The 57,671-nt window shown below is 73.1% G+C and carries 46 protein-coding genes and 3 pseudogenes (1 of these 49 running past the window's edge); 32 read left to right on the plus strand and 17 right to left on the minus strand.

Annotated features, from left to right (window positions below; genetic code table 11):
- Window positions 1–211: 211 nt before the first annotated feature.
- From AB0950_RS26335 to AB0950_RS26345, 3 genes and pseudogenes are all read left to right on the plus strand, one after another.
- Window positions 212–453: pseudogene (locus AB0950_RS26335) on the plus strand (DUF5302 domain-containing protein).
- Between the two features lie 1,124 nt (window positions 454–1,577).
- Window positions 1,578–1,997, plus strand: coding sequence for an aspartate 1-decarboxylase (gene panD / locus AB0950_RS26340; protein WP_360159623.1), 420 nt, complete (start codon window positions 1,578–1,580; stop codon window positions 1,995–1,997).
- 48 nt (window positions 1,998–2,045) lie between these two features.
- Window positions 2,046–2,390 (plus strand): GNAT family N-acetyltransferase, encoded by a 345-nt coding sequence (locus AB0950_RS26345; RefSeq protein WP_360159625.1) that lies wholly within the window; start codon window positions 2,046–2,048, stop codon window positions 2,388–2,390.
- Between the two features lie 481 nt (window positions 2,391–2,871).
- Here AB0950_RS26345 and gndA read toward each other — a convergent pair whose 3' ends face one another.
- Window positions 2,872–4,311 (minus strand): NADP-dependent phosphogluconate dehydrogenase, encoded by a 1,440-nt coding sequence (gene gndA, locus AB0950_RS26350; protein ID WP_360159627.1) that lies wholly within the window; start codon window positions 4,309–4,311, stop codon window positions 2,872–2,874.
- 272 nt (window positions 4,312–4,583) lie between these two features.
- On the opposite strand from gndA, the gene AB0950_RS26355 reads away from it, so the two are divergent.
- A complete protein-coding gene (locus AB0950_RS26355; protein ID WP_360159629.1) occupies window positions 4,584–5,753 on the plus strand; it encodes a transglycosylase family protein in 1,170 nt (389 codons plus the stop codon).
- Window positions 5,754–6,693: 940 nt separating this feature from the next.
- On the opposite strand, the pseudogene AB0950_RS26360 reads toward AB0950_RS26355, so the two are convergent.
- Window positions 6,694–7,515: pseudogene (locus AB0950_RS26360) on the minus strand (DMT family transporter); the annotation flags it as partial.
- 231 nt (window positions 7,516–7,746) lie between these two features.
- Between AB0950_RS26360 and AB0950_RS26365 the strand changes: the two are divergent.
- The 6 genes from AB0950_RS26365 (at window position 7,747) to AB0950_RS26390 (ending at window position 16,911) form a co-directional block, all read left to right on the plus strand.
- A complete protein-coding gene (locus tag AB0950_RS26365) occupies window positions 7,747–8,484 on the plus strand; it encodes a (2Fe-2S)-binding protein (RefSeq protein ID WP_360574345.1) in 738 nt (245 codons plus the stop codon).
- A gap of 40 nt (window positions 8,485–8,524) precedes the next feature.
- Window positions 8,525–9,676 (plus strand): glycogen synthase, encoded by a 1,152-nt coding sequence (glgA, locus tag AB0950_RS26370; RefSeq protein ID WP_366779541.1) that lies wholly within the window; start codon window positions 8,525–8,527, stop codon window positions 9,674–9,676.
- A 50-nt stretch (window positions 9,677–9,726) separates the two neighbouring features.
- On the plus strand, window positions 9,727–10,947 hold the full coding sequence (glgC, locus tag AB0950_RS26375) for a glucose-1-phosphate adenylyltransferase (RefSeq protein ID WP_366779542.1): 1,221 nt from the start codon (window positions 9,727–9,729) through the stop codon (window positions 10,945–10,947).
- A gap of 172 nt (window positions 10,948–11,119) precedes the next feature.
- Complete coding sequence (locus tag AB0950_RS26380) at window positions 11,120–13,441, plus strand: GH92 family glycosyl hydrolase (protein WP_366779543.1); 2,322 nt, start codon at window positions 11,120–11,122, stop codon at window positions 13,439–13,441.
- Window positions 13,442–13,598: 157 nt separating this feature from the next.
- Window positions 13,599–14,930, plus strand: a complete 1,332-nt coding sequence (locus AB0950_RS26385) for a wax ester/triacylglycerol synthase family O-acyltransferase (protein ID WP_360159639.1) — start codon at window positions 13,599–13,601, stop codon at window positions 14,928–14,930.
- 487 nt (window positions 14,931–15,417) lie between these two features.
- Window positions 15,418–16,911 carry an SDR family NAD(P)-dependent oxidoreductase gene (locus AB0950_RS26390; protein ID WP_360159641.1) on the plus strand — a complete coding sequence of 498 codons (1,494 nt, stop codon included), beginning with the start codon at window positions 15,418–15,420 and terminating at the stop codon, window positions 16,909–16,911.
- Window positions 16,912–16,934: 23 nt separating this feature from the next.
- Here AB0950_RS26390 and AB0950_RS26395 read toward each other — a convergent pair whose 3' ends face one another.
- Window positions 16,935–17,288: a hypothetical protein gene (locus AB0950_RS26395; protein ID WP_360159643.1), complete on the minus strand. Its 354-nt coding sequence runs from the start codon at window positions 17,286–17,288 to the stop codon at window positions 16,935–16,937.
- A 406-nt stretch (window positions 17,289–17,694) separates the two neighbouring features.
- Here AB0950_RS26395 and AB0950_RS26400 point away from each other — a divergent pair, with 406 nt between their 5' ends.
- Complete coding sequence (locus AB0950_RS26400; RefSeq protein ID WP_360159645.1) at window positions 17,695–17,868, plus strand: hypothetical protein; 174 nt, start codon at window positions 17,695–17,697, stop codon at window positions 17,866–17,868.
- A gap of 65 nt (window positions 17,869–17,933) precedes the next feature.
- A complete protein-coding gene (locus AB0950_RS26405) occupies window positions 17,934–18,428 on the plus strand; it encodes a GNAT family N-acetyltransferase (RefSeq protein WP_366779544.1) in 495 nt (164 codons plus the stop codon).
- A gap of 3 nt (window positions 18,429–18,431) precedes the next feature.
- Here AB0950_RS26405 and AB0950_RS26410 read toward each other — a convergent pair whose 3' ends face one another.
- Window positions 18,432–19,775, minus strand: a complete 1,344-nt coding sequence (locus AB0950_RS26410; protein ID WP_360159649.1) for an amidase family protein — start codon at window positions 19,773–19,775, stop codon at window positions 18,432–18,434.
- Between the two features lie 219 nt (window positions 19,776–19,994).
- Between AB0950_RS26410 and AB0950_RS26415 the strand changes: the two genes are divergently transcribed.
- Window positions 19,995–22,331, plus strand: coding sequence for an alpha-L-fucosidase (locus AB0950_RS26415; RefSeq protein WP_360159651.1), 2,337 nt, complete (start codon window positions 19,995–19,997; stop codon window positions 22,329–22,331).
- On the opposite strand, the gene AB0950_RS26420 is transcribed toward AB0950_RS26415, so the two are convergent.
- Window positions 22,309–22,494, minus strand: a complete 186-nt coding sequence (locus tag AB0950_RS26420; protein WP_360159653.1) for a hypothetical protein — start codon at window positions 22,492–22,494, stop codon at window positions 22,309–22,311. The two genes, AB0950_RS26415 and AB0950_RS26420, sit on opposite strands and share 23 nt — an antisense overlap.
- A 446-nt stretch (window positions 22,495–22,940) precedes the next feature.
- On the opposite strand from AB0950_RS26420, the gene AB0950_RS26425 reads away from it, so the two are divergent.
- Complete coding sequence (locus AB0950_RS26425) at window positions 22,941–25,961, plus strand: glycoside hydrolase family 38 C-terminal domain-containing protein (protein ID WP_366779545.1); 3,021 nt, start codon at window positions 22,941–22,943, stop codon at window positions 25,959–25,961.
- A 75-nt stretch (window positions 25,962–26,036) separates the two neighbouring features.
- Here AB0950_RS26425 and AB0950_RS26430 read toward each other — a convergent pair.
- Window positions 26,037–26,219, minus strand: a pseudogene (locus AB0950_RS26430) (FCD domain-containing protein); the annotation flags it as partial.
- 73 nt (window positions 26,220–26,292) lie between these two features.
- On the minus strand, window positions 26,293–27,006 hold the full coding sequence (locus AB0950_RS26435; RefSeq protein ID WP_360159657.1) for a FadR/GntR family transcriptional regulator: 714 nt from the start codon (window positions 27,004–27,006) through the stop codon (window positions 26,293–26,295).
- Between the two features lie 163 nt (window positions 27,007–27,169).
- Between AB0950_RS26435 and AB0950_RS26440 the strand changes: the two genes are divergently transcribed.
- The 9 genes from AB0950_RS26440 to AB0950_RS26480 all read left to right on the plus strand — a co-directional run bounded on the left by AB0950_RS26440 (window position 27,170) and on the right by AB0950_RS26480 (window position 35,504).
- Window positions 27,170–28,234, plus strand: a complete 1,065-nt coding sequence (locus tag AB0950_RS26440) for a sugar ABC transporter substrate-binding protein (RefSeq protein ID WP_360159659.1) — start codon at window positions 27,170–27,172, stop codon at window positions 28,232–28,234.
- Window positions 28,231–29,721: a sugar ABC transporter ATP-binding protein gene (locus tag AB0950_RS26445; protein ID WP_366779546.1), complete on the plus strand. Its 1,491-nt coding sequence runs from the start codon at window positions 28,231–28,233 to the stop codon at window positions 29,719–29,721. Before AB0950_RS26440 ends, AB0950_RS26445 begins: the two co-directional genes overlap by 4 nt.
- Window positions 29,714–30,742 carry an ABC transporter permease gene (locus tag AB0950_RS26450; protein WP_366779547.1) on the plus strand — a complete coding sequence of 343 codons (1,029 nt, stop codon included), beginning with the start codon at window positions 29,714–29,716 and terminating at the stop codon, window positions 30,740–30,742. Before AB0950_RS26445 ends, AB0950_RS26450 begins: the two co-directional genes overlap by 8 nt.
- A gap of 36 nt (window positions 30,743–30,778) precedes the next feature.
- Window positions 30,779–32,119: an L-fuconate dehydratase gene (locus tag AB0950_RS26455; RefSeq protein WP_366779548.1), complete on the plus strand. Its 1,341-nt coding sequence runs from the start codon at window positions 30,779–30,781 to the stop codon at window positions 32,117–32,119.
- Window positions 32,116–32,871, plus strand: coding sequence for an SDR family oxidoreductase (locus AB0950_RS26460; protein WP_366779549.1), 756 nt, complete (start codon window positions 32,116–32,118; stop codon window positions 32,869–32,871). The genes AB0950_RS26455 and AB0950_RS26460 overlap by 4 nt, the downstream gene beginning before the upstream one ends.
- Window positions 32,868–33,839 carry an aldo/keto reductase gene (locus AB0950_RS26465; RefSeq protein WP_366779550.1) on the plus strand — a complete coding sequence of 324 codons (972 nt, stop codon included), beginning with the start codon at window positions 32,868–32,870 and terminating at the stop codon, window positions 33,837–33,839. Before AB0950_RS26460 ends, AB0950_RS26465 begins: the two co-directional genes overlap by 4 nt.
- Entirely contained in the window at window positions 33,836–34,150 is a 315-nt protein-coding gene (locus tag AB0950_RS26470; RefSeq protein WP_360159671.1) for an L-rhamnose mutarotase, read from the plus strand. The genes AB0950_RS26465 and AB0950_RS26470 overlap by 4 nt, the downstream gene beginning before the upstream one ends.
- Window positions 34,147–34,986 (plus strand): amidohydrolase family protein, encoded by an 840-nt coding sequence (locus AB0950_RS26475; protein WP_360159673.1) that lies wholly within the window; start codon window positions 34,147–34,149, stop codon window positions 34,984–34,986. Before AB0950_RS26470 ends, AB0950_RS26475 begins: the two co-directional genes overlap by 4 nt.
- Before the next feature lie 140 nt (window positions 34,987–35,126).
- Window positions 35,127–35,504, plus strand: a complete 378-nt coding sequence (locus AB0950_RS26480; RefSeq protein WP_360159675.1) for an SH3 domain-containing protein — start codon at window positions 35,127–35,129, stop codon at window positions 35,502–35,504.
- Window positions 35,505–35,556: 52 nt separating this feature from the next.
- On the opposite strand, the gene AB0950_RS26485 is transcribed toward AB0950_RS26480, so the two are convergent.
- Window positions 35,557–36,981 (minus strand): lipase maturation factor family protein, encoded by a 1,425-nt coding sequence (locus AB0950_RS26485; RefSeq protein WP_360159677.1) that lies wholly within the window; start codon window positions 36,979–36,981, stop codon window positions 35,557–35,559.
- Between the two features lie 139 nt (window positions 36,982–37,120).
- Here AB0950_RS26485 and AB0950_RS26490 point away from each other — a divergent pair, with 139 nt between their 5' ends.
- The 3 genes from AB0950_RS26490 (at window position 37,121) to AB0950_RS26500 (ending at window position 41,204) form a co-directional block, all read left to right on the plus strand.
- Complete coding sequence (locus tag AB0950_RS26490) at window positions 37,121–38,125, plus strand: DUF6777 domain-containing protein (RefSeq protein WP_366779551.1); 1,005 nt, start codon at window positions 37,121–37,123, stop codon at window positions 38,123–38,125.
- Window positions 38,126–38,221: 96 nt separating this feature from the next.
- Window positions 38,222–40,291, plus strand: coding sequence for a SpoIIE family protein phosphatase (locus AB0950_RS26495; RefSeq protein WP_360159681.1), 2,070 nt, complete (start codon window positions 38,222–38,224; stop codon window positions 40,289–40,291).
- Window positions 40,292–40,340: 49 nt separating this feature from the next.
- Window positions 40,341–41,204 (plus strand): DNA-formamidopyrimidine glycosylase family protein, encoded by an 864-nt coding sequence (locus AB0950_RS26500; RefSeq protein WP_360159683.1) that lies wholly within the window; start codon window positions 40,341–40,343, stop codon window positions 41,202–41,204.
- Here AB0950_RS26500 and AB0950_RS26505 read toward each other — a convergent pair whose 3' ends face one another.
- From AB0950_RS26505 to AB0950_RS26525, 5 genes are all read right to left on the minus strand, one after another.
- Window positions 41,205–41,861: a zf-HC2 domain-containing protein gene (locus tag AB0950_RS26505; RefSeq protein ID WP_360159685.1), complete on the minus strand. Its 657-nt coding sequence runs from the start codon at window positions 41,859–41,861 to the stop codon at window positions 41,205–41,207. It abuts the gene before it with no gap.
- Between the two features lie 172 nt (window positions 41,862–42,033).
- Window positions 42,034–42,549, minus strand: a complete 516-nt coding sequence (locus AB0950_RS26510; RefSeq protein WP_360159687.1) for a hypothetical protein — start codon at window positions 42,547–42,549, stop codon at window positions 42,034–42,036.
- A gap of 154 nt (window positions 42,550–42,703) precedes the next feature.
- Window positions 42,704–43,273 (minus strand): sigma-70 family RNA polymerase sigma factor, encoded by a 570-nt coding sequence (locus tag AB0950_RS26515; protein ID WP_366779552.1) that lies wholly within the window; start codon window positions 43,271–43,273, stop codon window positions 42,704–42,706.
- A gap of 125 nt (window positions 43,274–43,398) precedes the next feature.
- Complete coding sequence (locus tag AB0950_RS26520; RefSeq protein WP_360574374.1) at window positions 43,399–44,823, minus strand: amino acid permease; 1,425 nt, start codon at window positions 44,821–44,823, stop codon at window positions 43,399–43,401.
- A 49-nt stretch (window positions 44,824–44,872) separates the two neighbouring features.
- Entirely contained in the window at window positions 44,873–45,826 is a 954-nt protein-coding gene (locus AB0950_RS26525) for a LysR family transcriptional regulator (protein ID WP_366779553.1), read from the minus strand.
- A gap of 102 nt (window positions 45,827–45,928) precedes the next feature.
- Between AB0950_RS26525 and AB0950_RS26530 the strand changes: the two genes are divergently transcribed.
- Window positions 45,929–47,188, plus strand: a complete 1,260-nt coding sequence (locus AB0950_RS26530; RefSeq protein WP_366779554.1) for an MFS transporter — start codon at window positions 45,929–45,931, stop codon at window positions 47,186–47,188.
- Here AB0950_RS26530 and AB0950_RS26535 read toward each other — a convergent pair.
- On the minus strand, window positions 47,124–47,603 hold the full coding sequence (locus AB0950_RS26535) for a universal stress protein (protein WP_360159697.1): 480 nt from the start codon (window positions 47,601–47,603) through the stop codon (window positions 47,124–47,126). The genes AB0950_RS26530 and AB0950_RS26535 overlap by 65 nt on opposite strands.
- A gap of 410 nt (window positions 47,604–48,013) precedes the next feature.
- Here AB0950_RS26535 and lysX point away from each other — a divergent pair, with 410 nt between their 5' ends.
- Both lysX and AB0950_RS26545 read left to right on the plus strand, forming a co-directional pair.
- Window positions 48,014–51,292 (plus strand): bifunctional lysylphosphatidylglycerol synthetase/lysine--tRNA ligase LysX, encoded by a 3,279-nt coding sequence (gene lysX / locus AB0950_RS26540; protein WP_360159699.1) that lies wholly within the window; start codon window positions 48,014–48,016, stop codon window positions 51,290–51,292.
- A 124-nt stretch (window positions 51,293–51,416) separates the two neighbouring features.
- Window positions 51,417–52,256 carry a polysaccharide deacetylase family protein gene (locus AB0950_RS26545; protein ID WP_366779555.1) on the plus strand — a complete coding sequence of 280 codons (840 nt, stop codon included), beginning with the start codon at window positions 51,417–51,419 and terminating at the stop codon, window positions 52,254–52,256.
- A gap of 51 nt (window positions 52,257–52,307) precedes the next feature.
- Here AB0950_RS26545 and AB0950_RS26550 read toward each other — a convergent pair whose 3' ends face one another.
- Window positions 52,308–52,985 carry a class F sortase gene (locus AB0950_RS26550; protein ID WP_360159703.1) on the minus strand — a complete coding sequence of 226 codons (678 nt, stop codon included), beginning with the start codon at window positions 52,983–52,985 and terminating at the stop codon, window positions 52,308–52,310.
- A 334-nt stretch (window positions 52,986–53,319) separates the two neighbouring features.
- Between AB0950_RS26550 and AB0950_RS26555 the strand changes: the two genes are divergently transcribed.
- Window positions 53,320–54,210, plus strand: a complete 891-nt coding sequence (locus tag AB0950_RS26555; protein WP_366779556.1) for a hypothetical protein — start codon at window positions 53,320–53,322, stop codon at window positions 54,208–54,210.
- A 135-nt stretch (window positions 54,211–54,345) separates the two neighbouring features.
- Here the strand turns inward: AB0950_RS26555 and AB0950_RS26560 are convergent, their stop codons facing one another.
- Both AB0950_RS26560 and AB0950_RS26565 read right to left on the minus strand, forming a co-directional pair.
- Window positions 54,346–55,110 carry a hypothetical protein gene (locus tag AB0950_RS26560; protein WP_360574384.1) on the minus strand — a complete coding sequence of 255 codons (765 nt, stop codon included), beginning with the start codon at window positions 55,108–55,110 and terminating at the stop codon, window positions 54,346–54,348.
- Window positions 55,111–55,142: 32 nt separating this feature from the next.
- The gene (locus AB0950_RS26565; RefSeq protein WP_360159709.1) at window positions 55,143–55,271 is read right to left on the minus strand and encodes a hypothetical protein; all 129 of its coding nucleotides are present in this window, start codon (window positions 55,269–55,271) and stop codon (window positions 55,143–55,145) included.
- Between the two features lie 728 nt (window positions 55,272–55,999).
- On the opposite strand from AB0950_RS26565, the gene AB0950_RS26570 reads away from it, so the two are divergent.
- On the plus strand, window positions 56,000–56,947 hold the full coding sequence (locus AB0950_RS26570) for an SCO0930 family lipoprotein (RefSeq protein ID WP_360574386.1): 948 nt from the start codon (window positions 56,000–56,002) through the stop codon (window positions 56,945–56,947).
- A 283-nt stretch (window positions 56,948–57,230) separates the two neighbouring features.
- Window positions 57,231–57,671: the 5' portion of an SAM-dependent methyltransferase gene (locus AB0950_RS26575; RefSeq protein ID WP_360159713.1), read on the plus strand. It continues 372 nt past the right edge of the window; 441 of the gene's 813 nt are visible here — the first part of the coding sequence; the start codon lies at window positions 57,231–57,233; the stop codon falls past the right edge of the window.

The following is a 57,671-nucleotide window of genomic DNA, read 5'->3' on the forward strand; positions in this document are numbered from 1 at the left end:
GCAACGGCTGACAGCCGTTGTCCTGGCAGTGAATGGCCTGGCCACGGGATCGACAACCCACGGCCCGGCCCGAAGCCGTCCTGTGCACCTCACCTGCGAAGCGAACTCCCTTGGCCCTGAGAGGGATACCCGCCGCAACGGAGCAGGATGATGTCGCCGGCGCCCGGCATGACAAGCTGTGCTTGCCCACCCCTGAACCCAGGAGGTCACCATGACCGCAGAGCCCGTACCTACGGAAGGTTAGGGCCGGCTGCCCCGGAGACGTCCCCTCTGACGCCGGACAGCGACGGCAACCACGACCTCAAGCGCACGTTCCGCGAAGCCCTGGCGCGCAAGCGCGGTGCGCAGGCGGACGCCGCGGATACTGCCGCCAACCCCGATGCGTCGAAGGTGCGTACGGCGCACGGCCCGGCTGCGAGCCAGCGGTCGTTCAGGCGCAAGAGCGGCGGCTGAGTCGATCAGTCCCGGGATCCGGCCGCTTCACCCGCGCTCTGAGCGCTATCCACTCGCGCTCCCCGTGCAGTGGCCCGCAACGTGCGCGTACCGCTGTGCGCGTCGCGGGCGGGCGGAGCCGGAGTTCTGGCCTGTGCGGAACGGCCCGGCTGGGGTTGGTCCCGGTCCCAGGGATCCACCTGGCCCAGACGCACCCCTTCTACCCGAACCATCAGGCACCTTGCCCCACAACCCCGGCTGGTTCGACGCCTGCCGGTCCGGCGCAGGTCGCACCCGAAGCCCTGGCGCGCGTTCGGAACGCTTCGGTGGTCCATGCCTGCGCCGAGGGAGGCACTTGGTCCGGCTGAGTCCGCCGCATTCCGGCATCTGATCCGGAGCCCTTCACAGCATGAGCCAAACATCCACGTGCGGGCGTGCGGGCGGAGCCCGCGAACGCGGAACAGGTGGTTACCGAAGGCGGTACCTCTTACCTTCCGGTTGCGCGGGGCCACTTGCCTCGCCCTCGAAGGGGAACTGGTGGCCGTGCAGCCGGAATACCATTTCGTCCGGCGCAGTCAGCATCCCTGCCTGCGGCCAGGCTGCGTCGCATGACGGACGGTTGCCCGGTTGGCGCAGGCGAAGCGCGTGCCAGGAAAAGAAAGAGGGGCGGGGACGATCCGCCACAGGGCCAGGCTCACATCTTGCGCCGCCCTTCCAAGGCATTAGGGCAAGCGGCGGATGGTTCGGTCGACCTTGCAGCGGTGAGGTACGGAGGTGCCGGTGCCCCGGTGTGGACTGCGCTCAGACTGACTGCCGCCAAGCCGTGCTTTGTGGAGTCCAGGCAGCGCGGTCTCGCGCTTTAGTGATCTTGCTCCTCCCTCTTGCCGCCAGGGGACGTGACAGGGATCTCGCTGCAGTTCGGGGCGTCGGTCCGTACTCTGGTCGCGCTTGTCGGTCGCTGGTGAAGAGGAAGGTCATGAACGGGCTATCCGCCATCACTGGCGACCTGTCAGCCAACTCAGCAACCGGTCAGCGCCAATCCCGCCATCTGCAGCAGGCGTCGGCAGGAGAGAGCCGTTGTAGGCTGAGTGAACAGCCCTTGACCTGCGCAAAGCAGGCAGGGAGCCGAATTCAGGGAGTTCCGAATGCTGCGTACTCTGTTCAAGTCCAAGATCCACCGCGCCACCGTCACCCAGGCCGACCTGCACTACGTGGGATCGGTGACCATCGACGCCGACCTGCTCGACGCCGCCGATCTGCTGCCGGGTGAGCTGGTGCACATCGTGGACGTCACCAACGGCGCCCGGCTGGAGACGTACGTCATCGAGGGCGAGCGCGGGTCCGGGGTGATCGGGATCAACGGGGCGGCCGCCCATCTCGTGCATCCCGGGGACCTGGTGATCATCATCAGCTACGCTCAGGTCACCGACGCCGAGGCGCGGACGCTGAAGCCGCGGGTCGTGCACGTCGACGGCGACAACCGGATCGTCTCCCTCGGTGCCGACCCGTCGGAGCCCGTGCCCGGCTCCGACCAGCAGCGCAGCCCGCAGGCCGTCGGGGCCTGACCGGGGGACCGTACCGTTCCGTGACCGGACCAGGAGTGTGCCGAGCCCATGAGCGATATCGAGATCCGCGACGACCGGGCGGCGGGCCGCCTGGAGGCCGTCGGCGAGGGTGAAGTCGTCGGCCGTGTCGAGTACTTCGTCCTGGAGTCGCCCGCGCGCGCCCTGGTCCCGGTCCACACCATCGTCGAGCCCGCCCACGAGGGCCGCGGCATCGGCGGTTCCCTGGCCCGTGAGCTGTACGACCTCGCCGGGCGCGAGGGCGTCCCGGTGGTGCCGCTGTGCCCGTACGTCGCCGGGTGGGCCGAGCGTCACCCGGAGGCCGCCCCGCCCGCCGACCCCGAGCTGGTGGCGGCCGCGAAGGACTGGCTGCGGACCCATCCCGGGCGGTTCTGAGCGGGCGGCTCCGCCTGACGGGTGAGTGGCCGCGCGGGGGCCGGGTAGGCGGGGGAGTAGTCCAGAGGCGACGTCCCACGACTGCCGGAGGACACCCATGACGAACCCGCATCCCGACCCCGTCCCGCCGGGGCCGCATCCGGGTCCGGGTCCCGGTCCCACCCCGCCGGACCCCTACCCGAGCCCGGTCCCGACCCCCGAGCCGGGCCCCGCGCCCACCCCGCCTCCACCGGGCCCCGAGCCGACGCCGCCCCCGGCGCCTCCGGCCCCGGGCCCGCCGGAGCCCTCACCGTCCCCGATCCCGCCGGGCCCGGAGCCGGTACCGAATCCCGAGCCGGGCCCACCGCTCACCTGAGCACGCCCGGCACCGCACAAGGAGCATGGGGAACTGCGCGACCGACCGCCCCAACCGGCGACCGTGCCACGCCAGTTCCCCACCGGTCCCTTGGCCGACAGCCTCCCAGGGACCTCAGACGCCCCCTCAGGCGGACACCTCGTCCCGGTCCCCGCCCCACAGCGTGTGGAAGGAGCCGTCCCGGTCCACGCGGCGGTAGGTGTGGGCGCCGAAGAAGTCACGCTGGCCCTGGGTCAGGGCCGCCGGCAGGCGGGGGGCTCGCAGGGCGTCGTAGTACGCCAGTGCCGCCGCGAACCCCGGTGCCGGGACGCCCTGGCGCGTCGCGGCGATCAGTACCTCGCGCCAGTCGTCCTGCGCGTCGGCGATCTCGCGGGCGAACGTCTCGTCCGACAGCAGGCTCGGCAGGTCGGCGCGGGTGTCGTACGCGGCGCGGATGCGGTCCAGGAAGGCCGCCCGGATGATGCAGCCGCCCCGCCAGATCGAGGCGACCTTGCCGAGGTCGATGTCCCAGCCGTACTCCTCGCTGCCCGCGGCGATCTCGTGGAAGCCCTGCGTGTACGACACGATCTTGGAGGCGTACAGCGCCTGCTCCACCCGGTCCGCGAAGGCCCCGGCCTCCTCCTTGCCCAGCGGCGCCGCCGTCGGGCCCGCCAGCCCCCGGGAGGCCTCGCGGAGCTTCGCGTGCCCGGACAGCGAGCGCGCGAAGACGGCCTCGGCGATGCCGGACACCGGGACGCCCAGGTCGAGGGCGATCTGGACCGTCCAGCGGCCGGTGCCCTTCTGCTCGGCCTGGTCCACCACCACGTCCACGAACGGCTTGCCGGTCGCCGCGTCCACGTGGGACAGCACCTCGGCGGTGATCTCGATCAGGTAGGAGTCCAGCCGGCCGGTGTTCCAGGTGCGGAAGATCTCCGCGATCTGCGCGGGCTCGTACCCGGCGACGTCGCGCAGCAGCTGGTACGCCTCGCCGATCAGCTGCATGTCGGCGTACTCGATGCCGTTGTGGACCATCTTCACGAAGTGCCCGGCGCCGTCGGGGCCGCAGTGCGTGACACAGGGCGCGCCGTCCGCCGCCTTCGCCGAGATCTTCTCCAGCATCGGGCCGAGGGACGCGTACGACTCCTTCGAGCCGCCCGGCATGATGCTCGGGCCGTGCAGCGCGCCCTCCTCACCGCCGGAGATGCCCGTGCCGACGAAGTGGATGCCCCGCTCGCGCAGCTCCCGCTCCCGGCGCCGGGTGTCCGCGAAGTGCGCGTTGCCGCCGTCGATGATCATGTCGCCGGGCTCGAGGAGCGGGGCGAACTCCTGGATCACCGCGTCCGTCGGCTCGCCCGCCTTCACCATGATGATCAGGCGGCGGGGACGCTCCAGAGCCGCCACGAACTCCTCGGCGGTCTCGGTGGAAATGAAGTCGCCCTCGGTCCCGAACTCCTCCACGAGCGCCTTGGTCCGCGCCACCGTACGGTTGTGCACCGCGACCGTGTAGCCGTTGCGGGCGAAGTTCCGGGCGAGGTTGCGGCCCATGACCGCGAGGCCCGTGACGCCGATCTGCGCTGAAGTGCTCATACCGCCTGCTCCCTGCTTGCCTCGTGACTACGGCTCCGTCAGTACGGGTCCTCGCCCATCCTGTCGTGCCGTTCCGGCGAGCGCACACGCGACCCGCCCGCCCTCAATACGACGTGCGGCCGCCCGACGCCTCAGCCTCCGGGGGATCGCATGGAACAGGGTGCGTTCCCGGCCACTCGGGCCGCGTGGGAGGCCGGATTTCCGTCTTGTCATGGCCTGTTCGCCGCGCTTACTTTTGGCGCCTCCTGACGCATGCCGAGGGGAATTCGGACATGGCCGTACGCGGCCGGCATCGCCGGTACCAGCCGAACAGGATCAACCGCGCCTCACTCACCGTCACGGCGGGCGGCGCCGGCCTCGCGATCCCGCTGGTCGCCGCCGGCACGGCCGACGCGGCCGACGCCGCCACCTGGAACAAGGTCGCCGCCTGCGAGTCCAGCGGAAACTGGAGTGTCAACACGGGCAACGGCTACTACGGCGGGCTGCAGTTCACCCAGTCGACCTGGGAGGAGTACGGCGGCACCCGGTTCGCCCCGCGCGCCGACCTCGCGAGCCGGGAGGAGCAGATCGCCGTCGCCGAGCGGGTCCTCGACGGGCAGGGGCCGGGCGCCTGGCCGGTCTGCTCGGTGCGGGCGGGGCTGAACCGGGGCGAGGCCGATCCCGGCGCCCACCCGGACAGCGCCGCGACACGGCCCGCGCGGACCGAGAAGGCCGCGACGGAGGCCTCCGTGCGGGAGGTGCGGCCGCAGACCACTCCGCAGTCCCGCGCCGGCCGCGCCGAGATGTACACCGTGGTGCGCGGCGACACCCTCTCCGGGATCGCCGACGAGCACCACGTCCACGGCGGCTGGCACGCGCTCTACGCCGGCAACCGCACGACGATCGGCGGCGATCCCGACCTGATCCTGCCGGGCCAGCGGCTCGCCCTGCACGGCACGGCCGCCACCCACGCCGAGTCCCCGGCCACCACCAAATCCCCGAAGCGGAAAGCCCCTTCCGAGCACAAGGCCGCGCCGCACCGGACGAAGAGCACCGGCCGCACCGTCGTCGCCCCGGTCGACGCGCCCATCGGCACCGGTTACCGCGTGGCCGGCTCGCACTGGTCGAAGGGCTACCACACCGGCGTCGACTTCCTCGTGCCGACCGGCACCGCCGTGCACGCCGCGGAGGCCGGGCACGTGGTGGCCGCGGGCTGGGGCGGCAGTTACGGCTACCAGGTGGTCATCCGGCACGCCGACGGCCGCTACACCCAGTACGGCCACCTGTCGGCCATCTCCGTGCGGATCGGGCAGACCGTCACCGCGGGCGGGCGCATCGGCCGGTCCGGGGCCACCGGGAACGTCACCGGTCCGCACCTGCACTTCGAGGTGCGGACCGGACCCGGCTTCGGCACGGACATCGACCCGCTCGCCTATCTGCGGGCGGCCGGGGTCAGGATCTGACGCGCGTACAGCCGTGCCCGCCCGGCACGGGCAGCGGCAGCCCGAGGGCCGAGGAGAGGGTGAGGTACGACGCGGGCAGCGGGCCGGACGCGGGCGGGTCGCCGCCGACTCCGGCGTCCCTGTCACCGTCACCGCCCGGTCCTGGCACAGGGCCGCCGCCGGCTCCTGGCACAGGGTCGCCACTTGGCCGGGGAACCAGGCCGCCGCCCGCTCCCGCTGAGGGAACGAGGCCGCCGCTTGGCCCGGAAACAAGGCCGTCGCCCGGTCCCGGAACCAGGCCGCCATCCGGTCCGGAAACGCGGCGGCCGGGCCCCGGCGCGCGGCTGCCGCCCGGTCCCGGAACCCGCCTGCCGTCCGCATCCGCACCGAGACTGCGGCCGGATTCCCGCACGAGGCCCCCGTCCGACCCCGCTCCACTGAGGCCCCCATCCGGACCCGCTCCGACCAGATCTCGTAGCGCCGGCTCGCCGTCTGGACCCGCTCCGACCAGATCTCGCAGCGCCGGCTCGCCGTCCGGACCCGCTCCGACCAGATCTCGCAGCGCCGGCTCGCCGTCCGGGCCCGCTCCGAGCAGGTCCCGTAGCGCCGGCTCGCCGTCCGGGCCCGCTCCGAGCAGGTCCCGTAGCGCCGGCTCGCCGTCCGGGCCCGCTCCGACCAGGTCCCGTAGCGCCGGCTCGCCGTCCGGACCCGGCCCCAGCAACTCCCGCAGCGCCGGCCGCTCGTCGCGCACGCCGTCGCCCTGGTCCGACCCGGCCGGCTCCTGCCCGCTTCGGCTCGGCCCGGCCCCGTCCGGCTCGGGCTCTGCGGAACCGCGCTGCGATACGCCGCAGAACGCCTCGGTCTCCGCGAACCCCCGCTGCTGCGGCACCCCACAGAACGCCCCGGCCGGCAGGAGCGGCTCCGGGCCGGTGTCCGGTGCCGTGGCCGTCCCGGTGTGTTCGATCCGCTCGGTCGTCAGCATGATCAGGCCGCCCGCCGCCACCACCCCGCAGCTCACCGCGAGCGCGGTGCCGGTGCCGCCGTAGCGGAACGCCTCGCCGAACATCAGGATGCCGACGGCGGCCGCCAGCACCGGATTGACCACGGTCAGCGTGGCCAGCGGGGCGGCGAGCCCACCGCCCCGGTAGGAGGCCTGGGACAGCAGGACGCCGGCGGCCGAGAACACGGCGATCACCGCGAGGGACGGCACGTCGTCCGTCTCGATGCCGTGGGTCCAGTCGACGGCCACGGTCTTGGTGAACACCGACGCCATGCCGAACGCGATGCCGGACGCGGTGGCGAGCAGCACGCTGCGCGCCGCCGGATGCCGGTGCGCGGCCCGGCCGGCGCACATCAGCGCCACCACCGCCCCACCGGTGACCAGCGCGACCGCCACCCGCTGGGCCGTGTCGAGGGAGGTGCTGTCGGAGGAGCCGACCAGGGCCAGCAGGCCGGCGAGGCCCGCGGTGGCCATCACCGCGCCGCGCCAGGCCGTCGTCCCCGCCCTGCGGCCGACGAACAGCGCCGCCAGGGGCAGCGCGAAGACGATGGTCAGCGCGCCCAGCGGCTGGACCAGGCTGAGCGGCCCGTAGGCCAGCGCGACCACGTGCAGCACGCCGCCGAGACCGTTGAGTCCGAGCGCACCCCACCAGCCCGCCCTGCGCACCGGCAGATAGGCGCTGCCGGTCGAGGACACCGCCACCTGCTCCTGCACGATCGCCGCCGCCGCGTAGGCGGCGGCGGACACGAACGACAGGAGCACGGACAGCGCGAGGGCGCTCATCGGTGTCTCCGGTGCGGACGGCGGCGGGGGCCCTGGGCCCGGCGCGACGGTTGGTCGGCTTCCATGGTCGACACTCTGCCCGGCCGCGCTCTTCCCGTCGTCGTCCCTGAGCACGCAATGCCTCCTACTGCCGATGGAGTACACCGGCCGCGCGATCATCCTCGGGACGGGTGACGCGCCGCCGGGCCCTGCTCCCGGGACCGGGGAACGCACCTGATAGCACTACGGGTCGTGGACCTCGACCCCGCTCTCGCCGCGCTCCGCCCGCTCGGCGGCTTCTTCGTCCTGCGTACGGCCGCGACTGCCGGCGGCCCGGACACCGATCGACCGCCCACGCTCGCCGAGACCTACGCGGGGGCGGCGCCGGACGCCCTGACGGCACGGGTGGCCGTGGTCGCGGACCGGCTGCGCACCGCCGAGCCGCGCGTCGCCGCCTCCATCGCCCAGCAGGGCCTGGCCGCCCGGCTGTGGTCGGCGGCCCTCGGCTGCGCCGTCCTGTACGGCCGGACGCCCGACCTCGACCCGCGCCTGCTGCGCTGGGATCCGCACGCCTCCGCGCCCGACGACCTGTGCCTGACCGAGCTGCGCCCGCTGCCCGGCGACGCCGCCGCCCTCGCCGCCACCGTGCTGCACGGGCATCTGGCGCCCCTGGCCAAGACGCTGAGGGACCGCTACGGCAGCGCCCCCGGACTGCTGTGGGGCAACGCGGGATCCGCGCTCGCCGCAGCGGCCCGCACCCTGGAGAGCTGGGCCCGCGCCCACGGCCGTACCGACGCCGCCCAGCGGACCCGCGCCCTGACGGACGGCCTCTTCGCCCACCCCCTGCTGCGCACCACCGGCGCCCGCACCGGCGCCGCCTTCCGCCGCCGCAGCTGCTGCCTGTACTACCGGGTGCCCGGCGGCGGGGTCTGCGGCGACTGCTGCTTCACCCGGCCGCCGCGCTCTTCCCCACGGGCCGCATCTGGGTGACCATGAGGGGAACCTGCCGCCGATGCCAGGGGGTTGTCCGGTGCGAGTGGGACTGCTGACCCGGGAGTACCCCCCGGACGTGTACGGCGGCGCCGGTGTCCATGTGGAGTTCCTCGCCCGGGAGCTGGCCTCGCTGGTGGACCTGGAGGTGCACTGCTGGGGCGAGGGCCGCGGGGTGGGGGTGGTACGCCACCGGCCCTGGTCCGTGCTCGACGGCGCCAACGACGCGCTGCGCACCTTCTCCGTGGACCTGTCCATCGCCGCCGCCCTCGAAGGCCGCGAACTCGTCCACTCCCACACCTGGTACGCGGGTCTCGCCGGGCACGTCGCCAAGCTGCTGCACGGGGTCCCGCACGTGGTCACCGCGCACTCGCTGGAGCCGCTGCGGCCCTGGAAGGCCGAGCAACTGGGCGGCGGATACGCGCTGTCGAGCTGGGCCGAGCGCACCGCGATCGAGGCCGCCGACGCGGTGATCGCCGTCTCCGGAGCCATGCGCGAGGACATCCTGGCCTGCTACCCGGCGCTCGACCCGGCCGCCGTGCACGTCGTGCACAACGGCATCGACACCCGGCTGTACCGGCCCGACCACGGCACCGACGCCCTCACCCGGCACGGCATCGACCCGACCCGCCCCTACGTGCTGTTCGTCGGCCGGATCACCCGCCAGAAGGGCGTGCCCCATCTGCTGCGCGCCGTACGGGACATCGATCCGGGCGTCCAGGTGGTGCTGTGCGCGGGCGCGCCCGACACCCCGGAGATCGACCGGGAGTTCCGGGAGCTGTTCGAGGAGCTGAGCCGGGTCCGCGCCGGGGTGTTCTGGATCCCGCAGATGCTGCCCCGCCCCGAGGTGATCCAACTCCTCACGCGGGCGGCCGTGTTCGCCTGCCCCTCGGTGTACGAACCCCTCGGCATCGTCAACCTGGAGGCGATGGCCTGCGGCACGCCGGTCGTGGCCTCCCGGGTCGGCGGGATCCCCGAGGTGGTGGACGACGGCCGGACCGGCCTGCTCGTCGACGTGGACGACGACTTCGAGCCGGGTCTCGCCCGGGCGCTGGACACCGTGCTCGGCGACCCGGAGGCGGCCCGGCGGATGGGGGAGGCCGGACGGCGGCGCGCGGCGGAGGAGTTCGGCTGGGACGCGGTGGCCCGGCGCACGGCCGCGCTGTACGAGGAGATCCTCAAGCAGGCTTAGTCCCGTCCGCGCGGGGCATCCATGGTGGAACCAGGGTGAGGGGAGCGGCCATGCGTCGTGGAGGGCCTTCCGTGCTCGGGATCGTGCTGGCGGGCGGCGAGGGAAAGCGGCTGATGCCGCTGACCGCCGACCGCGCCAAACCGGCCGTCACCTTCGGCGGCACCTACCGGCTCGTCGACTTCGTCCTGTCCAACCTCGTCAACGCCGACGTGCTGCGGATCTGCGTGCTGACCCAGTACAAGTCGCACTCGCTGGACCGGCACATCACCACCACCTGGCGGATGTCCAGCCTGCTCGGCAACTACGTCACACCGGTCCCGGCGCAGCAGCGCCTCGGCCCGCGCTGGTACCTGGGCAGCGCCGACGCGATCCTGCAGAGCCTGAACCTGATCTACGACGAACAGCCCGAGTACGTGGCCGTGTTCGGCGCCGACCACGTCTACCGCATGGACCCGCGGCAGATGCTGCGGCAGCACATCGAGGGCGGCGCGGGCGTGACGGTGGCCGGCATCCGGGTGCCGCGCTCGGAGTCCTCGTCCTTCGGGGTGATCACACCGGGCCCGGACGGCCAGGCCGTCGAGCGGTTCCTGGAGAAGCCCGCCGATCCGCCCGGCCTGCCGGACGACCCGGAGACCGTCTTCGCCTCCATGGGCAACTACATCTTCACCACCAAGGCGCTCGTCGAGGCGCTGCAACGGGACGCCGAGGACGGCCAGTCGGTGCACGACATGGGCGGCTCGATCCTGCCCCAGCTCACCGCACGCGGCGAGGCCCAGCTGTACGACTTCGGGGAGAACCACGTGCCCGGCGAGACCAGCCGCGACCAGGGCTACTGGCGGGACGTGGGCACCCTGGACGCCTACTACGACGCGCACATGGACCTCATCGCCGAGCGGCCCGCGTTCAACCTGTACAACCGCCAGTGGCCCATCTACACGCACTCCGGCCAGCTCTCGCCGGCCCGTTTCAACGCGGGCGGCATCGCGAGCGAGTCCATCATCAGCGCCGGCTGCCTGATCCGCGGTCAGGTCACCCGGTCGGTGCTCTCCCCGGGCGTCCGCGTCGACCCCGGCGCGGTGGTGCAGGGCTCGGTGCTCCACGACAACGTGCGCGTCGGCCGGGGCGCGGTGGTCCGCGGCGCCGTCCTGGACAAGAACGTCGAGGTCCCGCCCGGCGCGACGATAGGCGTGAACCCCGAGCGCGACGCCGAGCTGTACACCGTCTCCAAGGGCGGGGTGATCGCCCTGGGGAAGGGGCAGCGGGTGCCGTAGGACGCCCGCGTCCGCACCGCCCCCAGCCGCGGCCGGGGCCCTGACGCGCCGTCATCATCCCGGTGTGCCCCGGGGCGACGCGTTCGGCCCGATCTTCGTACCTTTCCCGGTTTTGAGTCGTTCGACCTTCAGGATTCAGACACCGATGTCGAACCTGCGGAGGTCATCCGACATGAGAGGGACCCGGCGCACGCGGCTGTGCCTGGCCGGGGTGATGGCAGCGTCCGCGCTGATCGCCACCCCCGCCGCACGGGCCGCAGAGCGGACCGACGGCCACCTCACCGATCTGGTCAACCCGTTCATCGGGACCCAGGACGAGGGCAACACCTTCCCCGGCGCGGCCGTGCCCTTCGGCATGGTGCAGCTCTCCCCGGACACCGGGCACAGCACCGGCTACGACTACACGCAGAACCGTATCCGCGGCTTCTCCCTGGTCCATCTCTCGGGCGTGGGCTGCCGCATCGGCGGCGACCTGCCCGTCCTGCCCACCACCGGAGACATCACGCAGACGGACTACACCCAGTACGCGGCCCGCTTCTCGCACCGGGACGAGACGGCGAGCCCCGGCTACTACCGGGTCGGCCTCGCCTCCGGCGTCCGCGCCGAGCTGACCGCGACCGCGCGCACGGGCGTGCAGCGCTACACCTTCCCCGCCACCGGCAAGGCCAACGTGCTGCTGAACGCGGCCCAGGCGCTGCACAAGCCCGTCTCCAGCACCGTCGAGATCCTCGACGACCACACCGTGCGCACCGAGATCACCGGCCACGGTTTCTGCCGCGACACCGGCCCCTACACCGTCTACACCATCACCCGCTTCAGCCGGCCCTTCACCGCCTACGGCACCTGGGACGGCGCGACGCTCACCCCGGGCTCCCGCAGCGGATCCGGCGGCGCCTACGTCCGGTTCGACACCACCAGGAACCGCACGGTGGAGGCGACCACCGCCCTGTCGTACGTCGACGCGCGCGGCGCGGCCGGAAACCTGGCCGCCGAGGGCCGCCCGTCCTTCGACGCCGTCCGCGCGCGGGCCCGCGAGGAGTGGGAGAGGCGGCTCGCCGCCGTCCACGTCCGGGGCGGCGCGGGCACACTGCGCCGGACCTTCTACTCGTCGCTGTACCGGTCGTTCCTCGCGCCGAACATCGGCAGCGACGCCGACGGCCGCTACTTCGGCTGGGACCGCCGCGTCCACCGCGCCAGGGGCTACACGTACTACCAGAACTGGTCGCTGTGGGACACCTACCGCACCCAGGCCCAGCTCCTCGCGCTCCTCGCGCCGCGCGAGGCACGGGACATGGCCCGCTCGGTCGTCGCGGTCGACGAGGACGGCGGCTGGCTGCCCAAATGGGGCTACGGCCCGGTCGAGACGAACATCATGAGCGGCGACCCGGTCACCCCGTTCCTGACCACGGCCTACCAGATGGGGCTGCTCAAGGGCTTCGAGGAGCGGGTCTACCGGGCGCTGAGGAAGAACGCCGACGGGGTCCCGCCCGCCGAGTACCCGGGGATCGGCCGGGAGGCCAACGCCGAGTACCTCGCGCACGGCTTCGCCCCGTACGACAGGGACCGGCCGTACGCCAAGATGGGCGACACCGACTACCACCACGGCGCCTCCGTCACGCTGGAGTACGCCCTCGCCGACGCGATGCTGGCCCAGATGGCGCGCGGTCTCGGCCACGACGCCGACGCCGCCCGCTACGCCGCCCGCGCGCACAACTACCGGAACATCTTCGACCCCGCCACCGGCTTCTTCCGCGCCCGTGACGCCTCCGGCGCCTTCACCGGCTCGGCCGACCCGGCGCGCGGCGACGGCTTCCACGAGGGCACCGCCTGGCAGTACCAGTGGCTCGTGCCGCAGGACGTGCCCGGCATGGTGCGGCTCATCGGCGGGCGGCGCACGGCCAACGACCGGCTGGACTCCTTCTTCGCCTACGACCGGCTGCTCGCCGACCCCGCGAGGACCGCCCGCGAGGTGTGGGTGCACGGCGACGCGTACGACTACTACAACGCCGACAAGTACAACCCGATGAACGAGCCCGACCTCATCGCGCCGTACACCTACCTGGCCACCGGCCAGCCGTGGAAGACCACGGACGTGGTGCACGCCGCCCTGACCCTCTTCACCGACGGCCCCACCGGGATGACCGGCAACGACGACCTGGGCACGATGTCCGCCTGGAACGTGCTGTCGTCCATCGGGCTCTTCCCGATCCAGCCCGGCTACGACACCTGGGGCCTGTCCACGCCCGTCTTCGACCGCGTCGACCTCACCCTGGACCGCCGCTACTGGCCCGGCGGCCGCCTGACGATCACCGCGCCCGGCACCTCCGCGACCGACCGCTACATCCAGGCCGTCCGCACCGACGGCACACCGCACGGCCGGACCTACCTCACGACGGGCGCGCTGCGCTCCCTGCGCTCGCTCGCGTTCACGGTCGGCCCGCGCCCGTCAGAGTGGGGTACGTCACCCGACGCGGTGCAGCCGGTCCTGAAGTGACCTCACCATTCCCTTGTGTCCCGCCTCTTTCGGAGGAGGCGGGACTTAATCTTCCGTTAACTGAGCGTAGCCTGATCGTACTTGACCGTAATCAGCTGACAGAGATTGACTGCGAGTGACTTCAGATCCACCCGTCGTCGACGCGTGAGGCAAGCCCTTGACTTCCGACCTGCTCGCTCCCCTCGATCTGGCGTTCTGGAACATCGAGTCCGACCGGCACCCGATGCACCTCGGCGCGCTCGGCGTCTTCGGCGCTCACTCGCCCACCGCCGGCGCGCACGCCGCCGATCTGCTCGCTGCGCGCGCCGCCGCCGTGCCCGGGCTGCGCCTGCGCATCCGCGACGTCTGGCAGCCGCTCGCCTTCGGCGGCGCGACCCGGGAACCCGACCCGGACTTCGACCCGCTGAACCACGTACGGCTGCACGCCCCGACCGCCGACTTCCACGCCGCCGCCGGCCGGCTCATGGAGCGCCCGCTGGAGCGCGGCCGGCCGCCGTGGGAGGCACACGTGCTGCCCGGCGAGGACGGGATGTCCTTCGCCGTGCTGTTCAAGTTCCACCACGCCCTCGCCGACGGCCTGCGCGCGCTGAAACTCGCCGCCGGCATCCTCGACCCGGTGGACCTGCCCGAGCGGGCGCCGCGCGCCATCGAGCCGCCGCGCGGGCTGCTGACCGATGTGCGCCGGCTGCCGGGGCTCGTCCCCGGCCTGGTCAAGGGCGCGCTGTCCGACGTGGGCCGGGCCCTGGACATCGGCGCCTCCCTCGCCCGCTCCACGCTCGGCATGCGGCCCGTCTCGGCGCTCACCTCCGAGCCGACCGGCACCCGCCGCACCGCCGGTGTCGTCGTGGACATCGACGACGTGCACCGGGTGCGCAAGACCGCCGGCGGCACGGTCAACGACGTGCTGATCGCCGTCGTCGCCGGGGCGCTGCGCCGCTGGCTGGAGGAGCGCGGCGACCGTACGCAGGGCGTGGCGCCCCGCGCCCTCATCCCGGTGTCCCGGCGCCGTCCGCGCACCGCGCACCCACAGGGCAACCGGCTCTCCGGCTATCTGATACGGCTCCCGGTGGACGAACCCGATCCGCTCGGCCGCCTCGGCACCGTGCGCTCCGCGATGGTCCGCAACAAGGACGCGGGGCCGAACCGGGGCGCCGGCGCGGTGGCGCTGCTCGCCGACCACATCCCGGCCCTCGGGCACCGGCTCGGCGGGCCGCTCGTCGGGCAGGCGGCCCGGCTGTGGTTCGACATCCTCGTCACCAGCGTGCCGCTGCCGGGGCTGGGGCTGCGGCTGGGCGGCCACGAACTGAACGAGGTCTACCCGCTGGCCCCGCTCGCGCCGGGTCAGTCGCTGGCGGTGGCCATCTCGACGTACCGCGGGCACGTGCACTACGGGCTGGTCGCGGACGCGCAGGCGGTGCCGGACCTGGACCGGTTCGCCCACGCGGTGTCGGCCGAGCTGTCCACGCTGCTGGCGGCGTGCGAGGTGTGAGCACCGGCCGTCGCCTCCGGCGTGGGGCCGGGAGCGGTTCCCACCCGCACCACCCGTGCGGCTCTCGTCGCCGGGTGCGGGTGGCCCCCGCGGGGGCGCACCGACAGCCGGCGGCCGCGCCGCCCCGCGCAGGCGTGCGACGCAGGCCCGGCCGTCCGCACGCGACCAGCTCCCTGTCCCGGTTGTCGGCAGGCGCTCGGCCTCCGTGCTGCCTTCTGCGGTCGTTGTCGGCTCCGGCGGTGGTATGGGGCCCGCTGTCCGCGTCGGCCCCCGGCCGGGGTTGTACCCCCGGTTCCAGGCCGCAGTCCGTGGGCCGTTGCGGGCTCCGGCGGTGGCCTGCGGCCGGCTCCCTGCCCCGGCCTGTGTGTCGCCCCCGTCCCGGTCCTCGGCGCGCGTTTGGTTCGGGGGCCGGTCCTCCGTAAAATTCCCCGTTCGAAAGCGGGCGCGAGTCGGAGCGCTGCGCGGGTGAGAGGGAAGCGGCAGCGCGATGACGGTGACAGAAGACGGCTCCATGGCCACCCAGGACGTGGCCCACGGCCCCGGCATCGACCCGGAGCGGCTCGCCGTCTGCCTGAGCGTGCTCGAGGAGCTGGACACCCTCGAGGTCGACCACCCGGACGCGATCAAGGTCCGCCGGGCCACCTCGCACATCTACCGCACGGTCAAGCAGCGCCGCCGCCAGGAGCGCCGCGCCGCCAAGACCGCGCACGACCGCTCCGTCACCGAGGCCACCGCCACCGGCTCCGCCGAGCGCATCGACGACGAGACCGAGGGCATCCTGCCGTCCTCCAAGGTCGAGGCGGGCCGGATCGCGGGCATACTCCAGCGCCCCCGCTCCTGCTACACCTGCAAGCAGCGCTACGTCGAGGTCGACTACTTCTACCACCAGCTCTGCCAGAAGTGCGCCGCCGAGAACCGCGCCAAGCGCGACGCCCGCGCCGACCTCGCCGGCAAGCGCGCCCTGCTCACCGGCGGCCGGGCCAAGATCGGCATGTACATCGCGCTGCGCCTGCTGCGCGACGGCGCGCACACCACCATCACCACCCGGTTCCCCAAGGACGCCATCCGCCGGTTCAAGGCGATGGAGGACTCTGCCGAGTGGATCCACCGCCTGGAGGTCGTCGGGATCGACCTGCGCGACCCGGCGCAGGCCGTCGCCCTCGCCGAGCAGGTCGCCGAGGCGGGCCCGCTCGACATCCTGATCAACAACGCGACCCAGACCGTGCGCCGCCTGCCCTCCGCCTACGCGGCGCTGGTCGAGGGCGAGAGCGCCCCGCTGCCCGCCGGCGAACTCCCCGCCCACCACGTCATCGGCGCCTTCAACTCCGGCGCCGTCGACGGCATCGCCGCGCTGCCCGTGGGCACCAGCGGCCTGGACGCCCAGAAGGTCGCCGACCTCGCCCTCGTCGCCGGCAACGCCAGCGTCGCCCGGCACCTCGACGGCACCGCCATCGACGCCGGCGGCCTCGTCCCGGACGTCGTCGACACCAACACCTGGGTGCAGACCATCGAGCAGATCTCCCCGGTGGAGCTGCTGGAGACCCAGCTGTGCAACTACACGGCGCCGTTCATCCTCATCAGCGCGCTGCGCCCGGCCATGGCCGACGCCGCGAAGAAGGCGCCGAGCGGGCGCGCGTACGTCGTGAACGTCTCGGCGATGGAGGGCGTCTTCAGTCGCGGCTACAAGGGCGCCGGGCACCCGAACACCAACGCCGCCAAGGCCGCCATGAACATGGTCACGCGGACCAGCGCGGCGGAGATGTTCGAGACGGACGGCATCCTCATGACCTCCGTCGACACCGGCTGGATCACCGACGAGCGCCCGCACTACGACAAGCTGCGCCTGGCCGAGGCCGGCTTCCACGCGCCCCTCGACCTGGTCGACGGCGCCGCCCGCGTGTACGACCCGATCGTCCGCGGCGAGGCGGGCGAGGACCTGTACGGCGTCTTCCTGAAGGACTACGCGCCGGGCAAGTGGTGACCCGCGCCGGAACTCCCGAGGCGTCAGTCGACGGCGCCGAGCCGGGAGTTGCGGGCCGCCACCAGCTCCAGCACCGTGCGCCAGTCCTCCAGGACGCCCGCGTCGAAGCGCGCCGTACGGCTCTCCTCGGCCGCCTGGCGCAGCCGCAGCGCGTCGTCGTCCACCGGGCCCGCGTCCCCGCGCACCAGCCGGAACACCCGCTCCCCGAGCAGCGGCCGCACCGCCTCGGCCGCGCCGATGCCGTACACCAGCCCCGCCACCTGAAGCTCCTTGTCGGCGGGGCGCCCGCGGCGCAGCAGCGCGGCGGTCCGCAGCGCGTGCTGGTGCCGGCGGGCGTACAGCAGTTCCATCAGCTCCTCGACGCTGCGCAGCTCCATGCGTCAGTCCTTCCGCGAGACAGCCGTTGCCGCTCATCAGCAGATCATGGCGAGCTTGCGCCGCGGCCAACGGCACCTGAACTGCGCCACGTGTAGCCCGGGCGGGTGATTCCCTCCACGCGCGGGTGATGCGCCCGACGGCACATAGCCGCATATTGACAGGTATGGAGGGGCCAAACGACTTCTGATAGTTACACCTTGTTTGCACTCCCGATCGAGCGCGGGCCCGCTCATTTGGGTACCCTGAAGGGGCGGACGACACGATCGGGTCCCACCCAGACCCGCCGTCCGTACCGGCGCCACCGCGCCCGGACTGGCTTTCCATCCAGACCCGAGCGGGCGCCGACTGCCGGAGCGCAGACTGACCGGACGCCCCCGAGGGCGACCGACACATAAGGAGTGCGCGGTGACACCGGAGAAGACGAATGGCGAAGAGCGCCCCAAGGAACGCACGGAGCGTGCGGGCCGCCGGCCCGGAGAACTCGGCAGCCTCGACGTGTGGGCCCGGTCGGCGCCGATCCGCCTCGCGGGTTACGAGGAAGACCTCGCCGAACCCCACATCCTGCCCAGCGTGGACTGACCCCGGATCCCACCGACCCCTCGCGATCGCCGCGTGCGTGGGCGTGACCTGACAGACTCGCGCCCATGCTGATCAGACAAGCCGTGGCCGACGACTGGCCGCGGATCTGGCCTTTCTGGCACCGGATCGTCGCCGCCGCCGAGACCTACACCTGGGACCCGGACACCTCCGAGGACGACGCCCGCGCGCTGTGGATGCACCCCGCCAAGCGCGTCCACGTCGCCGAGGACCCGTCCGGCGCCGTGGCCGGCTCGGCGTACCTCACCCCCAACTACGGCGGGCCCGCCGCCTCCGTCGCCAACGCCGGTTTCATGGTCGACCCCGACCGCACCGGCGAAGGCATCGGCCGCGCCCTCGCCGAACACGTCCTGGCCGAGGCGAGGGCCCAGGGCTACCGCGCGATGGTCTTCAACGCCGTCGTCGAGACCAACCCCGCCGTCGCCCTGTGGACCTCCCTCGGCTTCACCGTCCTCGGCACCGTCCCGGAGGCCTTCGACCACCCCCGGCACGGCCGGGTGGGCCTGCACATCATGTACCGGTCGCTCGAACAGCCCGGCTGAGGATCAGCCCACCGGCGCCGTCCGCGGCCACGGGCGCAGCCGCTCCAGCTCCTCGGCCAGCTCCAGCAGCACGCCCTCCGACCCCGGCCTGCCGACCAGCTGTACGGCACAGGGCGCGCCCGTGGGAAGGGCGCCGAACGGCACCGACATCGCGGGCCAGCCCGTGAGGTTCCACGGCGGGGTGAACGGCGAGTACGCGGTGTTCGCGAGGACGTTGCGCAGCCAGCCGCGCTCGTGCCACGGGCCCGCCGCGGGGGAGCGCCGGGCCAGGGCCGCGGTGAGCAGGACGTCGTACTCGGTGAAGAAGGGCGTCAGCTTCGCGCGCAGCCGCTCGCGGCCGTCCCCGGTGCGCACCGAGTCCACGAACCGCCGGCCCACCGCCGCGTGCACCCGGGTCCGCCGGGCCAGCAGCGCCCGGTCAAGGCCCTCGGCGTCCGCGGCCGTCCCGGCCGTCCAGTGCGTCAGCGCGGTCACCCCCAAAGAGAGCGGGTACGGCGGCTCGGCCCGCCGCACCTGGTGCCCCGCCCGCGTCAGCACCCCGGCCGCCTCCCGGACGGCGATCGTATACGGCCTGCTCACGCTCACCCCGGCGAGCGGGCTGCGCACGGCCGCGGCGATCCGCCGGCGCGGGGGCTCCTGCGCGCGTGGCAGGTCGGCCCCCGCGAGGACGCCCAGGACCAGCCGCAGGTCCTCGACCGTCGTGGCCAGCGCGCCGTTCTCCGCCATGCCGAACCAGTCGCCGTTGCCGATCCCCGCCGGCACCACGCCGTGCCCCGGCTTCAGCGTCACCAGGCCGCAGTTCGCGGCCGGGATGCGCAGGGAGCCCATGCCGTCGTTGCCGAGCGCGACCGGCACCAGTCCCGCGGCCACCGCGGCCCCGCTGCCGCCGGAGGAGCCGCCGGCGGTGCGCGTGGTGTCCCACGGATTGCGGGCGGTGCCGTACGGGCCCTCCGTGGTGCCGAAGACACACAGCTCCGGCACGTTCGTCAGGCCCACGACCACCGCGCCGGCCGCCCGCAGCCGGGCCACCGTGACATGATCCTCCGCGGCCGGGGTGTCGGGGGTGGCGGCGGAGCCGTCGCGGCGGGACTCGCCGCGCACCGCGAGATTGTCCTTCACGGCCACGGGGACGCCCGCGAGCGGCAGGTCGGCCAGACCGGTCCGCGAGCCCACCTCGTCGGCCTCGGCGAGCGCGGCCTCGGCCCGCACCTTCCGGAAGGCCCCGATCCGCCCGTCCAGCCGCTCGATCCGCGCGAGGTGCTCGGCCACCACCTCCCGCGGTGTCACCCGCTTCTCGCGTACGGCGGCGGCAATCTCGGCGGCACTCCGCCCGGCCCAGTCACCCACGGGCACTCCTCGCTCGGTCCTCGGCTACTCGCTGGTACGCAGCACGGCGCAGGGAGAACTGTGCCCGTTCGGGTGCGGTACGTCGAGACACCGTTCCCTCGACGCACCTCGTCATCCGATCAATGCCTGAACTCGGTTTCGCTGCAGCCCCGTTGACAGCGTCTTTGCGGCGCCACCATCATCAGACATCCGATGAATCGGAGTTAATGGGAGCCGCTCATGAGCACGTATCCCAGACGGCTGGTCCTGGGCGCGGCGGCCGGGGCGACCGCCGTGGCCGCCCTGCCGCTCACCGCCGCGACACCCGCGCGCGCCGCCGGACAGCAGGCGCCGTGGGCCACCGTCCCCGACCCGGTGCCCGTCCCGCTCGACGCCCTCTACGGCAACGACGGCATCGACACCGCCTCCGCCCGCGGCGGCGACTTCGACGGCTCCGGCTACACGTTCCCGGGCGAGGAACTCCCCGCGGGCCGCATCCAAGTCGACGGCGTCCCCTTCGACTTCCCCGCGTCGACGGCGGGCGCCAGGAACAACGTCGTCGCGCTCGGCCAGCGCGTCGACCTTCCCCGCGGCCACTACCTCTCGGCCGTCTTCCTCACCGCCGGGAGTTACGGCGACGCCTCCGGCCAGGCCACCGTCCACTACGCCGACGGCTCCACCAGCACCGCGGCCCTCGGCGGCGCCGACTGGTACGCGGCGGGCGGTCCGCTCTCGGCGCCGTACCGCTACACGCCGGACGGCACCAAGGACGAGCACAGCGTCGGGATCGGAACGTCGGAGGTGTGGATCGACCCCCGGCGCGAGGCCGTCGCCGTCACCCTGCCGGTCACGAACCCCGCCGCCGCGAACAAGACGTCCCTGCACGTCTTCGCCCTCTCCCTGCAACCCGTGGCCCAGGGGCGGGCCTTGGTCCTGCGCGACGCCCACTCCACCGCCTCCCTGCTGGAGGCCACCGGCGCCCAGAGCGTCGAGGCCACGGTCGTCAACGCCGGTACGGTCCCGATCCTGTCCGGCGACGACGTGTCCGTGCGTGTCGACGTCCCCGGCGCCCGCACCGTCGAACCCGCCCGCATCCGCCGCCTCGACCCCGGCGAACAGGCCCGCGTCCGCATCGGCATCCGCAACCGCGCGGGCACCGCCCCCGGCACCCGGCAGGACGGCACGGTGACCGCACGCGGCGGAGGCGCCCAAGCCGCCTCCGCGTCCAGCCGGTTGACCCTGGGAGTGGCCGACTACCAGCCCACCGAGGCCTCCCTCTCCGGCCATCAGGCGCCGTACTGGTTCCAGGGCGCCAAGTTCGGCATCTTCATCCACTGGGGCGTCTACTCGGTGCCCGCCTGGGCGCCGGTCGGCAAGCAGTACGCCGAGTGGTACTGGGACCAGATGCAGGACCCCGGCAACCCCACATACGCCTACCACCGCGCCACCTACGGCGAGGACTTCGCCTACGACGACTTCATCCCGCGCTTCACCGCCGAGCGTTTCGACCCGCGCGCCTGGGTGGAGCTGTTCCGGGACGCCGGCGCCCAGTACCACGTCCTGACCTCCAAGCACCACGAGGGCTTCGCACTGTGGGACACCAAGGTCTCCGACCGCAACGCCGTACGGATGGGCCCCCGACGCGACCTGGTCAAGGAGCTGTTCGAGGCCTCCCGGCGGTACGCCCCCGAACTCCACCGCGGGCTCTACTTCTCCATGCCGGAGTGGTTCAACCCCGACAACCCGTGGATGGGCCACGCCCCGCGCAACCCGTACACCCTGGAGCCGGTCCCGTACACGGGATACACCGCGGGCAAGGACTACGTGCACGACTACCAGGCCCCGCAGATGCTCGAACTGATCCACGGCTACGACCCGGAGATCATCTGGTGCGACATCGGCGGCGTGAACGACAGCCTCCATGTGCTCGCCGAGTACTTCAACCACGCCAAGAACCGCGCCCGCCCGATCGACGTGACCGTCAACAACCGTTCCGGCATCGCCTTCCACGACTTCACCACGCCGGAGTACACGACGTACGCCAACACGGTCGTCGCGAAGTGGGAGTCCAGCCGGGGGCTCGATCCGTTCAGCTACGGCTACAACCAGGCGACCCCGGACACCGCCTACATGACGGCCGAGGAGGTCGTGCACAGCCTGGTCGACATCGTCTCGAAGAACGGCAACTTCCTGCTGGACATCGGTCCGCGCGCCGACGGCACCATCGCGGACATCCTGCAGACCCGGCTGCGCCAGACGGGCGCCTGGCTCAAGGTCAACGGCGAGGCGGTCTACGACACGACGTACTGGTCGCGGATGGCCCAGCTCGGCGAGGACCTGCGGTTCACGGTCCGCCCGGACGAGGCGTTCTACATCCACTCGCTGGCCGAGCCGGGCGCCAAGCTGATCGTCGAGGCGCCGGTGCCGGTGCGGTCCGGGGACAAGGTCACCATGCTCGGCCACGACCGCCCCCTGACCTGGACCGTCTCGGGCGGCTCGCTGGTGATCGACGTACCCGAGGCCGCGCGGAAGGCGGGCCGGTACGTGTGGGTGTTCAAGGTCGACTGGCGGTCCTGAACGACCGGTCCTGCGCGCAGACGCGCAGGTCGGGCGGGAGCAGCTCCAGGATCCGGCGCCGTTCGGCGTCCTCGGCGCCGGTCTTCTGCGCGACGCCGAAGAGGCCCAGATGGGCCGCGGCGCTCTCCCGGAGACCGAGCAGGGCCCGGGTGTCGGTCAGCAACGGCCTTCAGGGCGTGCAGGGCCTGGTGCCGGACCGGACGGTACACCGCCAGTCCGGCTGCCGCCCGGACGCGGTGCCGGGCCGCGGCCGTGTCCGAGTCCGGCACCCTGCGGTAGGCGGCCACCGCCTCGTTCCCCACGTTCAGGCCGTCCCGGGCGGAGGCCCGCGGCGAGCGGGGGAGTTGTCCGGGCCGGCGGCCAGGGCACGGGGGGTGGTTGGGCGGAGTCACTCGCCAGGGAGTGCAGAGCAGCCAGTCGTGCCGAGCCGGCTGCCTCCGCGGCTGCGAGGCACCGTAGCCGCCGGTGATCCGCCGCTTCCCGGCCCGGAGAGGGGCGCACGGTTCGAACGGCGCGCTGTGGGGGAGCTGTACAACACCTCCGTCCGCGTCACCGTCACCCCCCGGTGGTACGACCGCCCAACCCCGGAACCCGCAGGGAGCAGCCCGTATGCATGACGACCGCACTCTGGTGGAAGCCCGCCTCAGGCGTGTCCTCGACGAACGCATCCGCCCCGCCGTGTACCCCGAGTCCGTGCCGCTCCAGGTCGCGGTGTGGCACGCGCCCGGCGAGCCCGTGCCGGTCCAGGAGGGGCTCGCCGCCGAGCCGGAGCCCGTCGAGATCGGCGCCCGCTGGGGTGTTCCGTGGGGCACGAGCTGGTTCCGGGTGACCGGGACCGTGCCCGAGGCGTGGGCCGGCAAGACCGTCGAGGCGCTGCTCGACCTGGGCTTCGACGAGAACATGCCCGGCTTCCAGTGCGAGGGCCTGGTCTACCGGCCCGACGGCACCCCGGTGAAGGGCCTCAACCCGCGCAACCAGTGGGTCCGCGTCGGCGCGCCCGTCGCGGGCGGCGAGGAGGTGCGCCTGCACATCGAGGCCGCCTCGAACCCGGTCATCCTCGGCTATCCCGCCTTCGTGCCCACCCGGCTCGGCGACAAGGACACCGCGGGCACCGAGCCGCTGTACACGCTGACCCGCATGGACCTCGCCGTGTTCGACGAGACCGTGTGGCAGCTGGTGATCGACCTGGAGGTGCTCGGTGAGCTGATGGCCGAACTGCCGGCCGACTCGCAGCGCCGCTGGGAGATCCTGCGCGCGGTGGACAGGGCGCTCGACGCCGTGGACCTGCAGGACGTGAACGGCACGGCCGGCCGGGCCCGGGAGCGGCTCGCCGGGGTGCTCTCGGCGCCCGCCGTGCCGTCCGCGCACCGGATCAGCGCCGTCGGGCACGCGCACATCGACTCGGCCTGGCTGTGGCCGCTGCGCGAGACGGTCCGCAAGGTGGCCCGTACGGCCTCCAACATGACCGCGCTGATCGAGGACGAGCCGGAGTTCGTGTTCGCCATGTCCCAGGCGCAGCAGTGGGCGTGGGTGAAGGAGCACCGGCCCGAGGTGTGGGCGCGGGTGAAGAAGGCGGCCGCCGAGGGGCGGTTCGTGCCGGCCGGCGGGATGTGGGTGGAGTCGGACACCAACATGCCGGGCTCGGAGGCGATGGCCCGGCAGTTCGTGCACGGCAAGCGGTTCTTCCTCGACGAGTTCGGCGTCGACAATGAGGAGGTCTGGCTGCCCGACACCTTCGGCTTCGCCGCCGGGCTCCCGCAGATCATCCGGGCGGCCGGCTCCAAGTGGCTGCTGACGCAGAAGATCTCCTGGTCGCAGACGAACACGTTCCCCCACCACACCTTCTGGTGGGAGGGCATCGACGGGACCCGGATCTTCACCCACTTCCCGCCCGTCGACACCTACAACTGCTCCATGAACGGCAGGGAGATCGCCCACGCCGCCCGCAACTTCAAGGACAAGGGCGCCGCCCGGCACTCGCTGGCGCCCACCGGCTGGGGTGACGGAGGGGGCGGCACCACGCGGGAGATGGTCGCCAAGGCGGCCCGGCTGCGCGACCTGGAGGGCTCGGCCACCGTCACCTGGGAGGCACCGCGTGCCTTCTTCGAGAAGGCCGAGGCCGAGTATCCCGAAGCGCCGGTCTGGGTCGGCGAGCTGTACCTCGAACTGCACCGCGCCACCCTCACCAGCCAGGCGAAGACCAAGCAGGGCAACCGGCGCAGCGAACACCTGCTGCGGGAGGCCGAGCTGTGGGCGGCCACCGCGGCCGTGCGCACCGGGTTCCCCTACCCCTACGAGGAGTTGGACCGGATCTGGAAGACGGTTTTGCTGCACCAGTTCCACGACATCCTGCCCGGCTCCTCCATCGCCTGGGTGCACCGGGAGGCACGGGCGACGTACGAGCGGATCGCCGGGGAGCTGAACGAGATCATCGGCGCGGCGCAGCGGGCCCTGGCCGGGGAGGGCGAAGCCGAGCTGGTCTTCAACGCGGCTCCGCACGAGCGGGCCGGAGTCGCCGCCGGAGCGGCCGCCGTGCCGGCCAGGACGGGCCACACCCGGCTCGTGCCGCGCGAGGGCGGCGGATTCGTCCTGGACAACGGGCTGCTGCGGATCGGGATCGACCCCCGGGGCCTGGTGGTCTCCGCCTACGACATCACCGCCGACCGCGAGACCGTCGCGCCCGGCAAGGCGGCCAACCTCCTGCAGCTGCACCCCGACTTCCCGAACATGTGGGACGCCTGGGACGTGGACGCCTTCTACCGCCACACCGTCACCGACCTCACGGACGCCGACGAGGTGCGCGCCGGGGAGGACGGGATCTCGGTGCGGGTCCAGCGGAGCTTCGGCGCCTCCCGGGTCACCCAGGTGCTGTCGCTGCCGCCCGGCGAGCGGCGGCTGCTCGTCGACACCGAGGTCGACTGGCACGAGACGGAGAAGTTCCTGAAGCTGGCCTTCCCGCTCGATCTGCACGCCGAACGGTACGCCTCCGAGACCCAGTTCGGGCACGTCTTCCGCCCCACCCACACCAACACCTCCTGGGAGGCCGCCAAGTTCGAGGCGTGCAACCACCGCTTCGTCCATCTTCAGGAGCCCGGCTGGGGCGTGGCGGTGGTCAACGACTCGACGTACGGCCATGACGTGACCCGCACCGTGCGCACCGACGGCGACCGCGGTACGACGACCACGGTCCGCGTCTCCCTGCTGCGCGCCCCGCGCTTCCCCGACCCCGAGACCGACCAGGGCGTCCACCGCTTCCGGCACGCCCTGGTCCCGGGCGCCTCGATCGCCGACGCGGTCCGCGAGGGCTGGCGGATCAACCTGCCGGAACGGCGCCTGCCCGGCGCCCACGAGGTCGCCCCGCTGGTCACCGTCGACAACGACGCCGTCATGATCACGGCGGTGAAGCTCGCCGACGACGGCAGCGGGGACGTGGTGGTCCGCTTCCACGAGGCCCACGGCGGCCGGGCCCGCGCCACCCTCACGGCCGGTTTCGAGGTCGTGGACGTCACCGTCACCGACCTGCTGGAACGGCCGGGCGGCGACACCGAGCCACCGGTGCGCGACGGCGAGCGGATCACCGTACGGCTGCGGCCGTTCGAACTGGTGACGCTCAGGTTCAGCCGCGGATGACCAGCCGGCCGTCCCGCAGGGGCGTGGGGAGCTGCGCGCGTCGGTCACGGTGTACGTGCAGTCGGGCGGCGGTCGTTACGGGTCTTTCCGTGGAGTGACTTGTGCCCGTAGCCATTCCTCCACCTCGCCCACGTGCGCGGCGGCCGCTGCACGCGCCGCTTCCGGGTCCCGGGCGGTCAGTGCCCGGTGGATGGCGGCGTGTTCGCGGCGGGTGCGGGCGAAGGCGCCTTCCTCCTGGTAGCCGCGCCAGACGCGGGCGGCGGGCCGTCCCGCAGGGGTGCGGGGAGCTGCGCGCGTCGGTCACGGTGTACGTGCAGTCGGGCGGCGGTCGTTACGGGTCTTTGCGTGGAGTGACTTGTGCCCGTAGCCATTCCTCCACCTCGCCCACGTGCGCGGCGGCCGCTGCACGCGCCGCTTCCGGGTCCCGGGCGGTCAGTGCCCGGTGGATGGCGGCGTGTTCGCGGCGGGTGCGGGCGAAGGCGCCCTCTTCCTGGTAGCCGCGCCAGACGCGGGCGCGGAAGGTGCGGGAGGACAGGCCCTCCAGGATGGCGGCCATGGTCTCGTTGCCCGCGGCGGCGGCGATCTCGCGGTGGAAGGCGAGGTCGTGGGCGAGGATCTCCTCGGGGTCGTCGGTGGCGTTCATCGCCGCCACGTGCTTGCCCACCGCGGCGAGTTGGACCTCGGTGATGCGCGCGGCGGCCAGCGCGGTCGCCGTCGACTCCAGGATCCGGCGGACCTCCAGCAGCTCCACCAGGCGCGGGCCCCGGGACAGGTCGGCGACCACCCCGAACGTCTCCAGCAGGTCGCCGGCCTCCAGGGCGGTGACGTAGATGCCCGAGCCGTGCCGGGCCTCCAGGACGCCCATCACGGTCAGGGCGCGGATCGCCTCCCGCATCGAGCTGCGGGAGATGCCCAGCCCGGCCGCCAGGTCCCGCTCGGTGGGCAGCCGCTCGCCCGGCTCCAGCCGGCCCTCGGCGATCATCGCCTTGATCGCCTCGATGGCGCGCTGGGTCACCGTCCCCTTCTGCGGGGCTTCCTCGTCCACGCCGCTCCTCCTTCCCCCGGGTCCGCCGCAGTCTAGCCACCACAGTGGTCCGACCACTACAGCATCGAAACGCGAATTTCCCGTGCACGAGGGTGTTGCCTCGCCATATTGGTCTGATAAGTATGCGGCGTCTGCTCGAACACCCTCGACGAGGAGCCGCGAGATGCCCGCCAGCACGGTCAGGAAGCGCAGCAGGTCCCGGATCATCGGCGCGACGGCCCTCGCCGCCTGCGCCTCGCTCATGCTCGCCGCCTGCGGCAGCACCAAGGACACCGCGAGCGCGAGCGGCGGCGGCACCGGCAAGGTCGGCGTGATCCTGCCGCTGCTGACCTCGCCGTTCTGGCAGTCGTACAACGACTACGTGCCCAAGATGGCCAAGTCCGAGGGTGTCCAGGTGCTGAAGACGGTCAACTCCAACAGCGACCCCTCGCAGCAGATCACCGACATCGACAACGAACTCACCCAGGGCGTCAAGGGACTGGTGGTCGCCCCGCTGGACAGCGCCGCCATCCAGGCCGGACTCGACCAGGCCGAGCGCAAGGGCGTCCCCGTGGTCGCCGTGGACGTCGCGCCCGACAAGGGCAAGGTCGCCATGGTGGTGCGCGCCGACAACGTGGCGTACGGCGAGAAGGCCTGCGACTACCTCGGACAGCACATCGGCAGCGGCAAGGTCGTCCAGATCATGGGCGACCTCGCCTCGGTCAACGGCCGCGACCGCTCCGAGGCCTTCCGCTCCTGCGTGAAGAAGAAGTACCCCCGGCTCAAGGTGCTGGAGATCCCCGCCAAATGGGAGTCCGACACCGCCGCCGCCAAGCTGGACACGCTCCTGAACGCCAACCCCGACATCAAGGGCATCTACCTCCAGGCCGGCGGTGTCTACCTGGCGCCGACCCTGCAGACCCTGAAGTCCAAGAACATGCTGAAGACGGCCGGACAGAAGGGCCACATCGCCATCGTCTCCAACGACGGCATCCCGCAGGAGTTCGACGCCATCCGCAAGGGGCAGATCGACGCCACCGTCTCCCAGCCCGCCGACGCCTACGCCAAGTACGGCCTGTACTACATCAAGGCGGCGATGGCCGGGAAGACGTTCAAGCCCGGCAAGACCGACCACGGCTCGGTGATCGTCCGGCTGCCCAGCGGGATCCTGGAGGACCAGCTGCCCGCACCGCTGGTCACCAAGGCCAACGTCGACGACCCCAAGCTGTGGGGCAACACGGTCGGATGAGTACGCCACTTGTTGAAGCCGAGGGCATCGTCAAGCGGTACGGACCCACCGTCGCCCTCGCGGACGGCCGGCTCACCGTGCTGCCCGGCGAGTCCCACGCCCTGGTCGGCCGCAACGGCGCCGGCAAGTCCACCCTGGTGAACGTCCTCACCGGACTGCAGGCCCCGGACGCGGGCACCGTCCGCTTCGACGGCGAGCCCGCGCCCCCGCTCGCCGACCGGGACGCCTGGCGCCGCAAGGTCGCCTGCGTCTACCAGAAGCCGACGGTCGTCCCCGAACTGACCGTCGCCGAGAACCTGTTCCTCAACCGGCAGCCGACCGGCCGCGGCGTGATCAGCTGGCGCCGGCTGCGCCGGGAGGCCGCCGACCTCCTCGGCACCTGGGACGTGCGCGTCGACCCCGAGGCGCGCACCGCCGACCTCAGGGTCGAGGACCGTCAGATGGTGGAGATCGCACGGGCGTTGAGCTTCGGCGCCCGGTTCATCGTGCTGGACGAACCCACCGCCCAGCTCGACAACCGGGAGATCGAGCGCCTCTTCGCCCGCATGCGGTCCCTGCAGGACTCGGGCGTCACCTTCCTGTTCATCTCCCACCACCTCCAGGAGGTGTACGAGGTCTGCCAGACGGTCACCGTGCTGCGCGACGCCCGCTGGATCACCACCGCACCCGTCGCCGGCCTGCCGAAGGCGGCCCTGGTGGAGGCCATGGCGGGGGAGTCCGTCGCCGAACGGGCCGTACCGGCAAGGCAGGCCGACGAGCGCGCCCCCGTCCTGCTGGCCGCGCACGGGCTCACCTCGCCGGCGTACGAGAACGTCGACCTCACCGTCCGCCGCGGCGAGGTGGTCGGGCTCGCCGGCTCCAGCGGCAGCGGCAAGACCGAGCTGGCCGAGTCCTTCGCCGGACTGCACACCCCGACCGCCGGCACCGCCGAACTGGACGGCGTACGGCTGCCGTTCGGGGACGTACGGGCCGCCCTGCGGGCCGGGGTCGGCTGTGTCCCGCGTGACCGGCACGAGCAGGGGCTGGTGTCCGGCATGAGCATCGGCGACAACGCCACGCTCAGCGTGCTGGACCGGCTCGGCCGGTTCGGTTTCGTCGCCCCCGCCGCCCGGCGCCGCTTCGCCACCGGCCTGATCGACCGCCTCGACATCCATGCCGAGGGCCCCGACCAGCCGGTGTCCGACCTGTCCGGCGGCAACGCGCAGAAGGTCGTCATGGCCCGCGCCCTCGCCTCCGACCCCCGCCTGCTGGTGCTGATCAACCCCACCGCCGGCGTCGACGTGAAGTCCAAGGAGTCGCTGCTCGCCCGCATGGACAGCGCACGTGAGGACGGCACAGCGGTCCTCGTCGTCTCCGACGAACTCGACGACCTGCGCCGCTGCGACCGCGTCCTCGTCCTCTTCCACGGCCGCGTCGTCGCCGAGCACCCGGCCGGCTGGCGCGACCACGAGCTGATCGCCTCCATCGAAGGAGTTGACCATGGCTGACACCCGGGCCGCCCCACCGCTGGCACCGCCGAAGACCCCGGACACCCGCTCTGCCAGGACCGTCCTGCTGCGCCGCGCCCGCGAACTCGCCCTGGTCCCCGCCCTGGTGCTGCTGATGGTGCTCGGCGCGGTGGTCAACGACTCCTTCCTGACCGAGCGGAACCTGATCTCGATCCTCGGCGCCTCCGCCGCGCTCGCGATGGTCGTGCTCGCCGAGTCCCTCGTGCTGATCACCGGCAAGTTCGACCTGTCCCTGGAGTCCGTGGTCGGCATCGCACCGGCCGTCGGCGCCCTGCTGGTGCTGCCCGCGAGCCAGTCCGGCTGGGGAACCGGCTTCCCCGCCGCGCTCGCGCTGCTCGCGATCCCCGTGGTCGGCGCGGTCGTCGGCGCCTTCAACGGCATTCTCGTGGTGAAGTTCCGGCTCAACGCCTTCATCGTCACCCTCGCGATGCTCATCGTGCTGCGCGGCCTGCTGGTCGGCGCCACCAAGGGCAAGACCCTGTTCGGCATGCCCGACAGCTTCTACTCGCCGGCCACCACCACGTTCCTCAACGTGCCGCTGTCCGTGTGGCTCGCCGCCCTGGCCTTCGCCGTCGCCGGGTTCGTGCTGAAGTACCACCGCACCGGCCGCGCCCTGTACGCGATCGGCGGCAACGCGGACGCCGCCCGCGCGGCCGGCGTCCGCGTGGACCGGGTCATGCTCGGCGTGTACGTGATCGCGGGGGTGCTCGCCTCGCTCGGCGGCCTGCTGCAGACCGGGTACGTGGGCGCGATCAGCGCCAACCAGGGCCAGAACATGATCTTCACCGTGTTCGCGGCCGCGGTGATCGGCGGCATCAGCCTGGACGGCGGCAAGGGCACCATGTTCGGCGCCCTGACCGGCGTCCTCCTGCTCGGCGTCGTACAGAACCTGCTCACCCTCGCCCAGGTGCCCTCGTTCTGGATCCAGGCCATCTACGGCGGGATCATCCTGGTCGCCCTCGTCATCGCCCGCGTGACCACGGGCCGCGCCCAGGACTGATCCTCCGTCACCTCGTCCATGACCGAAAGGACTTCAGTGTCCCAGGCCCCCGCCCGCGTCATCGCGGTCGACACCCACGACATCCGTTTCCCCACCTCGCGCGAGCTGGACGGCTCCGACGCGATGAACCCGGACCCCGACTACTCGGCGGCCTACGTCGTGCTGCGCACCGACGCCGGCGACGGGCACGAGGGACACGGGTTCGTCTTCACCATCGGGCGGGGCAACGACGTCCAGGTCGCCGCGATCGACGCGCTCAGGGACCATGTGCTCGGCCGCGACGTGGCCGAGCTGTGCGCCGACCCCGGCTCGCTCTTCCGCGACCTGATCGGCGACAGCCAGCTGCGCTGGCTCGGCCCGGAGAAGGGCGTGATGCACATGGCCGTCGGGGCCGTCGTCAACGCCGTCTGGGACCTCGCCGCCCGCCGGGCCGGCAAGCCGCTGTGGCAGCTGCTCGCCGACGCCGAACCCGAGTGGCTGGTCGGACAGATCGACTTCCGGTACATCGCGGACGCGCTCACCCCCGAGGAGGCCCTCGGCCTGCTGCGGCGGGGCAGAGAAGGCGCAGCCGAGCGCCGGGCCCGGCTGCTGGAACGCGGCTACCCCGCCTACACCACCTCCCCGGGCTGGCTCGGCTACGACGACGACAAGCTCGGCCGGCTCGCCGCGCAGGCCGTCGCCGACGGCTTCACGCAGATCAAGCTGAAGGTCGGCGCCGACCTCGACGACGACGTCCGGCGCTGCCGGGTCGCCCGCGAGGTCGTCGGACCGGACATCCGGCTCGCCGTCGACGCCAACCAGCGCTGGAACGTGCACGAGGCGATCCGCTGGACGAAGGCCCTCGCCGCGTTCGACCCGTACTGGATCGAGGAGCCCACCAGCCCCGACGACGTCCTCGGCCACGCCGCGATCCGCCGCGCCGTGGCCCCGGTGAAGGTCGCCACCGGGGAGCACGTGCACAACCGGATCATGTTCAAACAGCTGCTCCAGGCCGGCGCCGTCGACATCGTCCAGATCGACGCCGCCCGCGTCGCCGGCGTCAACGAGAACCTCGCCATCCTGCTGCTCGCCGCCAGGTTCGGCGTCCCCGTCTGTCCGCACGCGGGCGGCGTCGGCCTGTGCGAACTCGTCCAGCACCTGTCGATGTTCGACTACCTGGCCGTCTCCGGCACCACCGAGGACCGGGTCATCGAGTACGTCGACCACCTGCACGAGCACTTCGTCACCCCCGTCGTCATCCGCGACGGCCACTACCGGGCACCCACCGCGCCCGGCTTCTCCGCCGCCCTGCGCCCGGAGTCGGTCGCGCGGTACACCTTCCCCGGCGGCGCCTGCTGGGCCGCCGCTCCCGACACCCAGAAGGGACACGCCGCATGAGCGACTTCGAGGGTCTGAAGGCCCTGGTCACCGGGGGCGCGTCCGGCATCGGCCGGGCCACCGCCGACCTCCTCGCCGCCCGCGGCGCCCGGGTCGCCGTCCTCGACCGGGACACGACGGGCGTCGACAAGCCGCTCCTGGCCTACCGGGCGGACGTCACCGACGACGCCTCGGTGCGCACGGCCGTCGAACGCGCCGCGGACGACCTCGGCGGCCTGGACATCCTCGTCAACAACGCCGGGACCGGCGCGCAGGGCACGGTCGAGGACAACGACGACGCCGAGTGGCTCCGCGTCTTCGACGTCAACGTGCTCGGCATGGTCCGCACCGCCCGCGCCGCCCTCCCGCACCTGCGCCGCTCCCCGCACGCCGCGATCGTCAACACCTGCTCGATCGCCGCCACCGCCGGCCTCCCGCAACGCGCCCTGTACAGCGCCACCAAGGGCGCCGTGTACTCCCTGACCCTCGCCATGGCCGCCGACCACGTCCGCGAGGGCATCCGCGTCACCTGCGTCAACCCCGGCACGGTGGACACCCCGTGGATCGGCCGGCTGCTGGACGCGGCCGACGACCCGGCCGCCGAGCGCGCCGCCCTCGAGGCCCGCCAGCCCACCGGGCGCCTGGTCTCCGCCGCCGAGGTCGCGGGCGCCATCGCCTATCTGGCCGCCCCCCTGTCCGGCGCCACCACCGGCACCGCCCTCGCCGTCGACGGCGGCATGCAGGGCCTCAGGCTGCGCCCGGCGGCACGATGACCAGGCTCGGCCGCAGCCGCGTCGAGGTCACCCCGCTCGGCTTCGGCGCCGCGGCGCTCGGCAACCTCTACACCCCGGTGAACGACGAGCAGGCGGCCCAGGCGGTACGGGCCGCCTGGCAGCGCGGCATCCGGTACTTCGACACCGCCCCGCACTACGGGCTCGGTCTGTCCGAACGCCGGCTCGGCGCCGCCCTGCGCGCCTACGACCGCGCCCACTACACCGTGTCCACCAAGGTCGGCCGCCGCCTCGAAGCGGCCGACGGCACGGGCGACGACCTGGCGCACGGGTTCGCCGTGCCGGCGACGCACCGGCGCGTGTGGGACTTCAGCGCCGACGGCGTGCGCCGCACCCTGGAGGCGAGCCTTGCCCGCCTCGGCCTCGACCGCGTCGACGTCGTCTATCTCCACGACCCCGACGACCACGCCGAGCAGGCCTTCCGCGAGGCCTACCCGGCCCTGGAGAAGCTGCGCGCCGAAGGCGTCGTCGGCGCGATCGGCGCGGGCATGAACCAGACCGCCATGCTCACCCGGTTCGTCCGCGACACCGACGTGGACGTGGTCCTGTGCGCCGGCCGCTACACCCTGCTCGACCAGAGCGCCGCAGCCGACCTGCTGCCCGCGGCCGCCGAGCGCGGGGTGTCCGTCGTGCTCGGCGGCGTCTTCAACTCCGGCCTGCTGGCCGACCCCACGCCCGCGTCCACGTACAACTACAGCCCCGCGCCGAAGGAGTTGCTGGACCGCGCCCTGCGCATGAAGGCGGCCGCCGAACGGCACGGCACCACCCTGCGCGCCGCCGCACTGGCCTTCGCCTCCGCCCATCCGGCCGTCGCCTGCGTCCTGGCCGGGCTCCGCTCGGCGGCCGAAGTCCACGACTGCGCCGACCAGTTCGCGTCCGCGGTCCCGGCCGGGCTCTGGCGGGAGCTGCGGGAGTCCGGCCTGCTGCCCCGAGAGGAAGGACCGTCATGAGGGTCGCCCTCCACACCAAGGTCCGCGCCGACAGGATCGCCGACTACGAAGCGGCCCACCGAGAGGTGCCCGAGGAACTGACCAAGGCCATCCGGGCCGCCGGCGCCACCGCGTGGACCATCTGGCGCAGCGGTGGCGATCTTTTCCATGTGCTGGAGTGCGAGGACTACGGCCGCCTGCTCGCCGAACTGGAGCAGCTCCCGGTCAACGTGGCCTGGCAGGCCCGCATGGCCGAGCTGCTCGACGTCGTGCACGACTACTCCCGCGAGGGCGCGGACGCCGGACTGCCCGTCGTCTGGGAGCTGCCGTGACCGTCGATGCCCACCACCACGTCTGGGACCTGTCCGTCCGCGACCAGGACTGGATCAAGGGTCCGGAACTCCGGCCCCTGCGGCGGAACTTCAGCCTCGCCGACCTGGAGCCGGAGGCCCGCGCGGCCGGCGTGGACCGTACGGTCCTCGTCCAGACGGTCACCGTCGCCGAGGAGACGCCCGAGTTCCTCGCGCTCGCGGCCGGGCACGACCTGGTCGCCGGCGTCGTGGGCTGGACCGACCTCACCCGCCCCGACATCGCCGGTGAACTGGCCCGGCTGCGCGCACTCCCCGGCGGGACCTTCCTGAAGGGCATCCGGCACCAGGTCCAGGGCGAGCCGGACCCGGAGTGGCTGCTGCGGCAGGACGTACGGCGGGGACTCGCGGCCGTGGCGGCGGCGGGGCTGGCGTACGACCTGGTCGTCCTGCCCCACCAGCTCCCGGCCTGCGCCGAGGCGGCCGCACTGCTGCCCCACCTCACCTTCGTCCTCGACCACTTGGGAAAACCGCCGATCGCCGCCGGGGAGCACGAGTCCTGGGCGTCCGCCCTGCGCGCGCTCGCCGCGCACCCGAACACCGTCGCCAAGCTCTCCGGCCTGGTCACCGAGGCCGACCCCGCCACCTGGACGACGGCAGACCTGCGGCCGTACACCGACACCGCCCTGGAGGCCTTCGGCCCCGACCGCCTGATGTTCGGCTCCGACTGGCCGGTGTGCACCCTCGCCGCGCCCTACGCCCGGGTCGTGGACGCCGCCCGCGCGCTCACCGCGGAACTGAGCGACCACGAGCGGGCGAGCGTCTTCGCCGGGACGGCGACCCGGGTCTACGGCCTGTGAGGGGACTACCGCCGAGGTTTACCCGGACCCGAACCCCGGGTTGATGTGTCCCCGCCATGCGGCTGCGTACCGTCGTCCCTGTCCACGGCCGAGCCGTCCGCACCGACCCGGGGACGGCACCGACAGCACAGGGGGAAGTCATGAGTCACGCACGCCGGAAAGCCGCCGTCGTCGCGGCGGGCGCCGCCTCGGTCCTCGCCACCGCGGTGGCCTTCGCGCCCGCCGCGAGCGCGGACGCGTTCCGCTGCGGTTCCTTCGGCAGCGACCCGCGGGCCTGGTGCGCCTATGTGCAGAAGGCGCCCAGCGGTCTGAAGGTGCGCACCAGGCCCAGCACCTCCGCCCCGGTCGCCTTCACCCTCGCCAACGGGACCAAGGTCGAGGTGGACTGCTGGACCACCGGCACGTCCGTCAACGGCTACACCGTCTGGGACCGCCTGTACTCCGCGGGCGGCGGCCACTACGTCAGCGACTACTACCTGACGACGGGACACGTGCAGAGCTACGTCGACCACTGCTGACCGCACCGGCCCGGCGGCCGCTCACCGCCGCCGGGCCACCCGGCCGGGTCCGCTACGGCCTCGGCTGCGCCTGGGCCGCCAGCCTGGTCGGGCGCAGATAGTCGCGCACATACGTCCGCTCCCAGCAGGCGCCCGTCTCCCGCAGCTCCCGCCAGCCGGTGAAGCGGTAGCGGAACAGGCGGGCCCGCACGAAGCGGGGCGGGGTGTCCGGCGGGAAGGGGCAGCGGCGCAGCAGCCGCAGGGTGTCACGGTCGTTCTCCAGCAGGCGTTCGACCAGACCGCCGAACCATTCGCCGGCGTAGGCCGGGGACAGCGCCGCGAACCACATCAGCCAGTCCAGGCGCAGATGGTACGGCGCGAACTGGCGCGGCCAGCGCCGGGTGTCCCCGGGCTTGCCCCGGAACTCGTACTCCCGCCAGTCGGAGTCCTCGCGCGGCACGTCGTCGAGCGTGCCCTCGACCACCACCTCGTAGCGGACCCGGCTGACGCTGCCGAACGCGCCGTAGGTGTTCACCAGGTGCAGCGGGTCGAAGGAGCGGTTCATGACCTGGCGCCGGGAGACCATGTTGACCACCGGGTGGTAGCTCAGGAAGAGCAGCAGCGCGCCGACCGCGAGCACCAGGACCTGGTACCACAGCGGCGCCGCCGGCACGGACGGCGCGGACGCCGGGATCAGCAGCGCCGACAGCGCCAGCACGATGGTGATCCAGTTCAGCCAGGAGAAGTTGCCGGAGAGCACCAGCCACAACTGGGTGACGATCATCAGGGCGGCGGCGGCCGACGCGATCGGCGGCGGGGTGAACAGCAGCACCGGCACGACGAGTTGGGTGACGTGGTTGGCGGCCACCTCCACCCGGTGCAGCGGCTTCGGCAGATGGTGGAAGAACCAGCTCAGCGGGCCCGGCATGGGCTGGGTCTCGTGGTGGTAGTACAGGCAGGTCAGCTTCCGCCAGCACGCGTCGCCCCGCAGCTTGATCAGCCCCGCGCCGAACTCCACCCGGAACAGGATCCAGCGCAGCAGGAACAGCACCACGACCGGCGGCGCCACCTCGTCGTTGCCGAGGAACGCGCCCAGGAAGCCGGTCTCCAGCAGCAGCGACTCCCAGCCGAACGCGTACCACGTCTGGCCCACGTTCACGACCGACAGATACAGCGCCCAGGGCACCAGCCACAGCAGGATCCCCGCCCACAGCGGCAGCAGCGAGTCCGCGCCGGCGAGCAGCGCCGCCGACACCGCGCAGCCGGCCCAGGCGCAGGCGGCGAAGAAGCGGTCGGAGTAGTGCAGGTGGAACAGACTCGGGGCGCTTCTGAAGGGCACCCGTGCGACGAACCGCGGGATCGGCAGCATGCCGCGCTCGCCCAGCAGCGCCCGGAACTGCCGGGCCGCGGTCAGGAACGCGACCAGGTACACGGCGGCCAGAGCCCGCTGGAAGACCAGCCGGCTCAGCCAGTAGTCGGGAGCGGTGAACCAGTTCACGGCTGCTGCGCGCCCTTCGTCACGGCCGAACCGCCGGTGTCGGCCCCTCATGATCCGCTGACCCGCTCCCGAGTTGCCAGCCGGCCGGGAGCGATGCAGACAATGGAGAGAAATCACCCACAGTGATGCGGAGTGTACGGTGCGGATATCCGCCGGATCCATCGTCACGGCCTGCGCGCTCTCGGTGGCGCTCCTCGTCGCCGGCTGCGCCGGCCACGGTGTCAAGGAGGCCCGGATGGGCGAGGAGGTCTACCTCCTGCCCGCCGCGGCCCCGGGGCCCGACCCCTTCACCGGTTCCACGGTCACGACGCCGACGGCACCCCGGCCCGCGACACCCGCCGCGAGCAGCGCCGACCCCGCCGCCACCGGGCCGCCCGGCGCCTCCTCCTCCGCGCCGGCCCTGCCCGCCGCACTGGTCGCCGTGCCCCTGCGCGCGGTGCGGGTCGTGTCCGGCGCGACGCCCGGTCTCTACGGCGGCACGGCAGGCGTCTCCGGCTGCGACGTCGAGCGGCAGATCGCCTACCTGACGGCGGACCGCGCCAAGGGCGCCGCCTTCGCCGGCGTGGCCGGCGTCGCCGTGAGCGGCCTGCGCGGCTATCTGCGCGGCCTCACCCCGGTCGTGCTGCGCGCCGACACCCGGGTCACCGACCACGGCTACCGCGCCGGAAAGGAGGCCGGCTACCAGGCCGTGCTCCAGGCCGGCACCGCGGTCCTCGTCGACGACCGGGGCCTGCCCCGCGTGCGCTGCGCCTGCGGCAACCCGCTGACGCCGCCCGCACAGGCCGGCACCGGCTTCGGGGCCCGGGGCAGCGCCTGGTCCGCGTACCGGCCGAGCCAGGTGATGGCGGTGACCCCGGCGCCCCGGGCCGTCACCCGCATCACCCTCGTCAGCGCCGACCCCCGGACCTGGATCGAACGCCGGATCGGCCACGACGTGCGCCGCGACCGGATCGTGCCGGCGCCCGCCTGGGCCACCGCCCCGCCCGACGACGGCCGCGACGCGCCGGACGCCGCACCGCCCTACACCTCGGCCCCTCCGGGCGGCGGCCCGCTTCCCGTTCCGGACGGCACAGCGCACCCGCCTCCGGGAGCGGTCCCGGGCGCGGCGGACGGCGGCGCCACCGCCCACGTCCCCGACGGCTGAGCCGCCGCCGAGCCGGTCCGCCCGGGCCCGGGATCCCACCGGTCCCACCGGGCCGAACAGGTCGAAGAATCGGATGAATGCTGGCAAGGTGGGCGCATGGCAGTTCGGGGAGCGAGTGCCGTGTCACTCCCGGAAGGCTGGCCCGCCCACCCGGATCCGATCCTGGCGCTCAACCGCATGGGCAGCTTCGACTGGGACCTGGACACGGGCCTGTTCCACATGGACGCCCAGGCGCACGAGGTGTTCGACCTGGTGCCCGGGGAGTACGACGGACACCCCGAGTCCCTCGCCGCCCGGGTGCCGCCGCCCGAGGCCGCCCGGGTCGACGCCATGGTGTCCCAGGCCATCAAGGACGGCAGGGAGAACTACGGCGGCTACTTCCGCATCCGCTGCCGCGACGGCACCCTCCGCTGGACCCACACCCAGGGCTACATCCGCCGGGACGACTCCGGCCGCCCGCGCCGGGTCATCGGCATCGTCCGGGACGCCACCCAGGAACTCACCGAGAGCGAGGCACGCAGCGCGCGCGCCGCCCAGGACGAGGCCTTCCGCCAGCAGACGAACGTCGTCCAGGCCGTCTCCGCCGCCCTCGCCCACGCCCGCAGCGTCCAGGACGTCATCGAGGCCCTCAAGGACACCCGCGGCATCCGCCATCTCGGCGCGGCCAGTCTGGTGATGGGGCTGGTGGAGGCCGGCCGCATCCGGCTGGTCGCCGAGGGCCCCGTCGACGCGTCCGTGCCCGGCACCCAGGTCACCCGGATCGACGAGCCCTACCCGATGAGCGAGGTCGTGCGCACCCTGCTGCCGCGGTTCATCGAGTCCCCGGAGGAGTTCGCCGACTGCTACCCCATCCTCTGGCCGCACCTCACCGAGCTGCGGGTCACCTCGGCCGCCTATCTGCCGCTGATCGCCCAGGCCCGCCCGATCGGCGCCATGGGGCTCCTCTACAGCGACCGGCGCGGCTTCTCCCCCGAGGAGCGCGCCGTCCTGGTCGCGTTCAGCAGCAGCGTCGCGCAGAGCCTGCAGGGGGCCATGCTCTACGAACAGGAGAAGGACCTCGCGCAGGGCCTGCAGCAGGCCATGCTGCCCCGCACCATCCCCGGCGTCCGCGGCGCCGACGTCGCCGTCCGCTACCGGTCGGCCGCCGCGGGCCGGAACATCGGCGGCGACTGGTACGACCTGATCCCGCTGCCCGGCGGCCGGGTCGGCGCGGTCATCGGCGACGTCCAGGGCCACGACACCCACGCGGCGGCCGTCATGGGCCAGCTGCGGATCGTGCTGCGCGCCTACGCCGCCGAAGGACACACCCCGGCCGCCGTGATGGCCCGCGCCTCCGTCTTCCTGCACGAACTCGACACCGACCGCTTCGCCACCTGCCTGTACGCCGAGGCCGACCTGGCCACCGGAGTCGTCCAGGCGGTCCGCGCCGGGCACATCGACCCGCTGATCCGGCACGGCGACGGCCGCTGCTACCGGGTGCCGGTCGAGGGCGGGCTGCCGCTCGGCCTGTCCGCCGAGTTCGGCCGGCTGGACTACCCGGTCTCCACCCTGGAACTCGACCCCGGCCACACCCTGGTGCTGTGCACCGACGGGATGGTCGAACAGCCCGGCGCCGACCTCGACGACGGGATGCGCCGGCTGACGGCGCTCGTCGCGGCCGGCCCCGGGGACGTGCGCGCCCTCGCCGACCTGCTGATCCAGCAGGCCGAGGAGCGGGGCGGCGACGACGACGTGGCGCTGCTCCTGCTGCGCCGGCGCACCCCGGAGGCCCCGCCGGCCGGCGGCAGGCTCCAGCAGCATGTGGCGCCCGGCGACCCCGAGGCCCTCACCCAGGCCCGGCACCTGATCCGCGCCGCGGTCCGCTCCTGGGGCTACCGCGACCGCGCCGACGAGATCGAACTGGTCGCCGACGAGCTGATCACCAACGCGCTGATGCACACCGAGGGCTCCGCGATCGTGACCCTGCGCGCCCTGGACAGCGGTCAGCGCAAGCTGCGCATCGAGGTCGAGGACTCCTCCAGCGCCCTGCCGCGCCGCCGCGAGCCGGGCGAGGACGGCGTCTCCGGCCGAGGCCTGCTGCTCGTGGACATGCTCGCCGACGGGTGGGGCGTGGAGGCCCGGGGCGGCGGCAAGGCGGTGTGGTGCGAGTTCCGCCGGGACGGCTGACGCGCGTCACGACGGGGGCGGTGTCCGTGCCGGATGGCACTCTGGACGTATGCCGGAACTGCCCGAGGTAGAAGCGCTCAAGGACTTCCTCACCGAGCACCTGGTCGGCCGCCGGGTGGCGCGGGTGCTGCCGCTCGCCGTCAGCGTCCTGAAGACGTACGACCCCCCGGTCACCGCCTTGGAGGGCGGCGAGGTGACGGCCGTGCGGCGGCACGGCAAGTTCCTGGACCTCGCCGCGGACAGCGGGCTGCACCTGGTGACCCATCTGGCCCGGGCCGGCTGGCTGCAGTGGAAGGACCGGCTGCCCTCCGGCCCGCCCAGACCCGGCAAGGGCCCGCTCGCGCTGCGGGTGGCGCTGGAGACCGGCGAGGGCTTCGACCTCACCGAGGCCGGCACCCAGAAACGCCTCGCGGTGTACGTCGTCCGCGATCCGCGCGAGGTCGAGGGCATCGCCCGCCTCGGCCCGGACCCGCTCGCCGCAGACTTCGACGAGGACCGGCTCGCCGCCCTGCTCAAGGACGAGCGACGGCAGCTGAAGGGCGCCCTGCGCGACCAGTCCCTGATCGCGGGCGTCGGCAACGCCTACAGCGACGAGATCCTGCACGCCGCGAGGATGTCCCCGTTCAAGCTCGCCGCCTCCCTGACCCCGCAGGAGACCCACCGGCTCCACGAGGCGCTGCGCTCGACGCTCACCGAGGCGGTCGAGCGCTCCCGGGGGCTGGCCGCCGGGCGGCTGAAGGCGGAGAAGAAGAGCGGCCTGAGGGTCCACGGCCGCACCGGCGAGCCGTGCCCGGTGTGCGGGGACACCATCCGCGAGGTCTCCTTCAGCGACTCCTCGCTGCAGTACTGCCCCACCTGCCAGACGGGCGGCAAGCCCCTGGCGGACCGCAGACTGTCCCGGCTGCTGAAGTAGTCACCGGCCCGCGCCGACGGACACGAGCCGCTGCCCGTCCGTGGTGAGCACGTCGTAGCGGGCGATCTGCTCGGGGTGCAGGGTGGAGGCCCCGAGCGTGGTGAAGGTGCCGGCGTTGCGGCCGGGTTCCATCCAGGTGCCGGCGGTCTCCTCGGAGCCGTCGCGACCGACGACCACGAGCCGGCAGGCGTGCGGCCCGGTGCCGTCCTTGATCTTCAGCAGCAGCCGGCTGCCGGTGTCCCCGTCGTCGGCGGTGACCTCGGCCCACACCCCGGTCCGCGCGTCCGTCGCCGCGGTGATGTGCGCGGCCTGCTCCGCATGGCCGGTGAAGGCGACGATCCCCGGACCGGCCACGGCCAGCACCACGGAGGCGGCCAGGCCGTACAGCAGGCGCCTGCGGCGCGCCCGGTGCCGGTGCGCGACCTCGCCGAGCAGCCGGTCCAGCAGCCGGTGACCGGGCTGTGCCATGGGGTGCACAAAGCGCGGCGTGGCGCGCCGGTACAGCATCAACTGCCGCGTGGCCGGCCCGAATTCGGTCACCTGTGCCGCGCACTGAGGGCACTCCATGAGGTGGTCCTCGAAGCGGAAGGCCTCCGCCTCGTCCAGCACGCCGAGCGCGTACGCGCCGACGTCGCGATGCCTTTCCAGGGACCTCATGCCGAATCCTCGTGCCGATGGGTGCGGGTGGGGTTACTCCGTGCTCCCACCCGTACGCAGCCGACAGCCGAATCACTCAAGCCGCCGCAGAATCCCGGACGAGAGATTCGGAGCCGCGCGGCACGTGGATTGGTCGGTTTCCGGAAAACTTCGCAGGGGTCGCGGCGAGCGGTCAGAACAGGTGGATCGCGAGGTGCCCGAGGGGCAGCCCGAGTCGCCAGGCCGGCGTCCACACCTTCGGCCCCTCGTCCTCGCCGGCCGCCGCGCCGCCGCCCGGCACCGCGTCCAGGTCCGGTGCGAGCAGCTCGGTCTCCTCCAGCCAGCGCCAGGCGTCCGCGGCGAGGGCCAGGTCGGGGGAGCGGGTGCCGGACCGGTCGGCCTGCTCGGTCAGCTCGGTCATGCGCGCGCGCACCCAGTCCCGCCACGGCTGGTCGTAGGCGGTCAGCGACAGCCAGTTCTCCAGCTGGGAGATCACCCGGATGCCGGACAGCTCGCCGTCGGTGTCGGACAGGAAGACGGTGAGCGCCAGCGCGTCCCGGCCGGCCCGGAACTCGAAGGAGGTCGGCGGCATCAGATCGCCGGTGCGCAGCAGCTCGTCGGCGATGTACTCGGCGTACAACCAGGCCATGGGGACGGTCAGTTCACCACCGTCGGTGCCGTCCGTGCTCTCGTGCCCTCTGTGCTGCATCCCTTCCTGCCCTTCCTCCGGTACGTGCCCTCGTCGCCCGGGCCCCGCCGGGATCGCAGCCCCGGCCCGCCCGGGAACGCGGATGAGGACAGCCCATTGCCCCAACGGGGGGCACAGCAAGGCGCTTTGCGAAGACTTTGCTTCGCTTCCGGTTTCAGTGCAGGTCGGCCGCATAATCCGGAAGGACCCGGCGCAGCGCGCGCAGCGCGTAGTACGCGCGGGACTTCACGGTACCGGGTGGCACGCCCAGGGTCTGCGCCGCTTCCGCCACACTGGCACCGAGGAAATACACGAGTACGAGCACGTCACGGTGTTCCGGCGTGAGCGTCTTCACAGCCCTGCGCACATCGAGCATCGCGGCGGCCCGCTCGGCGTGATCGGCGGTCACCCGCGCGGTCTCGGGAAGCTCGGCGCCGGTCTCCGGCGGCCGCGCCTGCCGGGCCCGCCGGGCGTCGATGGCGAGCCGCCGGGCGACGGTGAGCAGCCAGGGGCGTACGGAGGCGAAGTCCTCGGCGTGCAGCGCCTCGGGATGCTGCCAGGCGCGCACCAGGGTCTCCTGGACGAGGTCCTCGGCCCGCTGCCGGTCGCCGTCGCAGAGCCGGAGCAGCAGGGCGAACAGCGGTCCGCCGTGCTCGCGCTGGAGCGCGGCCAGTTCGTGCTCGGCGGTCGTCGTCCCGTGGGGCGGTGCCGCCGGCTCGCGGGTGAGTGGGGTTCCGGCCGTCATGGCCGTATGGCAGCGCAGGGCGCGGCCGGGGGACAGGGCGTGGCGCCGCCGGAGCGACGGACGGTCGATCGGGTCGGCGAACGGTCGGACGAACGGTCCGCGACGGCGCCGCCTGCCCCGGCCGGTCATGCGGCGGGCCGCTCCTGGGCCAGCACCGAGCGCTTGTAGGAGTAGCCGAAGTAGATCAGGCACCCGATCACGAACCACACCGCGAACCGCACCCACGTCTGCCAGTGCAGGAACGTGATCAGCCAGACGGAGAAGACGCACCCCATCGCCGGTACGACGGGCATCCCGGGCGTGCGGAAGGTGCGCGGCAGCTCGGGGCGCCGGTAGCGCAGCACGATCACCGCCGCGCACACCACCACGAACGCCAGCAGGATGCCGATGTTGGTCAGCTCGGCCGCCGAGCCGATCGGGACGAACCCGGCGATGGCGGCCGAGGCGACGCCGACGATCCAGGTCACCCGGGTCGGCACGTGCCGCGTGGGGTGCGTCTTGGCGAACCACCGGGGCAGCAGACCGTCACGGGACATGGAGAACCACACCCGGGTCACGCCCAGCATGAACGTGAACATCACCGTGAGGATGCCGATGATCGCGCCCACCGCGATCACGTCCGCGAGCCCGTGCAGACCCACCGCCTTGAACGCCGAGGAGAAGCCGCTCTCCGGGTCGATGTGCCGGTACGGCTGCATGCCCGTCAGCACCAGACAGGCCGCCACGTACAGCACCATCGAGATCACCAGCGAGTAGACGATCGCCTTGGGCATGTGCCGCTGGGCGTCCCTCGACTCCTCCGCCGCCGTCGACATGGCGTCGTAGCCGAACACCGCGAAGAACACCGTCGCCGCGCCGGTGAAGGCGCCGCCGACGCCGAACGGGAAGAACGGGTGGTAGTTCGACGAGTCGATGTGGAAGACGCCGACCCCGATCACCATCAGCACCACCAGCACCTTCAGCGCCACCACGACGGTCTCGAAGCGGGCCGCGCTGCGGATGCCCAGGTTCAGCAGCCAGGCGATCAGCAGGCACAGGACCGCCGCGAAGAGATCGACCCGATGCCCGGCCCCGGTGCCGGGCGCGCCCAGCATCCAGGCGGGCAGCTTCGCGCCCATCTCCTCGACCAGGAAGCCGAAGTAGCCCGAGATGCCGATGGCCACCACCGCCACGATCGCGGTGTACTCCAGCAGCAGGTCCCAGCCGATGAACCAGCCCGCGAACTCGCCGAGCACCGCATAGCCGTAGGTGTACGCCGACCCCGCCTTCGGGATCAGCCCGGCGAACTCGGCGTACGACAGCGCCGCGCAGGCGCTCGCCACACCAGCGACCAGGAACGACACCAGCACCGCGGGGCCCGCCGTGCCGTTGGCCACCGTGCCCGCCAGCGTGAAGATGCCGGCGCCGATGATGCCGCCCACGCCGATCGCGGTGAGCTGCCACAGGCCGAGCGAGCGGTCCAGCCGGGTGCCCTCGCCGACCTCGGTGTCCTCGATGTGCTCGATGGGTTTGCGCCGGAGAATCCCCTCACCCGCGCGGAGCCTGGCCATGCCCCTCACCCTTCGCCGACGGCAACGGCTGACGCCGGATCATGATGACTCAGGGGCGCCGTGCGGGGAAGACGCCACGCACGGCCCAGGCGGGCGTCCAGACGCGGCCGTCGGGCCGGGCCGGCGGCCCGGCCGTGAGATGGGCGCGCAGGGCGGGCAGCGCCGGGTGCGGGTTGGCGGTGACCCACAGCAGGGAGTGCGGGTAGACGGGCGTCGGGTCGCGCAGCGGGATACGGCGCAGATCGTGGCCGGCCGGCCAGGCCGGCCGGGTCCGCTCACTGACGAGGGTCGCCAGGGAGTCGGAACCGGCGACCGCGTCCTGCACCGCCCCGGTGAAGTTCGGGCCCGAGGAGTCGATGGTGAGCCCGAACTCGGCGGCGAGGGAGGCGTAGTAGGCGGCCCACTCGGTGCCCTCCACGATGCCCGGCATCCAGATCCGGTGCCCGGCCAGCTCCCCGGGCGACACCGAGCGCCGATCGGCCAGGGCGTGCCCCGGGCCCGTGAGCAGCTCGATCGGCTCGGCGTACACCGGCGCGGCCTCGACGCCCCTGGGCAGCGGCCGGCCCGGCATGGCCACGGCGCGGAAGGACGCGTCGATCGCACCCGAGCGCAGGGCGGTGAGCGCCGAGTCCACGTCGAAGAGCGTGACGACGTCCAGGGCGATGTCCGGATGCGCCTCGTGGAAGCCGCGCAGCAGCCCCGCCGGGGCGAGCCGCGCGCCGATCACGTCGACCCGCAGGGCGCGCCGCCCGAGCCGTACGGAGGCGGCCGCGCGCTCCTCGGCCAGCAGCAGCTCGCGGGCGTACGGCAGGAAGGCATGGCCGTCGACCGTCAGCTCCGCGCCCCGGGCGGTACGGGTGAACAGGCGCACGCCCAGCTCCTTCTCCAGCGCGGAGATCCGCTTGGAGACGGCCTGCTGGGTGATCGCCAGGACGGCCGCGGCCTCCTGGAACTGTCCCGAGTCGGCCACGGTGACGAAGGTGCGCACTGCCTTGAGGTCCACGTCGTCACCGTACAACCGGTGGTTGTGCGGACCCTCCCGGCAGTTGTTTGATTCGGCGCCCACCTGCGCGTTTTCATGTCCCGGGTCAACGGGAGGTTGTGCATGGGGCTGGGCCGGCGGTTCGGGTGGCTGTGGGCCGCGTACGCGGTGAGCGCGCTCGGCACCTACCTCGCCTTCGACGCGTTCTCGGTGATCGCGGTCATCGCGCTGCACGCCGGCCCGGCCGAGGTGGCGCTGCTCGCGGCGGCCGGGCCCGCGGTGGGCGCCGTGGCCGCGATCCCGCTCGGGCCCTGGGTGGAGTTCCGGCGCAAGCGGCCGGTGATGATCACGATGGACCTCGTCAGGTTCGCCGCGCTGCTCACCGTCCCCGCCGCCTACGCGCTCGGCGGGCTCCGCCTCGGCCAGCTGCTGCTGGTGTCCGTCGTCGTCGCGGCCGCCGACATCACCTTCAACGCGGCCTCCGGCGCCTTCCTGAAAGCGCTCGTGCCGGCCGGCCGGCTGCTCGCCGCGAACTCCCGGTTCGAGTCCACCAACTGGACCGCCCTGGTCCTCGGGCCGCCCCTCGGCGGCGCCGCGATCGGCCTGTTCGGCCCGGTGGCGACCGTCGCGGCGAACGCGGTCAGCTTCCTGCTGTCGGCCCTGGGCATCCGGGCCGTCGGCGGCGGTGAGCCGCGGCCTCAGCGCACCGGCGGGCGGCGCCTGCGCGCCGCCGACCTCCTCGACGGCTGGCGGCACATCCTCACCAGCCCCGAACTGCGGCCGCTGTTCTTCAACAACCTCGCGGCCAACGCCCTGATCATGGTCGCCGCGCCGCCGCTGGCCGTCCTCATGCTCGGCCCGCTCGGCTTCGCCCCCTGGCAGTACGGCCTCGCCTTCGCCGTGCCCTGCCTCGGCGGCCTCCTCGGCTCCCGGCTGGCCCGCCCGCTCGTCGCCCGCCACGGGCAGCTGCGGGTGCTGCGCGTCGCGGGCACCCTGCGCGCCGTCTGGCCCCTCGGCCTCGCCTTCATCCGGCCCGGACCGTCCGGACTGCTGCTGGTGATGGTCCTGGAGTTCGGGGTGATCACCTGCTCGGGCGTCTACAGCCCCGTGTACGCCACCCGCCGCCTGGAGTGCACCCCCGACGACCGGGTCGCCCGCACCCTGTCCGCCTGGTCGGTCACCGGCAAGGCCACCACGGCCGCCCTGACCGCCCTGTGGGGCCTGCTGGCGAGCCTCACCGGTCCCCGCGCCGCCATCGCCCTGGCCGGCGTCCTGCTCCTGGCGACGCCGCCCCTGCTGCTGCGGGCGACCCGGGAGGTCACGGCACGACCGTCACCGGCCAGCGCCCCGCCTTCACCAGCCGGATCGCCACCGAGCCGATGAACCGGTGGCCGGCCTGCTCGGAGGCGCCCACGACCACCGCGTCCGCCTTCAGCTCGTCGGCCGCCTTCACCAGCCCGCTGTAGGGGTCGCCGCGGAAGGTGTGGAACTCCCAGCGCACCTCGAATATCCCCTTGACCCGCTCGGCCGCCTCGCGGATGTACGTGACCAGATCCTCGGCGATCTCGTCGGTCGTCTCCGCCACCGGCGCCCCGAGCGCCGCCCCGGCCGCCAGCACCGGCTGCACGTACACCACGGCCAGCAGCGCATGCTGCCGCCGGGCGAGCCCGCCCGCGTACGCCGCGGCACGCAGGCTGGAGTCGGAGCCGTCCACACCGACGACGATGACCTTCGGCCCGTCCGTACCCCGCTCGAACTGGTGCGAGTGAGAGTGCGAGTGCGAGTGCTGTTCCGTCACGGCCGTGAGGTTATCGGAATACACGGTTCCCGCTAAGCGCGGCAGCGACCCGGGCCAGACCCAACGGCCCGCGGTGCACCGCGCGTGTGGTGGGCGGGTGGTGCGTGGTGCGGTTTGGTGGCGTGTGGTGGGCGGGTGGTGCGGGGTGCGGTTTGGTGGCGTGTGGTGGGCGGGTGGTGCGGGGTGCGGTTTGGTGGCGTGTGGTGGGCGGGTGATGCGGGGTGCGGTCTGGCCGCCTGCGGTGGGCGGCTGATGCGACGTGCGGTCTGGTCGCGCGTGGCGGGCGGCCGATGGGCGTACGGTCTGGTTGCGCGCCGTGGGGCCGCCCGCGCCGGGCCGGTACCGCCCGGAGCGTGCTGGCGTGCCGTCTCGACGGGCGAGGCGGGCGGCGCCTTCCTACAGTCGGAATCATGACCGCCAGCGCGGAGCCCGCCGCACGGAGGGACGTCACGGCCTCGGCGCGCCCGCCCGCCGGCCGGCGGCTCGGCTGGGTGCCCGAGGCCTTCGCGACGCTCTTCGCGGCGCTCGGACTGCTGTGCGCCCTGCTCGCGCTCATCGAACCGCTGCGCCGGCTGCTCCGCCCGGTCGCCCGCACCCTGGACCTGGTGCTGGTGCCCATCAGCGCCAACCTGGCCTACGCCGTCTTCCTGTTCCTGCTCGGCGCCGCCACCGCCGCCCGCAAGAAGGTCGCCTGGTGGCTGGTCGTCGTCTATCTGGGCCTGGTCGTCCTCACCGACGCCCTCGGCGCGGGCCTCGGCCTGTACGCCGCGTCACTGCCGTCGCTGGTGCTGTGCGGCCTGCTGCTGGCCCTGCTCGTGGTGGCCCGCCGGGAGTTCTACGCCGCCTCCCGCCGCGGAGCGGTCTGGCGGGCGCTCGCCGTGCTGCTGGGCGGCCTCGCCGTGGCCATCCTGCTGGGCTGGGCGCTCGTCATGATGTTCCCGGGCACGCTGCCGGCGAGCCAGCACCTGGCCTGGGCGGCCGACCGGGTCTGCGGCGGACTGGTCTCGAGCGGCTCCTTCGCCGGCCGCCCGCCCCGCCGGGTCACCTTCGTGCTCGGCCTCCTCGGCGCCCTCGCCCTGCTGAACGCCGCCGCCGCCCTGTTCCGCTCCCAGCGCCTGGAAGCCGCCCTGCACGGCGACGAGGAGGCCCGCATCCGCGCCCTCCTCGCGGCCTGGGGCGAACGGGACTCCCTCGGCTACTTCGCCACCCGCCGCGACAAGGCCGTCGTCTTCTCGCCCAGCGGCAAGGCCGCCGTCACCTACCGCGTCGAGGCCGGCGTCTGCCTCGCCAGCGGTGACCCCGTCGGCGACACGGAGGCCTGGCCGCACGCCATCGCCGCCTGGCTGGACGTCGCCCGCCGCCATGCCTGGGTGCCCGCGGTGATGGGCGCCTCCGAGGACGGCGCCCGCACCTACGCCCGCGCCGGGCTCGGCGCCCTGCAGCTCGGTGACGAGGCGATCGTGCACGTGGCCTCCTTCGATCTGGACGGCCGGGACATGCGGGTGACCCGGCAGGCCGTGCACCGCGTCCGCCGTACCGGCGCCACCTGCCGGATCCGCCGGCACGCCACCCTCACCGAGCGGGAGATGGAGGAGATCGTCGACAAGGCCGACGCCTGGCGCGACACCGAGACCGAGCGCGGCTTCTCCATGGCCCTGGACCGGCTCGGCGACCCCGCCGACGGCGACTGCCTGCTCGTGGAGGCCCTGGGCGAGGACGGCCGGCTGCTCGCCCTGCTCTCCTTCGTGCCGTGGGGCCGCGACGGCGTCTCCCTGGACCTGATGCGCCGCGACCGCGCCGCCCCCAACGGGGTCATGGAGTTCATGGTCGCCGAGCTGTGCGCCGCCGCGCCCAAGCTGGGCATCCGCAGGATCTCGCTGAACTTCGCGGTCTTCCGCTCGGTGTTCGAGGAGGGCGCCCGCATCGGCGCCGGACCCGTGCTGCGGCTGTGGCGCCGGCTGCTGCTGTTCTTCTCCCGCTGGTGGCAGCTGGAGGCCCTGTACCGCTCCAACGCCAAGTACCACCCGGAGTGGTATCCGCGGTTCCTCTGCTACGGCGACGCCGCCGCCCTCGCCCGCATCGGCCTGGCCTCCGGCATCGCCGAAGGCTTCGTCTCCGTTCCGTCGCTGCGCAAGCTCTGGGGAAAGGGGCGCCCGAGGAACGGGCAGCGGCCCGCCACCACACAGGGGCTGCCGTCCCTGACGGCGCTCGGCCTCGAAGCGGGGGAGCGGGCCGGACCCGCCGCACCGCGGGCGGGCCTGCCCGACCAGGTCCGCGTACGGCACCGCAAGCTCGACCGGCTGCGCGCCGGCGGCACCGACCCCTACCCGGTCGGCGTCCCCGCCCCCACCCACGCCCTCGCCGACGTGCCCCCCGGCGCGGACGTCACCGTCGCCGGCCGGCTCATGCTGGTCCGCGACTTCGGCGGCATCGTCTTCGCCGTGCTGCGCGACTGGTCCGGCGACCACCAGATCGCCCTCACCCGCGACCGCTCCGGCGCCGCCCTCGACCGCTTCACCGCCGTGTGCGACATCGGCGACCACCTCACCGTCACCGGCCGCGCCGGCCTCAGCGACAAGGGCGAGCCCACCGTCTTCGGCACCTCCTGGCAGCTCACCGGCAAATGCCTGCGCCCGCTGCCCGACAAGCGCCGGGGCCTCGCCGACCCCGAGGCGAAGGTCCGCCGCCGCCATCTCGACCTCGCCACCAGCCCCGCCGCCCGCGCCGTGCTCCGGGCCCGCTCCGCCGCCGTACAGGCCCTGCGGCAGGGACTGCTGGACCGCGGTTACGTCGAGGTCGAGACCCCGATGCTCCAGCAGATCCACGGCGGCGCCAACGCCCGCCCCTTCACCACCCACAGCAACGCCTACGACCTCGACCTGTACCTGCGCATCGCCCCCGAGCTGTATCTGAAGCGGCTGTGCGTGGGCGGCCTGGAGAAGGTCTTCGAACTGGGCCGCACATTCCGCAACGAGGGCGTCTCCTACAAGCACAACCCCGAGTTCACGATGCTGGAGGCCTACCAGGCGTACGCCGACTACGACGTCATGCTCGACCTCACCCGCGAACTGGTCCAGGGCGCGGCGACCGCCGCCTTCGGCGCCCCGGTGGCCCGCAGGGACGGGCAGGAGTACGACCTGTCCGGGCCGTGGCCGGTCAAGACCGTGTACGGCGCGATCTCCGAGGTGCTGGGGGAGGAGATCGGCCCCGGCACCGAACTGCTGCGGCTGCACCGGCTGTGCGACCGGGCCGGGGTGCCGTACACCGCCGACGACGGGCCCGGCGACATCGTGCTGGAGATGTACGAGCGGCTGGTCGAGGAACGCACCGGCGCCCCCACCTTCTACAAGGACTTCCCCACCGACGTCTCCCCGCTGACCCGGCAGCACCGCGCCGACCCGCGGCTCGCCGAGCGCTGGGACCTCGTCGCCTTCGGCACCGAACTCGGCACCGCCTACTCCGAGTTGACCGACCCGGTGGAGCAGCGCCGGCGGCTGACCGAGCAGTCGCTGCGGGCCGCCGGGGGCGATGCGGAGGCCATGGAACTGGACGAGGACTTCCTTCAGGCCCTGGAGTACGCCATGCCCCCGACCGGGGGGCTCGGCATCGGCGTCGACCGGCTGGTGATGTTCCTCACCGGCCTGACGATCCGGGAGACCCTGCCCTTCCCGCTGGTGCGCCGCCGCTGAGCCGCGCGCCCCCGGCCGCCGTCCGGCCGCCACGGCACCCGCACTGGGCCGTCCGGGTGTATTCCCGCGGCCGCACCGGTGTCGTTGCGGAGCGCCGGAGCGGTGCGTGCGCGAGTGATGAGTCATGCAGAAGGATCAGTTGTTCACGCGGCGCCGGTTGCTCCTGGCCGGCGCCGCCGCGCTGGGGGCCGCGGGTACCGCCGGAGCCGTCCTGGCGGGCGGCGCCGAGGAAAGCCCCGAGGCCGCCCCGCCCGCCCCCGCCCCCGGCCCGCAGGCCCGCCAGGCGCCCGGACCGTCCGCCTTCCGGCTCCAGCCGCTCACCGGGTACGGACCGCCGCGGGCCGCGCCGCACAGGCTGAGGATCCGCACCGAACCCATCATGCGGATGCCCGGGCGCGGCCGGCGGATGACGCTGACCTTCGACGACGGACCCGACCCCGAGTACACCCCGCACGTCCTGGACACCCTCGCCAAGTACGACGTACGCGCCATGTTCTTCCTGTGCGGCCAGTGTGTCGCCGGCAACAGGGAACTGGTGGCCCGCATGGCCGACGACGGCCATGTCGTCGGCAACCACACCTGGACGCATCCGCTGCTGACCGCCCTCAGCCGCAGGAGGATCCGCGACGAGATGAAGAGGACCAGCGACGTCATCGAGGACGCCTACGGCGAGCGCCCGCAGTGGTTCCGCGCACCCTACGGCGCCTGGAACCGGACCGTGTTCCGGCTGGGCGCCGAGATGGGCATGGAGCCGCTGGCCTGGACCGTCGACACCACCGACTGGATGCTGCCGGGGGTCGGGACCATCGTCCACCGGGTGGAGCGAGACGCCGCCCCCGGTGCCGTGGTGCTCTCCCACGACGCCGGGGGCGACCGTTCGCAGACCGTTCGCGCGCTGCGTGCGTGGCTGCCCCACCTCCTCGATTCCGGATATCGCATGACGGTGCCGAAACGACGCGTGTGACGGTTTTCCGGGGGCCGTTCCCGGAATCTCGGTCCGCCTGGTCGCGGTGGTTCACCGCACCGCGACCAGGCGGGCGAAGACGACCACGTTCCCGTCGTAACCGTGCTGCTTGGAGAAACCGCCGCCGCAGGTGATGACCCGCAGTTCCGGAGTTCCTTTTGAGCCGTAGACACGGTCGCCCGGAAAACCGCTCTTGGAGAACAGTTCGACGCCGTAGGTCTCGAACACCGCGGTCTTTCCGTCCTTGCGCAGCACCTCGATCCGGTTTCCCTTCCTGAGGTTTCCCAGTCCGTAGAACACGGCGGGGCCCTGCTGGTTGTCCACGTGCCCGACGATGACGGCCGTGCCCTTCTCGCCGGGCGAGACCGCGCCGGTGAACCAGCCCGCCAGGTCCGGGTTCTCCGGCGGTGGCGCGCCGATCCAGCCGTCCTTGTCCAGGGTGACCGGCATCACCGGCGCGTCCACCCGGATCGCCGGGATCCGCACCCGGGCGGCGGCGGAGAACGCGAGCGACGCCGGTGCCGTGGAGTGGGCGCGGGGGCCCGTGGCGGGCCGGCTGTCCGGGGCGGCCACCGAGGCGGGCTGCGGCGGGCCGACGTCGAACTCGCCCGAACCGTTGCGGATGAGCGCGATGCCGGTCAGCAGAACCAGCGCCGTCACGCCCCACGGGGCACGCCTCCTTCGCCGCTCCTCCTCTTCGGCCCGTTCGAACAGCTCGGACGCAGACATTCGCCATCCCCTCTCGACGCGGCCGTCACCACGTCCCTCGCGCATGGGAAAACGCTAAATCCCCGCGCAGGCGGCGGGAGACGGGGTGAGCGGCGAACGGGTGGCGGCGGGGGTCTTGCGGTGCGCCATCCGAGTTGCCGTTCACCGAAGCTTTCTGACGGTTCGTGACCTGCGACAATATCCGATTGTGTGCTTTTCTCGCGGAAAGTTGTGTCACCAGGACAGAGCATTCTCGACGTGCGGGCGTGTTCCGCGCACTCGAATGTCGTCCCGGGAGGTGTTTTTCTCGCCGATCGACCGGGGACGGCCCCGGGCGCCTCCCGCGGAGGTTCACATGCGCAACCAACGTGCCCTGACAGCCGCTTGGACGGCGGCCGCCGTGCTCGGACTCGCCTCTCCAGTGGCGGTCGCGGACGACACGGGCAACGCCGACGTCCCGTACACCAGCCCGGGCCGGGCGGACCACCCCGCCCGGCCGGACCACTCCGGCCGGGCGGACGATTCCGGCCGGGCGGACCATTCCGGTCGGGACGAGGGCCACGGAAACGGCGGCCGGGCGGACGATTCCGGTCGGGCGGAGCATCCCGGTCGGGACGAGGGCCACGGAAACGGCGGCCGGGCGGACGATTCCAGCCGGGCGGACGGCTCCGGTCGGGCGGACCATTCCGGCCGGGACGAGCACCACGGAAACGACGGCCGGGCGGACGAGAACAGGAACCCCGGCCGGGCGGACGGCCACGGAAACGGCGGCGGGGCGGAGGACAGTGGAAGCGGTGGCCGGCACGACGGATCCGCCGGTCGCGGGGGTGACGCCCGGGACGACGACAGAGGGCCGCGTGACATCGTCGTCACGCCCGGGGTCCTCCCGGCGGGCGGGCGGCTCACCGTCAGCGCGGTGGGCTGCCCCGAGGGCGGCACCATGTCCTCCCGCGCCTTCCCCGCCACCGGACTCGACGGGTCCGGCGACGGCGCCTCGCGCGCCGGCGTCCGCCTCGACCGCGACGCCCGCCCCGGCCGCTACGACCTCACGGTCCGCTGCGACGGCAGAACCCTGGTCCGCCCGGACGCCTTCACCGTGCTCGGCGGCGTCCACGGCGGTGTCGGCGGCAGCCGATCCGCCGGCGCCACACCGAGCGACATGGCCATCGGCGCCGGGCTGGTGAGCCTGTCGGTGGTCGGGGGCGGCGCGTACTGGCTGCGCCGTCGCCGGGAGCAGCGGAGCTGACGCCACGTCACCCGGCCGTTCGCTCCGCGGTGGACGGAACGGACGGGAACGGCCGCGCACCCGTGTGTGGGGACAGTCCCCAGGGGACACGGGTGCGCCGCCGTTCAAGGGAGGGGCGTCGGGCGGCGGCCGGGGCTAGCCGGTGACGCCCGGGAACATGTTCAGGAACGGTTCCGCGGTCACCGCCATGCCCCGGCTGAAGGGGGCGTCGAAGTCCCAGATGAGGAACAGCATGAACGCGATGGTCGCGGAGAACAGCCCGGCGAGGATCAGTTCGCGTCTCGTGCGCCGGATCTGCAGCGCGAACACCATGCCGACGGTGATCAGCGCCCCGGTGAGCAGCCCCCACCACACCACCGGCGGCATGGTGGCCCCGGTGGAGTCGGCGCGGGCGTTGCGCGCCTGGTCGGCGGCGGTCGTCTGGTCCAGCAGCGGCTGGTAGGCCTGCGCCTCGAAGTCGTTCTTCGGCTTGTAGTCGGTGACGTCCTGACGGACCGTCTGCAGCAGCCGAGCGCCGCGGTCGGTGACGCGCCCGTCGCGGTACATCGTCGTCCACTCGTGGTGGACGACATAGCTGACATAGGTGTTGACATCGCCGCGGATCCGGTCGCGGACGTCCGGCGGATACACCCGGACCCGCTCCGAGATCTCATGCAGCGCCTGGGCCTCGGACTGCACGTAGTCCTGCGCGGAGTTGCGGGCCTCCCACACGCCCGCGATGGCGAGACCCAGGACGATCGCGTACACGACGCCGATCCACATCGTCATGTACTCGATGACGTCCGGGGTCTCGCTGGGATCCTCGTCCTCAGGAGCCCGCTTGTGCCGCAGGACGGTGACGACCACCACCACGGCACAGGCCGCGAGCATCGCGAGGACGAGAACAAGCCAATCCGGCAACGGATACCTCCAGAAGGTGAGGGGCCGGCGCGTCAGCGCGGGCGCAGGGCCGCGACGGCGACGATCGCCGGGACGGTGATGAGCAGCACGTAGGTGACCGGCGTGGTGTGGCGGGGCGCGACGTGCGCGGCGCGGTGCGGGTGGTACGCCGGGTAGGTCACCGGCGTCACCGACGGCCGCGGGGCGGGTTTCGGCTTCGGCGCGGGCGGTGGAGCAGGCGGGGGCGGGGGCTTCGGCGCGGGCGGCGCCGGGGCGGGCCGGGCCGGCGGCCGCGGTCTCGGAGCGGGTTTCGGCGCCGGTTTCGGCCTGGGCGGTGTCGGTTTCGGCTTCGGCGGCGGGGGTGGGGGTTGCGGCGGAGTCGGTGTGGGCGTGGGGCTCGGCGGGCACGGGGGCGGGGTGGGCGCCGGACAGGGCGGCGGAGACGGCCAGTGGCCGCCGCCCGCGTAGGCCACCGCCGCCGTGCCGTCCGGGCCCGTCGAGGCGTACGCACAGGCGTCGGCCGACGCGCTGCCCACGGGGCAGCCCACCAGCGTCCAGGCCAGCGTCACCAGGGCCAACAGCCGTGCGGCGGGCGCGCATCGGGTCACTTCGGGTCCATGCACGCCGAGATCATGTGTTCCGGGAACAGGTCGTACGCCACGGTCCCCCGGGTTTGCTCAGAAAGGGGGACATGTGGCGATCAGTGGTTTGACGGGGTGAGCGGTGTGATCGGCCTGAAATGTGCGCCCGTACGAGCCGCGCACCGGCGGCACCGGTCACAGGGTCCGGAAAGAAATTCCCGAAGAACTTCCCCTCCCCGTTGAACGCTCCCGCCCCCTCGATGCGTACCCATGACCGTGCGGCGGCGCGGCAGGCGCTGCAACAACCAGGCAAACTTGGGGAGTTGGAGATGAAGACCTCCTGGCGGACCGCCTCGATGGTGGTCACAGCCGCCTCGGTGCTGGCGCTGACGACGGCGTGCGGTCAGGACAACGGCACCCCGTCCTCGGCGGCGCAGAACGTCGGGGCCACCGCGCCCGCGGGCAGCCCGACCACCGGCGCCGGCGCGGGCAACGGCTACGGCGCCGACGGCAACCAGAGTTCCAGCTCGCCGACCCCGGCCGCCCCCGCGGGCAAGCTCACCGCGGACACCAACCCCACCCTGGGCAAGGTCGTGACCGACGGCTCCGGCCTCACCCTGTACCGGTTCGACCAGGACACCGCGAATCCGCCCAAGTCGAACTGTGACGGCGCCTGCGCCACCACCTGGCCGCCGGTGCCGGCCGACGACGCCACGGCCGGCGCCGGGATCGACAAGTCGCTGCTCGGCGAGGTCACCCGCGCCGACGGCACCAAGCAGCTCACCATCGGCGGCTGGCCCGCGTACCGCTACGCCAAGGACGCCAAGGCCGGTGACGCCAACGGCCAGGGCGTGGGCGGCAAGTGGTTCGCGCTCGCCCCGAACGGCAAGAAGGCCTCCCTCTCCTCCCTGCCCGGCCTGTCCGTCCGCAAGGACCCCAAGCTCGGGGACATCGTCGTCGACAAGAACGGCATGACGGTCTACCGCTTCCTCAAGGACAAGGCCTGGCCGAAGTCCGTGTCCAACTGCACCGGGGCCTGCCTGGAGAAGTGGCCGGCCGTCGGCATCGTCAAGCCCGACGACACCCGGGGCGTCCAGAAGAAGGGCCTGATGGGCTTCACCCGTCCCGACGGCGTCAAGCAGATGACGGTCAACTGCTGGCCGATCTACACCTTCTCCGGGGACAAGGCCCCCGGCGACACCAACGGTCAGGGCGTGGGCGGCACCTGGTACGCCGTCGCGCCCGACGGAAAGCCGGTCGGCGCGCCGGGCCACTAGATCACCTCCCCAGGGTCGATCGCCCCGCCCGACCCGGAGCGCCACCGAAGGTCCGCCCCCTCCGCACCGCAACGGAGGGGGCGGACCGCTGTGCGGGGTCCGGCCGCTCGCGAAAGGCGCGCGCAAGACGGGCAAACCACGGCACACGCGACAGCGATTGCGCAGGCAGTGGCGGGGAACGGACGGGCAATTTCCGGTTCGGGTCGCCCCTTTGGCGGGCGATCAGTAGCCTCAGCTCGAACACCGGATCGCCTGCCCCTGTCGCCTACCCTGGGAGAGATACATGGAGCGCCCCGCCTGGGCCCCCCGGAGCATCGACATCTCGGTGCCGAGCGTCTCGCGGATCTACGACTTCTACCTGGGCGGTTCGCACAACTTCGAGGTGGACCGGGAAGCGGCCCGCAAGGCGATGGAGTTCATGCCGGGTCTGCCCAAGACCATGCAGGCCAACCGGGCGTTCATGCGCCGCGCCGTGCGGTTCGCGGCCGCCGAGGGCATCACCCAGTTCCTCGACATCGGCTCCGGCATCCCGACGTTCGGCAATGTCCACGAGGTGGCCCAGGCGGCCGTACCGGGCGCCCGCGTGGTCTACGTCGACCACGACCCGGTGGCCGTGGCGCACAGCGAGGCGGTGCTGGCGGGCAACGACGACGCGGACGTGATCGCCGCGGACCTGCGCAAGCCGCAGGAGATCCTCGCCAGTTCCCAGGTGGAGCGGCTGCTC

This window comes from Streptomyces sp. NPDC007189 (assembly GCF_040703635.1).
Lineage (GTDB): Bacteria > Actinomycetota > Actinomycetes > Streptomycetales > Streptomycetaceae > Streptomyces.

Coding starts and splice junctions, on each gene's coding strand:
- AB0950_RS26465 (WP_366779550.1), top strand. CDS start 32,868: ATGACCAGGCTCGGCCGCAGCCGCGTCGAGGTCACCCCGCTCGGCTTC.
- lysX (WP_360159699.1), top strand. CDS start 48,014: ATGACCGCCAGCGCGGAGCCCGCCGCACGGAGGGACGTCACGGCCTCG.
- AB0950_RS26505 (WP_360159685.1), bottom strand. CDS start 41,861: ATGAGGTCCCTGGAAAGGCATCGCGACGTCGGCGCGTACGCGCTCGGC.
- AB0950_RS26500 (WP_360159683.1), top strand. CDS start 40,341: ATGCCGGAACTGCCCGAGGTAGAAGCGCTCAAGGACTTCCTCACCGAG.
- AB0950_RS26445 (WP_366779546.1), top strand. CDS start 28,231: ATGAGTACGCCACTTGTTGAAGCCGAGGGCATCGTCAAGCGGTACGGA.
- AB0950_RS26440 (WP_360159659.1), top strand. CDS start 27,170: ATGCCCGCCAGCACGGTCAGGAAGCGCAGCAGGTCCCGGATCATCGGC.
- AB0950_RS26355 (WP_360159629.1), top strand. CDS start 4,584: ATGGCCGTACGCGGCCGGCATCGCCGGTACCAGCCGAACAGGATCAAC.
- AB0950_RS26510 (WP_360159687.1), bottom strand. CDS start 42,549: ATGCAGCACAGAGGGCACGAGAGCACGGACGGCACCGACGGTGGTGAA.
- AB0950_RS26515 (WP_366779552.1), bottom strand. CDS start 43,273: ATGACGGCCGGAACCCCACTCACCCGCGAGCCGGCGGCACCGCCCCAC.
- AB0950_RS26550 (WP_360159703.1), bottom strand. CDS start 52,985: ATGTCTGCGTCCGAGCTGTTCGAACGGGCCGAAGAGGAGGAGCGGCGA.
- AB0950_RS26470 (WP_360159671.1), top strand. CDS start 33,836: ATGAGGGTCGCCCTCCACACCAAGGTCCGCGCCGACAGGATCGCCGAC.
- AB0950_RS26530 (WP_366779554.1), top strand. CDS start 45,929: ATGGGGCTGGGCCGGCGGTTCGGGTGGCTGTGGGCCGCGTACGCGGTG.
- glgC (WP_366779542.1), top strand. CDS start 9,727: ATGCGTCGTGGAGGGCCTTCCGTGCTCGGGATCGTGCTGGCGGGCGGC.
- AB0950_RS26395 (WP_360159643.1), bottom strand. CDS start 17,288: ATGGAGCTGCGCAGCGTCGAGGAGCTGATGGAACTGCTGTACGCCCGC.
- AB0950_RS26450 (WP_366779547.1), top strand. CDS start 29,714: ATGGCTGACACCCGGGCCGCCCCACCGCTGGCACCGCCGAAGACCCCG.
- AB0950_RS26480 (WP_360159675.1), top strand. CDS start 35,127: ATGAGTCACGCACGCCGGAAAGCCGCCGTCGTCGCGGCGGGCGCCGCC.
- AB0950_RS26425 (WP_366779545.1), top strand. CDS start 22,941: ATGCATGACGACCGCACTCTGGTGGAAGCCCGCCTCAGGCGTGTCCTC.
- AB0950_RS26555 (WP_366779556.1), top strand. CDS start 53,320: ATGCGCAACCAACGTGCCCTGACAGCCGCTTGGACGGCGGCCGCCGTG.
- AB0950_RS26570 (WP_360574386.1), top strand. CDS start 56,000: ATGAAGACCTCCTGGCGGACCGCCTCGATGGTGGTCACAGCCGCCTCG.
- AB0950_RS26415 (WP_360159651.1), top strand. CDS start 19,995: ATGAGCACGTATCCCAGACGGCTGGTCCTGGGCGCGGCGGCCGGGGCG.
- AB0950_RS26460 (WP_366779549.1), top strand. CDS start 32,116: ATGAGCGACTTCGAGGGTCTGAAGGCCCTGGTCACCGGGGGCGCGTCC.
- gndA (WP_360159627.1), bottom strand. CDS start 4,311: ATGAGCACTTCAGCGCAGATCGGCGTCACGGGCCTCGCGGTCATGGGC.
- panD (WP_360159623.1), top strand. CDS start 1,578: ATGCTGCGTACTCTGTTCAAGTCCAAGATCCACCGCGCCACCGTCACC.
- AB0950_RS26380 (WP_366779543.1), top strand. CDS start 11,120: ATGAGAGGGACCCGGCGCACGCGGCTGTGCCTGGCCGGGGTGATGGCA.
- AB0950_RS26390 (WP_360159641.1), top strand. CDS start 15,418: ATGACGGTGACAGAAGACGGCTCCATGGCCACCCAGGACGTGGCCCAC.
- AB0950_RS26345 (WP_360159625.1), top strand. CDS start 2,046: ATGAGCGATATCGAGATCCGCGACGACCGGGCGGCGGGCCGCCTGGAG.
- AB0950_RS26545 (WP_366779555.1), top strand. CDS start 51,417: ATGCAGAAGGATCAGTTGTTCACGCGGCGCCGGTTGCTCCTGGCCGGC.
- AB0950_RS26495 (WP_360159681.1), top strand. CDS start 38,222: ATGGCAGTTCGGGGAGCGAGTGCCGTGTCACTCCCGGAAGGCTGGCCC.
- AB0950_RS26520 (WP_360574374.1), bottom strand. CDS start 44,823: ATGGCCAGGCTCCGCGCGGGTGAGGGGATTCTCCGGCGCAAACCCATC.
- AB0950_RS26405 (WP_366779544.1), top strand. CDS start 17,934: ATGCTGATCAGACAAGCCGTGGCCGACGACTGGCCGCGGATCTGGCCT.